Annotated in this window: 37 protein-coding genes, 1 pseudogene and 1 riboswitch (1 of these 39 only partly in view); of the genes and pseudogenes, 11 read left to right on the top strand and 27 right to left on the bottom strand. The window is 73.6% G+C overall.

The window, feature by feature from the left end; genetic code table 11:
* Positions 1 to 121: 121 nt before the first annotated feature.
* Positions 122 to 226 (top strand): annotated as a pseudogene (locus ACZ5GT_RS21595) (4-hydroxy-2-oxovalerate aldolase); the annotation flags it as partial.
* Between the two features lie 52 nt (positions 227 to 278).
* On the opposite strand, the gene ACZ5GT_RS21590 reads toward ACZ5GT_RS21595, so the two are convergent.
* Positions 279 to 1,556: a metallophosphoesterase gene (locus ACZ5GT_RS21590; protein ID WP_469027363.1), complete on the bottom strand. Its 1,278-nt coding sequence runs from the start codon at positions 1,554 to 1,556 to the stop codon at positions 279 to 281.
* A gap of 111 nt (positions 1,557 to 1,667) precedes the next feature.
* Positions 1,668 to 1,907 carry an SCO4848 family membrane protein gene (locus ACZ5GT_RS21585; protein ID WP_351888132.1) on the bottom strand — a complete coding sequence of 80 codons (240 nt, stop codon included), beginning with the start codon at positions 1,905 to 1,907 and terminating at the stop codon, positions 1,668 to 1,670.
* An 82-nt stretch (positions 1,908 to 1,989) separates the two neighbouring features.
* On the opposite strand from ACZ5GT_RS21585, the gene ACZ5GT_RS21580 reads away from it, so the two are divergent.
* Positions 1,990 to 3,270 carry a D-alanyl-D-alanine carboxypeptidase family protein gene (locus ACZ5GT_RS21580; RefSeq protein ID WP_469027268.1) on the top strand — a complete coding sequence of 427 codons (1,281 nt, stop codon included), beginning with the start codon at positions 1,990 to 1,992 and terminating at the stop codon, positions 3,268 to 3,270.
* On the opposite strand, the gene ACZ5GT_RS21575 is transcribed toward ACZ5GT_RS21580, so the two are convergent.
* From ACZ5GT_RS21575 to ACZ5GT_RS21560, 4 genes are all read right to left on the bottom strand, one after another.
* Positions 3,218 to 4,144, bottom strand: a complete 927-nt coding sequence (locus ACZ5GT_RS21575; RefSeq protein WP_469027263.1) for a YihY/virulence factor BrkB family protein — start codon at positions 4,142 to 4,144, stop codon at positions 3,218 to 3,220. The two genes, ACZ5GT_RS21580 and ACZ5GT_RS21575, sit on opposite strands and share 53 nt — an antisense overlap.
* Positions 4,132 to 4,518: a GtrA family protein gene (locus ACZ5GT_RS21570; protein WP_469027259.1), complete on the bottom strand. Its 387-nt coding sequence runs from the start codon at positions 4,516 to 4,518 to the stop codon at positions 4,132 to 4,134. The genes ACZ5GT_RS21575 and ACZ5GT_RS21570 overlap by 13 nt, the downstream gene beginning before the upstream one ends.
* A 137-nt stretch (positions 4,519 to 4,655) precedes the next feature.
* A complete protein-coding gene (locus tag ACZ5GT_RS21565; protein WP_469027256.1) occupies positions 4,656 to 5,636 on the bottom strand; it encodes a decaprenyl-phosphate phosphoribosyltransferase in 981 nt (326 codons plus the stop codon).
* On the bottom strand, positions 5,629 to 6,108 hold the full coding sequence (locus ACZ5GT_RS21560; protein WP_469027356.1) for a phosphatase PAP2 family protein: 480 nt from the start codon (positions 6,106 to 6,108) through the stop codon (positions 5,629 to 5,631). The genes ACZ5GT_RS21565 and ACZ5GT_RS21560 overlap by 8 nt, the downstream gene beginning before the upstream one ends.
* Positions 6,109 to 6,334: 226 nt before the next feature.
* On the opposite strand from ACZ5GT_RS21560, the gene ACZ5GT_RS21555 reads away from it, so the two are divergent.
* Both ACZ5GT_RS21555 and ACZ5GT_RS21550 read left to right on the top strand, forming a co-directional pair.
* On the top strand, positions 6,335 to 7,684 hold the full coding sequence (locus ACZ5GT_RS21555) for an FAD-binding oxidoreductase (protein ID WP_469027251.1): 1,350 nt from the start codon (positions 6,335 to 6,337) through the stop codon (positions 7,682 to 7,684).
* 11 nt (positions 7,685 to 7,695) lie between these two features.
* Positions 7,696 to 8,451 (top strand): decaprenylphospho-beta-D-erythro-pentofuranosid-2-ulose 2-reductase, encoded by a 756-nt coding sequence (locus ACZ5GT_RS21550; protein ID WP_469027248.1) that lies wholly within the window; start codon positions 7,696 to 7,698, stop codon positions 8,449 to 8,451.
* A gap of 74 nt (positions 8,452 to 8,525) precedes the next feature.
* On the opposite strand, the gene ACZ5GT_RS21545 is transcribed toward ACZ5GT_RS21550, so the two are convergent.
* From ACZ5GT_RS21545 to ACZ5GT_RS21535, 3 genes are all read right to left on the bottom strand, one after another.
* Entirely contained in the window at positions 8,526 to 9,104 is a 579-nt protein-coding gene (locus ACZ5GT_RS21545; RefSeq protein ID WP_469027245.1) for a 2'-5' RNA ligase family protein, read from the bottom strand.
* Between the two features lie 138 nt (positions 9,105 to 9,242).
* Positions 9,243 to 10,256 (bottom strand): tryptophan--tRNA ligase, encoded by a 1,014-nt coding sequence (gene trpS, locus ACZ5GT_RS21540; RefSeq protein WP_469027240.1) that lies wholly within the window; start codon positions 10,254 to 10,256, stop codon positions 9,243 to 9,245.
* Positions 10,257 to 10,416: 160 nt separating this feature from the next.
* On the bottom strand, positions 10,417 to 11,871 hold the full coding sequence (locus ACZ5GT_RS21535; RefSeq protein WP_469027236.1) for a glycine hydroxymethyltransferase: 1,455 nt from the start codon (positions 11,869 to 11,871) through the stop codon (positions 10,417 to 10,419).
* 31 nt (positions 11,872 to 11,902) lie between these two features.
* Positions 11,903 to 12,014, bottom strand: a riboswitch (ZMP/ZTP riboswitch).
* A 102-nt stretch (positions 12,015 to 12,116) separates the two neighbouring features.
* On the opposite strand from ACZ5GT_RS21535, the gene rocD reads away from it, so the two are divergent.
* Positions 12,117 to 13,322 carry an ornithine--oxo-acid transaminase gene (gene rocD / locus ACZ5GT_RS21530; RefSeq protein ID WP_469027233.1) on the top strand — a complete coding sequence of 402 codons (1,206 nt, stop codon included), beginning with the start codon at positions 12,117 to 12,119 and terminating at the stop codon, positions 13,320 to 13,322.
* On the opposite strand, the gene ACZ5GT_RS21525 is transcribed toward rocD, so the two are convergent.
* From ACZ5GT_RS21525 to pdxR, 3 genes are all read right to left on the bottom strand, one after another.
* Positions 13,323 to 14,507 carry a glutathionylspermidine synthase family protein gene (locus tag ACZ5GT_RS21525; protein WP_469027226.1) on the bottom strand — a complete coding sequence of 395 codons (1,185 nt, stop codon included), beginning with the start codon at positions 14,505 to 14,507 and terminating at the stop codon, positions 13,323 to 13,325.
* A 6-nt stretch (positions 14,508 to 14,513) separates the two neighbouring features.
* Positions 14,514 to 14,873: a hypothetical protein gene (locus ACZ5GT_RS21520; RefSeq protein WP_469027220.1), complete on the bottom strand. Its 360-nt coding sequence runs from the start codon at positions 14,871 to 14,873 to the stop codon at positions 14,514 to 14,516.
* 86 nt (positions 14,874 to 14,959) lie between these two features.
* Entirely contained in the window at positions 14,960 to 16,375 is a 1,416-nt protein-coding gene (gene pdxR / locus ACZ5GT_RS21515) for a MocR-like pyridoxine biosynthesis transcription factor PdxR (protein WP_469027214.1), read from the bottom strand.
* A gap of 46 nt (positions 16,376 to 16,421) precedes the next feature.
* Between pdxR and ACZ5GT_RS21510 the strand changes: the two genes are divergently transcribed.
* The 3 genes from ACZ5GT_RS21510 to ACZ5GT_RS21500 are packed head-to-tail and all read left to right on the top strand — an operon-like array spanning position 16,422 to position 18,120.
* Complete coding sequence (locus ACZ5GT_RS21510) at positions 16,422 to 16,922, top strand: carboxymuconolactone decarboxylase family protein (RefSeq protein ID WP_469027211.1); 501 nt, start codon at positions 16,422 to 16,424, stop codon at positions 16,920 to 16,922.
* A complete protein-coding gene (locus tag ACZ5GT_RS21505; protein WP_469027207.1) occupies positions 16,919 to 17,392 on the top strand; it encodes a carboxymuconolactone decarboxylase family protein in 474 nt (157 codons plus the stop codon). Before ACZ5GT_RS21510 ends, ACZ5GT_RS21505 begins: the two co-directional genes overlap by 4 nt.
* Positions 17,389 to 18,120, top strand: coding sequence for an isocitrate lyase/PEP mutase family protein (locus ACZ5GT_RS21500; protein WP_469027203.1), 732 nt, complete (start codon positions 17,389 to 17,391; stop codon positions 18,118 to 18,120). The genes ACZ5GT_RS21505 and ACZ5GT_RS21500 overlap by 4 nt, the downstream gene beginning before the upstream one ends.
* A gap of 30 nt (positions 18,121 to 18,150) precedes the next feature.
* Here the strand turns inward: ACZ5GT_RS21500 and ACZ5GT_RS21495 are convergent, their stop codons facing one another.
* From ACZ5GT_RS21495 to ACZ5GT_RS21440, 12 genes are all read right to left on the bottom strand, one after another.
* Complete coding sequence (locus ACZ5GT_RS21495; protein ID WP_469027196.1) at positions 18,151 to 19,113, bottom strand: ABC transporter substrate-binding protein; 963 nt, start codon at positions 19,111 to 19,113, stop codon at positions 18,151 to 18,153.
* Position 19,114: 1 nt separating this feature from the next.
* Complete coding sequence (locus ACZ5GT_RS21490) at positions 19,115 to 21,064, bottom strand: ABC transporter permease (protein WP_469027189.1); 1,950 nt, start codon at positions 21,062 to 21,064, stop codon at positions 19,115 to 19,117.
* Complete coding sequence (locus ACZ5GT_RS21485; RefSeq protein ID WP_469027184.1) at positions 21,064 to 22,107, bottom strand: quaternary amine ABC transporter ATP-binding protein; 1,044 nt, start codon at positions 22,105 to 22,107, stop codon at positions 21,064 to 21,066. The genes ACZ5GT_RS21490 and ACZ5GT_RS21485 overlap by 1 nt, the downstream gene beginning before the upstream one ends.
* Positions 22,104 to 23,636 carry a GMC family oxidoreductase gene (locus ACZ5GT_RS21480; protein WP_469027179.1) on the bottom strand — a complete coding sequence of 511 codons (1,533 nt, stop codon included), beginning with the start codon at positions 23,634 to 23,636 and terminating at the stop codon, positions 22,104 to 22,106. Before ACZ5GT_RS21480 ends, ACZ5GT_RS21485 begins: the two co-directional genes overlap by 4 nt.
* Before the next feature lie 130 nt (positions 23,637 to 23,766).
* On the bottom strand, positions 23,767 to 25,314 hold the full coding sequence (locus tag ACZ5GT_RS21475; RefSeq protein WP_469027173.1) for an aldehyde dehydrogenase family protein: 1,548 nt from the start codon (positions 25,312 to 25,314) through the stop codon (positions 23,767 to 23,769).
* 272 nt (positions 25,315 to 25,586) lie between these two features.
* Complete coding sequence (locus ACZ5GT_RS21470; RefSeq protein ID WP_469027170.1) at positions 25,587 to 26,687, bottom strand: hypothetical protein; 1,101 nt, start codon at positions 26,685 to 26,687, stop codon at positions 25,587 to 25,589.
* A 10-nt stretch (positions 26,688 to 26,697) separates the two neighbouring features.
* Positions 26,698 to 27,057: a hypothetical protein gene (locus ACZ5GT_RS21465; protein ID WP_469027167.1), complete on the bottom strand. Its 360-nt coding sequence runs from the start codon at positions 27,055 to 27,057 to the stop codon at positions 26,698 to 26,700.
* Between the two features lie 16 nt (positions 27,058 to 27,073).
* Complete coding sequence (locus ACZ5GT_RS21460) at positions 27,074 to 28,843, bottom strand: hypothetical protein (protein WP_469027162.1); 1,770 nt, start codon at positions 28,841 to 28,843, stop codon at positions 27,074 to 27,076.
* 306 nt (positions 28,844 to 29,149) lie between these two features.
* Positions 29,150 to 30,139: a malate dehydrogenase gene (locus ACZ5GT_RS21455; RefSeq protein WP_469027158.1), complete on the bottom strand. Its 990-nt coding sequence runs from the start codon at positions 30,137 to 30,139 to the stop codon at positions 29,150 to 29,152.
* A 401-nt stretch (positions 30,140 to 30,540) separates the two neighbouring features.
* Entirely contained in the window at positions 30,541 to 31,764 is a 1,224-nt protein-coding gene (locus ACZ5GT_RS21450) for a helix-turn-helix domain-containing protein (protein WP_469027153.1), read from the bottom strand.
* 509 nt (positions 31,765 to 32,273) lie between these two features.
* Positions 32,274 to 32,759, bottom strand: coding sequence for a DUF3017 domain-containing protein (locus ACZ5GT_RS21445; protein ID WP_469027146.1), 486 nt, complete (start codon positions 32,757 to 32,759; stop codon positions 32,274 to 32,276).
* The gene (locus ACZ5GT_RS21440; protein ID WP_469027141.1) at positions 32,749 to 33,603 is read right to left on the bottom strand and encodes a bifunctional methylenetetrahydrofolate dehydrogenase/methenyltetrahydrofolate cyclohydrolase; all 855 of its coding nucleotides are present in this window, start codon (positions 33,601 to 33,603) and stop codon (positions 32,749 to 32,751) included. The genes ACZ5GT_RS21445 and ACZ5GT_RS21440 overlap by 11 nt, the downstream gene beginning before the upstream one ends.
* Before the next feature lie 280 nt (positions 33,604 to 33,883).
* Between ACZ5GT_RS21440 and ACZ5GT_RS21435 the strand changes: the two genes are divergently transcribed.
* Positions 33,884 to 34,516, top strand: a complete 633-nt coding sequence (locus ACZ5GT_RS21435; RefSeq protein ID WP_469027137.1) for a hypothetical protein — start codon at positions 33,884 to 33,886, stop codon at positions 34,514 to 34,516.
* Between the two features lie 149 nt (positions 34,517 to 34,665).
* On the opposite strand, the gene purH is transcribed toward ACZ5GT_RS21435, so the two are convergent.
* Positions 34,666 to 36,231 carry a bifunctional phosphoribosylaminoimidazolecarboxamide formyltransferase/IMP cyclohydrolase gene (purH, locus tag ACZ5GT_RS21430; protein WP_469027130.1) on the bottom strand — a complete coding sequence of 522 codons (1,566 nt, stop codon included), beginning with the start codon at positions 36,229 to 36,231 and terminating at the stop codon, positions 34,666 to 34,668.
* Positions 36,228 to 36,857, bottom strand: coding sequence for a phosphoribosylglycinamide formyltransferase (gene purN, locus ACZ5GT_RS21425; protein WP_469027123.1), 630 nt, complete (start codon positions 36,855 to 36,857; stop codon positions 36,228 to 36,230). Before purN ends, purH begins: the two co-directional genes overlap by 4 nt.
* A 283-nt stretch (positions 36,858 to 37,140) precedes the next feature.
* On the opposite strand from purN, the gene ACZ5GT_RS21420 reads away from it, so the two are divergent.
* On the top strand, positions 37,141 to 37,998 hold the full coding sequence (locus tag ACZ5GT_RS21420; protein ID WP_469027117.1) for a hypothetical protein: 858 nt from the start codon (positions 37,141 to 37,143) through the stop codon (positions 37,996 to 37,998).
* An 18-nt stretch (positions 37,999 to 38,016) separates the two neighbouring features.
* On the opposite strand, the gene ACZ5GT_RS21415 is transcribed toward ACZ5GT_RS21420, so the two are convergent.
* On the bottom strand, positions 38,017 to 39,594 hold the full coding sequence (locus tag ACZ5GT_RS21415) for a cell division protein PerM (RefSeq protein WP_469027349.1): 1,578 nt from the start codon (positions 39,592 to 39,594) through the stop codon (positions 38,017 to 38,019).
* On the opposite strand from ACZ5GT_RS21415, the gene ACZ5GT_RS21410 reads away from it, so the two are divergent.
* A protein-coding gene (locus ACZ5GT_RS21410) for an RNA polymerase sigma factor (RefSeq protein WP_469027110.1) crosses the window boundary here: on the top strand, positions 39,496 to 40,562 show its 5' portion. The gene runs 67 nt beyond the window's last position; 1,067 of the gene's 1,134 nt are visible here — the first part of the coding sequence; its start codon is at positions 39,496 to 39,498; its stop codon lies off the right edge, out of view. The genes ACZ5GT_RS21415 and ACZ5GT_RS21410 overlap by 99 nt on opposite strands.

The following is a 40,562-nucleotide window of genomic DNA, read 5'->3' as shown; positions in this document are numbered from 1 at the left end:
TGGGCCGAGGCGCCGGGCTGCGGCCGCGCCAGGGCGCAGGGCCGGGCGCCGGGCCGGGGTCACGGGTCGTCCCGCCATGGTGCCGGCCTCGGTGCAGTCAGTGGCGGCGCGCACCGAGCACACCGGCTCGGTCCTGGTCGAGGCCGGCCGGCGGGACATGGTCGGCGGCCGGCAGGACATGATCACGGACATCGCCCTGGACCTGGTCGCGGCCGCGCGGGGCTGATCCCGGCCGGGGCCTGTCCCGGCCGGGGGGTGCCGGTCCCCGGCCAGCTGCGTCAGGCCTGCGTCGAGGCCAGCTGGATCACCGTGATGTCGGAGGGGGCCGCCACCCGGGTGGGCGGCCCCCAGGCGCCCGCGCCGCGGGTGACGTACAGCTGGGTGTCGCCGTAGCGCTCCAGACCGGCCACGGTCGGGTTCGCGGCGGCCGCGAGGAAGTTGCCGGGCCAGAGCTGGCCGCCGTGCGTGTGGCCGGACAGCTGCAGGTCGACGCCGTGCCGGACGGCCTCGTGGATCTGCACCGGCTGGTGGGCCAGCAGTACGCAGGCGCGGGACGGGTCCCGGTCGCCGAGCGCCCTGCCGAAGTCGGGGCCCTGGCCCACGCTCTCGCCCTGGAGGTCGTTGACGCCGGCCAGGTCGAACCACGGCAGTTCGGTACGGGCGTTCTCCAGGGGGTGCAGGCCCAGCCGCCGCACCTCCTCGACCCACTGCTCGGCGCCGGAGAAGTACTCGTGGTTGCCGGTGACGAAGTAGGCGGGCGCCGTCAACTGCCGCAGCGGGGCCGCCGCCGGGCCCAGGTCCCGCACGCTGCCGTCCACCAGGTCGCCGACGACGGCCACGAGGTCGGGCCGGGTCGCGTTGACCGTGTCGACGACCTGCTGCGCGAAGCCACGGCCCAGCACCGGTCCCAGGTGGATGTCGCTGACCACCGCGATGCGGTAACCGTGCGCCGCGCGCGGGAGCTTGGCCAGCGGAACGGTGACCCGTTTCACCCGCGGCCCGCGCAGGACGCCGTACGTGCCGTAGCCCACGCTCCCGGCGGCGGCCGTGGCCGCGGCGCCCGCGACGACGCGGGAGACGAAGAGGCGGCGGGAGGGGCCGGCCGTCTCCGCCACGGGCGCGGGTGCCCCCGCTTCCCCGGCGTCCTCGGCGTCCTTGAGGTCGGCCGCCCCGGATGCCTCGGCCGTCCCGGCCGCCCACGCGGGCACCGGCTCCGCCCGCGGTACGGCCGCCGCGGTGCGCGCCCGCCGTGCGGGGAGACGGCGCAGCAGGGGCCGTACGGCCTCGCCCACGACCACCGCCAGCAGCAGGTAGAGCGACAGCGGCAGCCACAGGAAGCCCGGCCAGGCCAGGGTGCGCTGGAGCCAGAAGGGCGCCCCGGCGCGCTCGGCGACGAGGGCGCCGACCGCCAGCAGCCAGCCGCCGGCGATCAGCGCCGCGCCCGCCCGGCGCGCGAGGCCCGGGCCCCGCGTCGTGTCGCGGAACAGCCGTCGCCACAGGTACCAGTTGCCCGTCACCAGGACGGCGAGTACGAGCAGCGCGAAGACGATGCCGATGACCACCGTGCCGTGACCCCCGTTGCCGGTCGTGTCCGTCCCCGCGGGCCGGTGCGCGCGGATCGGTTCGTGCGGGTTGCTGTGTGCGGGTTGCGGGTCGGTGCGTACGGGTTATGAGGTGCGGCGCAATGCGCGCAGTCCGCGCAACCCGATGCCCCCGATGACCGTCCCCAATACGAAGGAGACGACGGCCAGCGTCAGGTGCACCCAGAAGAACGCTGTCGGGTGGCCGTCGTCGAAGGCCTGCCCGCTGCTGTCCTTGATCAGGTTTTTGACGAAAGTGACCCAGATGACCCAGCTCCACACCCCGAAGGCGAGCAGGAACCAGGAGACGGGGCGGCTGAGCTTCATGCGTCCAGTATCGCCGTACCGGTTCCGGCCCGGTGTGCGGGGTGGTGGGACGTCACGGCGGACGGCCGGTACCTTCTCGGTCGTGCCCGCACCCATGAAGACCGTCCGGCGTTCCCTGCTGGCCGCCTCCGCCGTCCTGTCGTCCCTCGCGCTGAGCGCGCCCGCCGCCCTGGCGGCGCCCAGCCCCTCCCCGAGCCCGTCGGCCACTCCCCCGGCGAGCATGTCGGGCATCGGCGGCGCCCGGCTCGGGCAGCCGGGCACCCAGGCCGACCTGGGCAGCGATGCCCCGGTGCTGCCCAAGGGGCTGACCGCGCGCTCGTGGATCGTCGCGGACGCCGAGTCCGGCGAGGTGCTCGCCGCGCACAACGCGCACTGGCGGCTGCCCCCGGCGAGCACCATGAAGATGCTGTTCGCGGACACGGTGCTGCCCAGGTTCCCGAAGACGATGAAGCACAAGGTGGTGCCCACCGACCTGGCGGGCGTCGGGGCCGGTTCCAGCATGGTCGGGATAAAGGAGGGCGAGACCTACACCGTCCAGGACCTGTGGCTCGGCGTCTTCCTGCGCTCCGGCAACGACGCCGTGCACGTGCTGGCGGCGATGAACGACGGCGTCGACAACACCGTCGAGGAGATGAACGAGCACGCCGAGGAGTTGCAGGCCCTCGACACGCACGTGGTGACCCCGGACGGCTACGACGCGCCGCGGCAGGTCTCCTCCGCCTACGACCTGACGCTGTTCGCCCGCTCCGGGCTGCAGAAGAAGGACTTCCGCGAGTACTGCTCGACCGTGCGCGCGCAGTTCCCGGGCGAGACGACGAAGAACAAGAAGGGCAAGGAGGTCCGCGGGTCCTTCGAGATCCAGAACACCAACCGGCTGCTGACCGGCGACTCGGACGTCTCCGTCTACCAGGGCATCGCCGGCGTCAAGAACGGCAACACCACGAACGCCGGCGCCACCTTCACCGGCGTCGCCGAGCGCAACGGGAAGGTGCTGCTCGTCACCGTCATGCACCCGGAGAAGGAAGAGCACAACGAGGTCTACAAGGAGACCTCCCAGCTGTTCGACTGGGGCTTCAAGGCGGTCGGGAAGGTACGGCCGGTCGGTGAGCTGGTGCCGCCGAGGAGCGCCGCGCAGGCCGGCGCGCAGCCGGGCGCCGACGCCACGGCCGGCCGGACCGGCGGGGCCGGCGCGGTGCCGGCGACGCCGGCCGTGAACGCCTCGGCCGGGGGCCGCTCCCCCGGCGGCATGGGGACGGCCCTGGCGATCACCGGCGGGCTGCTGGTGCTGCTCGCGGGGGCCGCGTTCCTGGTCAACCGCCGCTGGCCGCTGCCGGACCTGGTGCGTCGCCGTCCGCGTCAGTGACCTCGGCGTCCTCGGCGACCTCTTCGTCCTTGCTCCGCGTCGCCGTCCACGCGGCGCTGAACAGGACCAGTTTCGAGGTGAAGTTGATCCACAGCAGCAGGGCGACCGGTGTGCCGAAGGCGCCGTACATGCTCTTGGCCGCCACGCCCTGCAGGTAGCCGCTCATCAGCGCCTTCAGCAGTTCGAAGCCGACCGCGCCGATCAGCGCCGCCACCAGCAGGCGGCGGCGCGGCGGTTCGACGCCGGGCAGCAGGGTCAGGACGTACAGCAGGAGCAGGAAGTCGGCGAGCACCGCGACGGCGAACGCGGCGGCGTACAGCAGGACGCTGCCCCAGCCGCCCTCCCGGATGCCGAGCTGCCGGATGATCCAGCCGACCATCGCGGAGGCGACGGCGGAGGCGGCGAGCGTGACCAGGACGGCGCCGCCGAGGCCGAGCAGGACACCCAGGTCCTTGGCCTTGCGCAGGAGGGCGTTCTCCTCCTCGTCCGGCAGTTCCCACACCGCCCGCAGGCAGTCGCGTGTCGCGCCCGCCCAGCCGATGCCGGTGAACAGCAGGAGGGCGCCCGCGATGAGGCCGATGGTGCCGGCGTTGCGGACCAGACCCTCGATGTCGAGCTGGTCGGAGATGCCGGGCACCTGCTCGGCGAGCTTGTTCTGGATCTCCTTCTGCCGGCTCTCGCTGAGCGTGGCGGCGGCGACGGCGGCGGTCACGGTGAGCAGCGGGAACAGCGCGACGAAACTGGTGAAGGTCATCGCGGCGGCCAGCCGGGTCCACTTCACCCGGTCCAGGCGCTGGTACGACCGCCACGCGTGCGTGGTCGTCAGGCGTGCCGTCAGCGGCCCGACGACGGGGAGCTTCTTCAGCCAGTCCATGTCCCGACTCTGCCCTCGGCGGAGAAGACCAATGTCCGGGTGCCCCAGAAGCGCAGCACGGTGGCGAGCGCCATGCCGATGCCCGCGCCCGAGACGGTGTCCGCCCGCTGCGAGGTCAGACCGAGGCCGTAGTGGCTGACGGCGAGGCAGAGCAGCTGGACGAGGGCGCCGGCGGCGTTCACCGCGAAGAAGACGGCGCAGGGGCGCGGGCCGCGGGGTCCGCTGCCCCGGTAGGTGCCGAGCGCGTTGCCCGCGTACGCCACCGTGCAGCCCGCGACGAACGACAGCGCCTTGGCGGTGATCGGGCCGAGTCCCGCGGGGCCGCGCAGGCAGGTGAACACGGCGAGGTCGACGGCGTAGGCGAGGAGGCCCACGGCGGCGAACCCGGCGAGTTCGTGTCTCCACGCGCGCGTGCCCGCCCCGGGGCGCCGGCGCGGTGACGGGCCCGGGGACGGGCGCGGGGACGGGCGCGGGGACGGGTGCGGGGACGGGTGCGGGGACGGGTGGGCGCTCACCAATTGGCCACCGCCAGACCGTACATCGCCAGCCACACCACGCCGATGAGGGTGAGCGCGCGGTCGCGCAGCACGACCTCCTCCGGTTCGCCGGCGGTGCCGCGGTCGGCGAACACCGCGTAGCGCAGGATCGCGAGGATGAAGGCGACCATGGACAGCTGGCGCCAGGGCAGCACGCTGGTGTTCGGGACGCCGCCCTCCTCCAGGGCCCACAGGCAGTAGCCGAGGACGGCGACGCCGGCCGCGAGCTGCCAGACGAAGCGCAGGTAGCCGGTGGTGTACTCGGTGAGCAGCGCGCGGGTGGCGCCGGCCTTCCCGGCCATCTGGACGGCCTCGGAGTACCGCTTGGCCGACACCATGAACAGCGCGCCGAAGCCGGTGGTGATGAGGAACCAGCGGGAGAGCGGGATGCCGAGCGCGAGTCCGCCGACCATCGCCCGCATCAGGAACCCGGTCGTGACGACCACCAGGTCGACGACGAGGACGTGCTTGAGGCTGACGCAGTACGCCAGCTGCATGCCGAGGTAGGCCGTCAGCAGCACCGCGACGGCCGGTGAGACCAGCAGGGCCGCGACGGCCGGCGCGAGCACGCCGAGGGCGGCGCCGGCGGCGTACGCGACGGGCACCGGGACCTGTCCGGCGGCGACCGGGCGGCGGCGTTTGGTGGGGTGGGCGCGGTCGGCCGCCACGTCGCGGGCGTCGTTGACCAGGTAGACGGCCGCGGCGCAGGCGGTGAACAGGGCGAAGACCGCCGCGAGTTCGGTGAGGGCGGTCCAGGAGAACAGCCGGCCGGCGGCCGCGGGCGCGGCGACGACCAGGACGTTCTTGACCCACTGCTTGGGGCGTGCGGTCCTCAGCAGGCCGCCGAGGATGCTGCCCTTGGGCTGCGGCTCGGGCCGGCGGTGGGGTGTGCGCTGACCGTGCAGCGCCGTGTCGCGGGTGCGTGCGCCGCCGGTGAGGGGAGCTGTCTCAGTCATGCGTGCCTCCCCGCATCCAGCGCGCCCCGACGCAGGCCGTGAGCGCCCCGAGGAGGGCGCCCGCCGCCACGTCCGTGGGGTAGTGCACGCCGACGACCAGACGGGAGAGGCACACCGCGGCGGCGAGCGGCGGGATCGCGTACGCCCCGAGCGCGCCGTAGGCGACGGCGGCGGCCACCGCGGAGCTCGCGTGCGAGCTGGGGAAGGAGTGCCGGCCGACGGTGCGCACGAGCGGTTCGACGTGCGCCGGGCGGGGGCGGCGCACCACCCTTTTCACCCCCATGCTGGCGGCGTGCGCGCCCGCGGTGAGCGCCGTGCCGCGCAACCAGGCGCCGCGCCGCGCGCCGTCCACGGCGGCCCCTGTGAGGCCCGCCGCGAGCCAGACCGCGCCGTGCTCGCCGGCCCACGACAGGGCGCGCGCGGCGGCTGCCACGCGCGGGTCGCCGCCGCGGGCGCGGAGCGCCGAGAGCATCCGGTGGTCCAGGCCGGGGGGTGCGCCGGGTGCGCCGAGACCGTCGGGGTGGTCGAGGTCGTGGGGCTCGTCCGTGTGGTCCAGGTGGTCCATGGGGCATCACTGTTCACGCCGACCCGGCCGGAACTCCGTCAATATTGAGCGACATCCCATTAATCACCCATTTCGGGGAGAGAATCCATGTTTCTGAACTAATCGGTCACATAGGGGCGATACGGTCACCGGCATGTCTGTCGACACCGTTCCCGTCACCGGTTGGGGCCGCACCGCGCCCACCGCGGCCCGTCTGATCCGCCCACGGACGTACGAGGAGGCCGCGGCCGCCGTCCGGGAGTGCGGGGCCCGCGGGGGCATCGCCAGAGGCCTGGGGCGGGCGTACGGGGACGCGGCGCAGAACGCCGGCGGCGCCGTCCTCGACATGACGGCACTGGACCGGATCCACGCCATCGACGCCGACGGCGGGACCGTGCTGTGCGACGCGGGCGTCTCCCTGCACCGCCTGATGGAGGTGCTGCTGCCGCTCGGCTGGTTCGTGCCGGTGACGCCCGGCACCCGGTACGTGACCGTCGGCGGCGCGATCGGCGCGGACATCCACGGCAAGAACCACCACGTCTCCGGCTCCTTCGCCCGGCACGTGCTGTCCTTCGAACTCCTCACCGCCGACGGCACGGTCCGCACGGTGGGCCCCGGCACCCCGCTGTTCGACGCGACCGCCGGCGGCATGGGCCTGACCGGCGTGATCCTGACCGCGACCGTCCGGCTGCTGCCCGTGGAGACGTCCCTGATGACGGTCGACACCGAGCGCGCGGCGGACCTCGACGACCTGATGGCCCGGCTGACCGCCACCGACCACCGCTACCGCTACTCCGTCGCGTGGATCGACCTGCTCGCGCGCGGCGCGGCGACCGGCCGCGCGGTCCTCACCCGCGGCGACCACGCGCCGCTGGACGCGCTGCCCGCCCGCGCGCGCAGCGCCCCGCTCGTCTTCCGCACCCCGCGCTTCCCGGCCGCGCCCGCCTTCCTGCCGGAGGGGCTGCTCAGCCGCACCACCGTGGGCCTGTTCAACGAGCTGTGGTACCGCAGGGCGCCCCGCGCGCGCACCGGCGAGCTGCAGCGGATCTCCACCTTCTTCCACCCCCTCGACGGGGTCCCGCACTGGAACCGGATCTACGGCCGCGGCGGCTTCGTGCAGTACCAGTTCGTCGTCGGCCACGGCCGGGAGGACGCCCTGCGCTCCGTCGTGCGGCGCATCTCCGAACGCCGCTGCCCGTCCTTCCTGGCCGTCCTCAAGCGGTTCGGCGAGGCCGACCCGGGCTGGCTGTCCTTCCCGGTGCCCGGCTGGACGCTCGCCCTGGACGTCCCGGCGAACCTGCCCGGTCTCGGCGCGTTCCTCGACGAGCTGGACGAGGAGGTGGCCGCGGCCGGCGGGCGCGTCTACCTCGCCAAGGACTCCCGGCTGCGGCCCGAACTGCTCGCCGCGATGTATCCGCGCCTCGACGACTTCCGGTCCCTGCGCGCGGAGCTGGACCCGCGCGGGGTGTTCACCTCCGACCTCTCCCGCCGCCTCACCCTCTAGGAGCTGCTGTCGTGAAGGACGCTTTCGGCATCCCCCAGTCCCTGCTGGTCCTCGGCGGTACGTCCGACATCGGGCTCGCCACCGCGCGCCGCCTGATCGCGCGCCGCACCCGCACCGTGTGGCTGGCCGGACGCCCGTCGCCCGCGCTGGACCGGGCGGCGGACGGTCTGCGCGCGCTGGGCGCGGACGTGCGCACCGTCGCCTTCGACGCGCTCGACCCCGACTCCCACGAGACCGTGCTCGGCAAGGTCTTCGCCGAGGGCGACATCGACATGGTGCTGCTGGCCTTCGGGATCCTCGGCGACCAGGCGCACGACGAGCGCGACCCGGCCTCCGCGGTGCGCGTGGCGCAGACCAACTACACCGGCGCGGTGTCGGCGGGCCTGGTCGGCGCACGCGCCCTGCAGGCGCAGGGCCACGGCTCCCTGGTGGTGCTGTCCTCCGTCGCCGGGGAGCGGGCCCGCCGCGCCAACTTCATCTACGGCTCCAGCAAGGCGGGCCTGGACGCCTTCGCGCAGGGCCTGGGCGACGCGCTGCACGGCACCGGCGTGCACGTGATGGTCGTACGCCCCGGGTTCGTACGGTCGAAGATGACCGCGGGTCTCGCCGAGGCGCCGCTCGCGACCACGCCCCAGGCGGTCGCCGCGGCCGTCGAACTGGGCCTCAGGCGGCGCTCGGAGACGGTGTGGGTGCCGGGGACCCTCCGGGTGGTGATGTCGGCGCTGCGGCACGTGCCGCGGGCGGTGTTCCGGCGGCTGCCCGTCTAGGGCCGGTCCGGGACCGCGGTCGCCGGTGGTCGCCGCGGCCAGCGGGTCGGCCGGGGCCCGTGCGGTCGCCGCGGCTAGCGGGTGGGCAGGGGGCCGTGCTCCACGTGGCCCGCCTGCGGGGGCACCACCGCGCCCTTGAAGGCGTACTCGCGCAGCTTGCGCCACACGCCGTCCGCGCCCTGCTCGTACAGCGCGAACCCGGTGCACGGCCAGGCGGCCTCGTAGTCGGCGAGTTCCTCGAAGGCGCGGTCCATCGACGCGTCGTCGATGCCGTGCGCCACGGTGACATGGGGGTGGTAGGGGAACTGGAGTTCCCGCGCCACGGGGCCGGAGGCGTCCCGGACCTGCTTCTGCAGCCAGGCGCACGCCTCGGCGCCCTCGGCGACCCGCACGTACACCACCGGCGACAGCGGCCGGAAGGTGCCGGTGCCGGACAGCCGCATCGGGAACGGCCGGCCGGCCGCGGCGACCTCGGTCAGGTGCGCCTCTATGGCGGGCAGCGCGCCGCTGTCGACCTCGGTCGGCGGCAGCAGCGTGACGTGCGTGGGGATGCCGTGAGCCGCGGCGTCGCCGAAGCCCGCGCGCAGCTGTTGGAGCAGGCTGCCGTGAGGCTCCGGGACCGCGATCGACACACCGATCGTTACGGTCCCCACGTCGTCTCCTGTCGTCGTGACGGGTTGGTGTCTGAAGCCGTCCGGTTATCGACTGTACGGCCACCGCCGGGGTGCGGGCAGGCGCAACCGGAGTGATGTGCGGCGCTCTGTCGCGTGCCGCGCGCGCGGTGGTGCGCGTCAGTGCTTGGCGGGCAGGAAGCCCACCCGGTCGTACGCCTGGGCGAGCGTCTCCGCGGCGACCGTGCGCGCCTTGTCCGCACCCTTGGCCAGGATCGAGTCCAGCGTCTCCGGGTCGTCCAGGTACTGCTGGGTGCGCTCCCGGAACGGCGTCACGAACTCGACCATGACCTCGGCGAGGTCCGTCTTGAGCGCACCGTAGCCCTTGCCCTCGTACTTCTGCTCCAGTTCGGTGATTCCCGCCCCGGTGAGCGTCGAGTAGATGGTGAGCAGGTTGCTGACGCCGGGCTTGTCCTCGGTGTCGTAGCGCACGACGGTGCCGGTGTCGGTGACGGCGCTCTTGACCTTCTTGGCGGTGGCCTTCGGCTCGTCCAGGAGGTTGATCAGACCCTTCGGCGTGGACGCCGACTTGCTCATCTTGATCGACGGGTCCTGGAGGTCGTAGATCTTCGCCGTCTCCTTGAGGATGTACGGCTTGGGGATGGTGAAGGTGTCGCCGAAGCGGCCGTTGAAGCGCTCGGCGAGGTCGCGGGTCAGCTCGATGTGCTGGCGCTGGTCCTCGCCGACCGGCACCTCGTGGGCCTGGTACAGCAGGATGTCCGCGACCTGGAGGATCGGGTACGTGAACAGGCCGACGGACGCGCGCTCGGCGCCGTGCCGGGCGGACTTGTCCTTGAACTGGGTCATGCGGGACGCCTCGCCGAAGCCGGTGAGGCAGTTCATGACCCAGGCGAGCTGGGCGTGCTCGGGGACATGGCTCTGGACGAAGAGGGTGCAGCGCTCCGGGTCCAGGCCGGCGGCCAGCAACTGCGCGGCGGCCAGGCGCGTGTTGGCGCGCAGCTCGGCCGGGTCCTGCGGAATCGTGATCGCGTGCAGGTCGACGACCATGTAGAACGCGTCGTGGGTCTCCTGCAGGTCCACCCACTGGCGGACGGCGCCGAGGTAGTTGCCGAGGTGGAAGGAGCCTGCGGTGGGCTGGATTCCGGAGAGCACGCGGGGTCGGTCAGAAGCCATGTTCACCATTCTCTCAGGTACCGGGGGGTAATCCGGAACCGGCCGGAAACAGGTGTGATCCGATTCCTTCCCGACGGTGTGACAGCTCCTCCCCGGCCGCGTGACGACGGCGGCCCGGCACAGGGCCGGGCCGTCGTCGAGCGGGTCACACTGTCGGGCGTCAGCCCAGGTCGATCTCCGGGTAGAGCGGGAAGCCGGCCACGAGGTCGGTGGCGCGCTGGGAGATCTCCTCCGCGACCTTCCCGTCGAGGACGTGGGCGGCCTTGGACGGGGCGCCGGACTTGGTGGTGCCGGGCTCGGTCGTGGTCAGGACCCGGTCGATGAGGCCGGCTACCTCGTCCATCTCGGCGGTGCCCAGGCCGCGCGTGGTCAGGGCCGGGGTGCCGACGCGGATGCCGGAGGTGTACCAGGCGCCGTTGGGGTCGGCCGGGATGGCGTTGCGGTTGGTGACGATGCCGGAGTCGAGCAGCGCGGCCTCGGCCTGGCGGCCGGTGAGGCCGTAGGAGGTGGCGACGTCGATCAGGTTGAGGTGGTTGTCGGTGCCGCCGGTGACGAGGGTGGCGCCGCGGCGCGTCAGGCCCTCGGCGAGGGCGCGGGAGTTGTCGACGATGCGCCGGGCGTAGTCCTGGAAGGCGGGCTGCCGGGCCTCGGCGAGCGCGACCGCCTTGGCGGCCATGACGTGCGGGAGCGGGCCGCCCAGCACCATCGGGCAGCCGCGGTCGACCTGGTCCTTGAGCGAGTCGTCGCACAGGACCATGCCGCCGCGCGGGCCGCGCAGCGACTTGTGCGTGGTGGTGGTGACGATCTGGGCGTGCGGGACCGGGTCGAAGTCGCCGGTGAGGACCTTGCCGGCGACCAGGCCGGCGAAGTGGGCCATGTCGACCATGAGCGTGGCGCCGACCTCGTCGGCGATCTCGCGCATGATCCGGAAGTTCACCAGGCGCGGGTAGGCGGAGTAGCCGGCCACGATGATCAGCGGCTTGAACTCGCGGGCCTGGGCGCGCAGGGCGTCGTAGTCGATGAGGCCGGTCGCCGGGTCGGTGCCGTAGGAGCGCTGGTCGAACATCTTGCCGGAGATGTTCGGGCGGAAGCCGTGGGTGAGGTGGCCGCCGGCGTCCAGGGACATGCCGAGCATGCGCTGGTTGCCGAAGGCCTGGCGCAGCTCGGCCCAGTCGGCCTCGGAGAGGTCGTTGATCTGGCGGACGCCGGTCTTCTGCAGGAACGGGACCTCGACCCGGTCGGCGAGGACGGCCCAGAAGGCGACCAGGTTGGCGTCGATGCCGGAGTGCGGCTGGACGTAGGCGTGGCGGGCGCCGAACAGCTCGCGGGCGTGCTCGGCGGCCAGCGACTCGACCGTGTCGACGTTGCGGCAGCCGGCGTAGAAGCGGCGGCCGACGGTGCCCTCGGCGTACTTGTCGCTGAACCAGTTGCCCATCGCCAGCAGGGTGGCCGGGGAGGCGTAGTTCTCGGAGGCGATCAGCTTGAGCATCTCGCGCTGGTCGGCGACTTCCTGGCCGATGGCGTCGGCCACACGGGGCTCCACGGCGCGGATGACGTCGAGGGCGGCGCGGAAGGCGGTGGACTCGGTGGAGAGGGGCGCAGAGTTGTCGGGCATGAGGACCTCCGGACGTGGCGTTCGGCGTTCACGGTACGGCCCAGGCGCACGGCACACATGTTCTGCTCGGGCCGCTTCCCGATGGTCGGTCCCATCCTCGGACCCTGCGACGGGGGTCCAGCGCGCCAGTCACGGCCCGCCGGTCAGCCTACCGGGCGGGCCGGACGGCCCAGGCGCGGCGTCCAGCATGCGAGCGACGATGGGACCGGATCATCTCCTCGGATTCTCCTCCCCCGGGAGCTGCCGTGACCGCCACGCGAGACCTGATCGCCGCCGCCGACGCGCACAGCGCGCACAACTATCACCCGCTGCCCGTGGTGGTCGCCACCGCCGAGGGCTCCTGGGTGACGGACGTGGAGGGGCGGCGGTATCTCGACCTGCTGGCCGGCTACTCCGCGCTCAACTTCGGTCACCGCCACCCGCGGCTGGTGCGGGCGGCGAAGGCGCAGCTGGACCGGGTGACGCTGACGTCGCGGGCGTTCCACCACGACCGGTTCGCGGCCTTCTGCGAGCAGCTCGCGGAGCTGTGCGGGATGGAGATGGTGCTGCCGATGAACACCGGCGCGGAGGCGGTGGAGACCGCGGTGAAGACGGCCCGCAAGTGGGGCTACCGGGTCAAGGGGGTGCCCGCGCAGACGGCGAAGATCGTGGTGGCGGGGAACAACTTCCACGGCCGTACGACGACGCTGATCAGCTTCTCCACCGACCCGGAGGCGCGGGCGGACTACGGGCCGTACACGCCGGGCTTCGAGATCGTGCCGTTCGGGGACCTGACGGCGATGCGGGGCGCGCTGACGGAGAACACGGTGGCCGTGCTGCTGGAGCCGGTGCAGGGCGAGGCGGGGGTGATCGTGCCGCCGGCCGGATACCTGCCGGGGGTGCGGGAGCTGACCCGGGAGCGGAACGTGCTGTTCGTCGCCGACGAGATCCAGTCGGGGCTGGGGCGGACGGGGCGGACCTTCGCGTGCGAGCACGAGGGCGTCGTGCCGGACGTGTACGTGCTCGGCAAGGCGCTCGGCGGCGGGGTGGTGCCGGTGTCGGCGGTGGTGTCGTCGGCCGAGGTGCTCGGGGTGTTCCGGCCCGGGGAGCACGGGTCGACGTTCGGCGGGAACCCGCTGGCGTGCGCGGTGGCGCTGGAGGTGATCGCGATGCTGCGCACCGGCGAGTTCCAGGCGCGGGCGGCGGAGCTGGGCGGACGTCTGCTGCGGGAGCTGGACGCACTGAAGGGCACGGGCCGGGTGACGGCGGTGCGGGGGCGGGGACTGTGGGCGGGCGTCGACGTGGCCCCGGCCTGCGGGACCGGCCGTGAGGTGTCCGAGCGGCTCCTGGAGCGGGGAGTGCTGGTGAAGGACACCCACGGCGCGACGATCCGGATCGCGCCGCCGCTGGTGATCGCCGAGGAGGACCTGGACTGGGCGCTGGGCCGGCTGCGGGAAGTACTGGGGCTGTAGTCAGAGGATGACGTGCGGCAGGAAGCGGGCGTACTCGTCCGTGACCGGGCCGGCGGACTCGCGGATGCCGAGGCCCGCCGACTCGTCCTCGACGACCCACGCGCCCAGCACCACGCGGTTGCCGTCGAAGGACGGCAGCGGTGCCAGCTCCTGGTAGCAGCAGGGCTCCTCGCGGATCACCGGGTCGGCGCCGGGTTCGTGCAGGGTGATGCCGGCTCCCTCGCGGCCCAGCAGCGGCTTGGCGGCCCAGCCCGTGGTGTGGGCCAGCTCGCGCGGGCCGTCGAGGTGGGCGGCCAGCAGGTTGGGGTGGCCCGGGTACAGCTCCCACAGGATCGCCAGCAGCGCCTTGTTGCTCAGCAGCATCTTCCAGGCGGGCTCGATCCACAGGGTGGTGCCGGTGCCCCCGCCGTTGTCGAGGGTGTCCAGGACATGGCCGCCGAAGCGGTCGGTGGTGAGCCACTCCCAGGGGTAGAGCTTGAAGCAACTGCGGATGAAGCGGAGCCGGTTGTCGACGAAGCGGCCGGACAGCGAGTCGAAGCCGATCTCCTCCATGGAGATCCAGTCGGTGTCGAGGCCGGCCTGCTCGGCGGTCTCCTTCAGGTAGGCGACCGTCATCAGGTCCTCGCCGAGTTCGTCGGCCGAGGAGTGCGCGAAGTGCAGCGGGCTGCCGGGCGGCAGCAGGGGCGCCTGCCTCTTCCAGGCGGCGACCAGGCGTTCGTGCAGGGAGTTCCACTGGTCGGCGCCGGGGAAGCGGTCCCGCATCCAGAACCACTGGGGCGAGGCCGCCTCCACCAGCGAGGTGGGGGTGTCGGCGTTGTACTCCAGCAGCTTGGCCGGGCCGGCGCCGTCGTAGCGCAGGTCGAACCGGGCGTAGACGGAGGGGAGTTCGGCCCTCCGGTGCCAGGACTCGGCGACCGCCCGGGCGACGCGCGGGTCGGTGATGCCGAGGTCGGCGAAGCGTCCGGCGGCGACGATGTGACCGGCCGCGGCGAGGCACATGCGGTGCAGTTCCTCGACCGTCTCCTCCAGGACCTCGACCTCGGGGAGGGTGAAGGAGTAGTAGGCGCTCTCGTCCCAGTAGGGGCGCAGCGAGCCGTCGGGGTGGCGGGTCAGCGGGTAGACGAGCCCCTGCTCCTCCACCGTGCGCTGCCAGTCGGGGCGCGGGGTGATCGTGTGTCTCTGCACGGGTGTTCAGCCGCCCGAGCTGCCCTTGCCGCCGCCGAAGCCGCCGCGGTCGACGCCGCCGTGGCTGCCTCCGTGGCTGCCGCCGCTCGAACTGCCGCCGCCCTTGCCCGGCTTGGTGAAGGAGCCGCCCTCGACCCAGCCGCCCTTCTTCTTCCCGCCGTAGTACCAGACGCCGTTGGCGTAGGACTTGGTGGAGGAGCAGTTCTTGTCGGCGACGACCTTGTAGCCCTTGGCGAGGGTGTAGCTGTCGCGGTCGACGCAGCGTTTGTCGGGGTCGGAGGAACAGGCGGTGAGGGCCGCCGCGAGCAGTCCCATGCCGCCGAGCACGACCGTGCCCGAACGGAGTTGTCTTCGTGCGTCCGCCATGGTGCGTCCCCCTGGTGTTGCCCTGATGTCCGGCGGACAGCCTAGAGACCGGCCGGCCGGGGCGCGAGGGCGGGGCCGTGCCCTTTCTACGGCAGCACCCGGCACAGTGCCTCCAGCGTCCCGCTCCACCCGTGCTCCGGCGGTGTCCCGTAGCCCACGACCAGCGCGTCCAGGGGCGCCGCGACCGCGTCGGCGTGGCGGAAGCGGGACAGGCCCTGCAGTGAGAGGCCCTGCCAGGCGGCCGCCTGCACCACCGGCCGCTCGGTGCCGGGCGGGAGGCGCAGGACGGCGTGCAGGCCGACCGCTATGCCGGTGACCCGCACGTCCGGGGCGCGCGCGGCGAGGGCCGCGACCAGGGCGTCCCGGCGGCGCCGGTAGCGCAGCCGGGACGCGCGGACGTGGCGGTCGTAGGCGCCGGAGGTGATGAAGTCGGCCAGGGTCAACTGGTCAAGCACGCCACAGGTGTCGGTACCGCCCTTCGCCGACGCCGCCTCCCCGGCGAGGCCCGGTGGCAGCGCCATCCAGGCCAGCCGCAGGCCGGGGGCGAGGGACTTGCTGGCGGTGCCGAGGTAGACGACGCGGTCGGGGTCGAGGCCCTGGAGGGCGCCGACGGGCTGGCGGTCGTAGCGGAACTCGCCGTCGTAGTCGTCCTCCAGGACCAGGCCGCCGGTGCGCCGCGCCCAGTCCAGGACGGCGGCCCGGCGGTCCCGGTGCAGCGGCACACCCATCGGGAACTGGTGGGCGGGGGTGAGCAGGACGGCGTCGGCGTCCGTCAACGCCGTGGGGTCGGTGCCCAGTTCGTCGAAGGGCAGCGGCGCGGTGCGCAGTCCGGCCGCTTCGAGCAGGCTCCAGCTCGGCGGCAGTCCGTACGACTCAACGGCGACCGTCCGCGCCCCGCGCGCCGGCAGCACCGTGCCGAGGATGCGCAGGGCGTGCACGAACCCGGAGCACACCAGGATCCGGTCGGGGTCGGTGCGCACGCCGCGCGACCGGGCGAGGTAGCCGGCCAGCGCGGTGCGCAGTTCGGCGCGGCCGCGCGGGTCGCCGTAGCCGAGGGCGTGGTACGGGACCGCGTTCAGCGCCCGGCGGGCGGACCTGAGCCACTCCGCGCGCGGGAACGCGGACAGGTCGGGGCTGCCGGGGCGCAGGTCGAAGGCGGGGCGGTCGCGGTCGCCGGCCTGCGGACGCGGCGCCGGGCCGGGCCGTCCGTCGTCCCGCTGCCGCGCGGGCGTGGACGGCACCCCCGGGGCGACCCGGGTGCCGGAGCCCTGCCGGGCGGTCAGCCAGCCCTCGGCCACCAGGTCGGCGTACGCGCCGGCCACCGTGTTGCGGGCGATGCCCAGGTCGGCGGCGAGCGCGCGGGAGGACGGCAGCCGGGTGCCGGGGGCCAGCCGGCCGGTGCGCACGGCCTCGCGCAGCGCGTCGGTCAGGCCCTTGCGGGGGTGCGGGCCGGCCGGTTCCAGGTGCAGGTCGACACCCGGAGTGGCCCAAGGTTTCGCCATGGAAGTGGACCATACTCCTGGGCTGCCTCGCTCCTAGGGTCGAGACATGACCACAGAGGAAACCGCCGCTCGGTACGCCCCCGAGCACACCCCGCGCCTGCGCTGGGCGCAGCACGCGCCCGAGGTCTACAAGGCGATGGTCCGGCTGGACGCGGCCGCCCGGCAGGGCCTGGACCCCGCCCTGTACGAGCTGGTGAAGATCCGCGCCTCGCAGATCAACCACTGCGCGTTCTGCCTCGACATGCACACCAAGGACGCGCTCGCCGCGGGTGAGAGCGTGGAGCGGATCGTCCAGCTCAGCGCGTGGGAGGAGTCGCGGCACTTCTACACGGAGAAGGAGCTCGCGGCGATCGAGCTGACCGAGGCGATCACGGTGCTGACGGACGGTTTCGTGCCGGACGAGGTGTACGACCGCGCGGCCGAGCACTTCGAGGAGGCCGAGCTGGCGCAGCTGATCGCCGCGATCACGGTGATCAACGCCTGGAACCGGTTCGGGGTGACCACCCGCATGGTTCCGGGCCACTACCGTCCGGGGCAGCACAAGTGAGCCGTACCAGACTCCTGGACCGCGAGGTCGCCGGGGCGATGTCCGCGCTCAGCGCCGCCGCGAAGCACGGGCTCGGCGACCCCGCGCTCGCCGAGCTGGTGGTGATCCGGGCCTCGCAGATCAACCGCTGCGCGTTCTGCCTCGACATGCATCTGGCGATCGCCCGCAAGCACGGCGTGAGCGAGAAGCAGCTCGATCTGCTGAGCGCCTGGGAGGAGGCCGGGGACGACGTCTTCGACGCGCGGGAGCGGGCCGCGCTCGCGCTGACGGAGGCGGTGACCGTGCTGACCGGTGGTGTCTCCGGAACGGAACCGCAGGGGAGTTTCGTTCCGGACGAGGTGTACGCGGACGCCGCCGGGCACTTCGACGACGTACGCCTCGCCCACCTCATCGCGCTGATCACCGCCATCAACAGCTGGAACCGGGTGATGGTCAGCCGCCGCGTCGAGCCCGGGGAGTACACACCGTGAACACCCACGACAAGGCCGGCGTCTTCCGCGCCCTGCACCGCCGCCGGGATCCCGCGGACCCGCTGGTGCTGCCCGGCCCCTGGGACGCGGCCAGCGCCCGGGCGTGCGCCGACGCGGGGTTCCCGGCGCTGGCGATCCCCAGCGCCGGGGTCGCGGCGTCGCTCGGCTACCGGGACGGGCAGACCCCCGCCGACGAGATGTTCGCGGCGGTGGCCCGGATCGTGCGGGCCGTGGACGTGCCGGTGTCGGCGGACGTCGAGGGCGGGTACGGGCTGGCGCCGAAGGAGCTGGTGGAACGGCTGCTGGAGGCCGGGGCCGTCGGCTGCAACCTGGAGGACTCCGCGGGCGGCGTGCTGAAGGACCCGCGGGAGCACGCCGAGTGGCTGGCCGAGGTGCGGTACGCGGCCGGCGGCGACCTGTTCGTCAACGCCCGCGTGGACACCTTCCTGCGCGGCGAGAACGATCCCGAACGGGCCATCGAGCGGGCCGCGTCGTACGTCGCCGCGGGCGCCGACTGTGTGTATCCCATCGGCGCGCCGGTGAAGGTGCTGCCGCTGCTGCGGTCCGGGATCCAGGGCCCGCTGAACGTGTTCGCGCGGCTGGACGGCGAGGGCCCCTCGCCCACCGAACTCGGTGAACTCGGGGCCACCCGCGTCACGTTCGGGCCGGAGCTGCAGCGCCGGGCGACGGCCGCGGTCGGGGAGATCGCCGCCCGGATCGCCCGCTGAGAGGTCCGCGGCCGTACGGCCCGCCCGGGGTCAGGACAGCCACGCCTTCCAGGTGGAGGCGTGGCCGTCCACCCACTTCTTCGCCGCCTGCTCGGGTGTGAGCTTCCGGTCGGCGATCAGCAGGGAGACCTCGTTCTGGTCCTCGGTGGTCCACTTGAACTTCTTCAGGAAGGCCGCCGCCCTGCCGCCGGACTTCGCGAAGTCCGCGTTGAGGTACTTCTGCAGCGGGGTGTGCGGATAGGCGCAGGCGACCTTCGCCGGGTCCGCGTCGCAGCCGTCCTGGTACGGCGGGAGTTTCACCTCGGTCATGGGGACCTTCTCGAACAGCCACTGCGGCGAGTACCAGTACGTGAGGAACGGCTTGTGTTCCTTGGCGAACTGCCGTATCTGGGTGATCTGCGCGGCCTCCGAGCCGGCGAACACCACCTGGTAGTCCAGCTTCAGGTTCTTCACCAGCGCCTTGTCGTTGGTGACGTAGGACGGGGAGCCGTCCATCAGCTGGCCCTTGCCGCCGCTCTCCGCGGTGCGGAAGAGGGAGGCGTACTTGTCGAGGTTCTTCCAGTCCGTGATGTCGGGGTGCTTCTCGGCCAGGTAGGTGGGCACGAACCAGCCGATGTGCCCGGTCACCCCGAGGTCGCCGCCGCGGGCGATGGTCTTCTTCTCGTCGATGTACCGCTTCTCCTGGTCGGGGTGGCCCCAGTCCTCCAGGATCGCGTCGACCCGGCCCTGGCTGAGCGCGTCCCAGGCGGGGATCTCGTCGACCTGGACGGTGTCGACGCGGTAGCCGAGCTCGTGCTCCAGCAGGTACTCGGCGACGGCCACGTCGGCCTGCGCGCCGACCCAGGACTGCACGGAGAGGGTCACCGTCCTGGCGCCCCGGGCGCCCGCGAACGGGGACGCCTGCCTGGTCATGTCGGCGGCGCCGCAGGCGGTGAGGAGGGAGAGCGCGGCGGCCGCGGCGGCGAGGGCGGAAGCCCTGCGGTTCGGTGCCATGTCACGCACCGCCCTTCTCGTGACGCTCCACCGGCTGCGTCACCCGGTCAAGGACCAGCCCCAGGCACACGATCGCCGCGCCCGCCACCAGCCCGGTGGCCAGGTCGCCCTGGGCCAGCCCGAACACCACCTCGTAGCCGAGCGCGCCGCCGCCGACCAGGCCGCCGATGATGACCACGGCCAGCACCAGGACCACACCCTGGTTGACGGCGAGCAGCAACGACCGCCGGGCGAGCGGGAGCTGGACCTGGCGCAGCTGCTGCCCCGGCGTCGCGCCGAGCGAGCGGGCCGACTCCAGCGCGGCCGGGTCGACCTGGCGCAGGCCCTGCGCGGTGATCCGGACGACGGCCGGCAGGGCGTAGACGACGGCCGCCGCGACGGCGGGGGCGCGGCCCACACCGAACAGCGCCACGACCGGGATCAGGTACACGAACTGCGGCAGCGTCTGCAGGACGTCCAGGACCGGCCGGAGCAGCCGGTCGAAGCGGGCGCTGCGGGCCGCGGCGACACCGGTCGCCACCCCGAGGACGAGGGTGACGGCGACGGCCGCGAGGACCTGGGAGAGGGTGTCCAGGGACGGCTTCCACACGCCCAGCACACCCGTCGCGGCCATCGCGAGGACGGCGGTGAGCGCGGTGCGCCAGGTGCCGGCCAGCCAGGCCAGGGCGGCGACCAGCAGCAGCACCGACCACCAGGGCAGCCACTGCAGGCCGCCGCGGACCGGGTCGAGGACCCAGGCGGTGAAGCGGCCCGCCCAGTCGGCGGTGCCGCCCACGACCGGCACACCCGAGTACAGGTGGGCGGTCATCCAGTCGACGGCCCGGTCCACGGGGCCGGCGATGTCGAGGGTCCAGGATCCGGGCCAGTCGAGCCGGCCCGCCAGACGTCCGGCGGCGGCGACCGCCACGACCGCGGCGGCCGCGTACGCCCACCGTGCCCGCCGGTGCGTCGTCGCGCCCGAGCCCGCCGCCGCACCGGCGGCGCCGGTCACCCTGTCCAGGACGACGGCGAGCAGCACGATCGGGATGCCGGCCGCCAGCGCCGCGCCCACGTCGACCGAGGCGAGCGCCTGGTAGACACGGTCACCGAGGCCGCCGGCGCCGATGACCGAGGCGATGACGGCCATGGACAGCGCCATCATGATCGTCTGGTTGACGCCGAGCAGGAGTTCCTTGCGGGCCAGCGGAAGGCGCGCGGTGAGCAGCCGCTGGCGGGCGGTGGCGCCGAGCGACTCGACGGCCTCCAGCACCTCCTTGTCGGCGCCGCGCAGCCCGAGGGCGGTGAGCCGGGCCATCGGCGGGGCGGCGTAGACGACGGTGGCGAGGACCGCGGCGGGCACGCCGATGCCGAAGACCAGCACGACGGGGAGCAGGTAGGCGAAGGCGGGCAGCACCTGCATGGTGTCCAGGACCGGGCGCAACGCGCGGTCGAGCCGGTCGGACAGTCCGGCGCCGAGGCCGAGCAGGGCGCCGACGACGACCGACGCCAGGACGGCCACGGTCATCAGCGCGAGGGTCTGCATGGCCGGCACCCACATGCCGAGCAGTCCGCAGGCGAGGAACGCGGCGGCCGTGCCGAGGGCGAGCCGGACGTCGGCCACGCGCCGGGCGAGGAGCGCGCCGGCGGCGGTGACGCCGGCCCAGCCCGCGCCGAGCAGCACCAGGTAGACGGCGCGTACCGAGACGACGACCGCGTTGCTGATGTGCCCGAAGAAGTACAGGAACAGCGGGTGGCTGTCGCGGTTGTCGACGATCCAGTCGCCGGCCGAGGTCAGCGGACCGGAGAGGTCGACGGTCAGGGCGTGCGGCCAGCCGTCACCGGCCCAGCGCGTGGCGGCGAGCGGCACGAGGACCGCAACGGCGAGCGCGAGCAGCAGGAGTTTCCGGACCGCGCGGTGCCTGAGCAGGCCTGCGGGGAGGACGCGGGGGGCGGATGCGGTGACCGTCGCCATCAGGCCGCCTCCCCGCGCGGCTCGGTCCCGGCCACGACGCCGAGGAGCCGTTCGTGGTCGACGACGCCCAGGCAGCGGCCGTCCTCGACGACGCAGGCGGGCGCGCCGCGGCGGGCGACGACCTTGATGGCGTCGGAGACCACCTCGTCGGGCGCGAGCGCGCCGGGGTGGCCGGGTCCGCCGCAGTCGCCGGGGCGCATGGCCGTGCGGACGGTCATGACCTGCTCGCGCGGAACGTCGCGGACGAAGGCGCGGACGTAGTCGTCGGCCGGCGAGCCGACGATCTCCTCCGGGGTGCCGAGCTGCACCACGCGGCCGTCGCGCATCAGGGCGATGCGGTCGCCCAGCTTCAGGGCCTCGCTCAGGTCGTGGGTGATGAAGACCATCGTGCGGCCCTCCTCGCGGTGCAGCCGGACCACCTCCTCCTGCATGTCGCGCCGGATCAGCGGGTCGAGCGCGCTGAACGGCTCGTCGAACAGCAGCACTTCGGGGTCGACCGCCAACGCCCTGGCCAGGCCGACGCGTTGCCGCTGGCCGCCGGACAGCTGGGCCGGCCGGCGCTGCTCCATGCCCTCCAGGCCGACCTTGGCGACGACCTTCTGTGCGCGGGAGCGGCGTTCGGCCCTGCCGACGCCCTGGATCTCCAGGCCGTAGGCCACGTTGTCGAGGACCGTGCGGTGCGGGAGCAGGCCGAAGTGCTGGAAGACCATCGCCGCGCGGTGGCGGCGCAGCTCGCGCAGGCGCGCGCGGTCCATGGCGCGTACGTCCTCGCCGTCGATGGCGATGCCGCCCGCGGTCGGCTCGATCAGCCGGGTCAGGCAGCGCACCAGCGTGGACTTGCCGGAGCCGGACAGGCCCATGACGACGAAGACCTCGCCCTTGCACACGTCGAAGGAGACGTCCCGGACGGCGGCCGTGCAGCCGGTGCGGGCGCGCAGCTCGGCGGGGTCCAGGCCGGCCAGATCGGCGTCGGCGGGGACGCGGTCCGCCTTGGGGCCGAACACCTTCCACAGGCCGTCCACGGAGAAGACGGGTGCGTTCATCGCGCGTCACCTCCGATCAGGTCGGCGGCCTTCTCACCGACCATGAGCACGGTGACCATCGGGTTCACGGCGGTCATGGCCGGGAAGACGGACGCGTCGGCGATCCGGATGCCGTCCAGGCCGCGGATCCGCAACTCAGGGTCGACGACCGCCAGTTCGTCGTCGGCGGCGCCCATCTTGCAGGTGCCGGCGGGGTGGTAGACGGTGTGCGCCGCCCTGCGGGCGTACTCGCTCAGCTCCTCGTCGCCGGTGACGTCGGGGCCGGGGCACACCTCGCGCCTGAGCCAGCCCGCGAGGGGTTCGGTCTTCGCGATCTCGCGGGCGATGCGGATGCCGTCGACGAGGGTCCGGGCGTCGTAGTCGTCCTCGTCGGTGAAGTAGCGGAAGTCCAGGGCGGGTTTGACGGACGGGTCGGCGCTGGTCAGACAGAGCCGGCCGCGGCTCCTGGGCTTGGGGATGTTCGGGGTCATCGACACGCCGAACTCGGGCCGCCGGTAGCCCAGTCGCTCCGGATTGTCGGTGAAGGGGATCTGGTAGAAGTGGAACATCAGGTCCGGGCCCCGGTGCGCGGGGTCGCGGCGCACGAACAGGCCCGCGTCGGAGTCCATCGCGGAGTTGTCCGGGATCGGGCCGTTCGTCTCCCAGACGATCACCGACTCGGGGTGGTCGAGCAGGTTCTCGCCGACACCGGGCAGGTCGTGCACGACGGGGATGCCGAGCGCCTCCAGGTCCCGGCGGGGGCCGATGCCCGAGTGCAGCAGCAGGCGCGGGGAGTCGACGGCGCCCGCGCACAGGACCACTTCGCGCCGGGCCCGGATCAGCGTCTCCGTGCCGTCCTTCGCGCGCACGTGCACGCCCTCGGCCCGTCCCGCGGCCACCTCCAGCCGGTGGGCCCAGGTCTCCAGCAGGATCGTCAGGTTGGGCCGCCGGTCCATCACCGGGTGCAGATAGGCCACCGACGCCGACGAGCGCTTGTTGTCCTCGGGGTGGTAGGCGAGGTCGAAGAAGCCGGCGCCCTCGTCGAACGGCCGCTTGTTGAAGCCCTCGACGCGCGGGACGCCGAGCGCCGCCCGCGCCGCGTCGACGAAGTCGCGGGCGATGGCGTTCCGGTCCTTCTCGTCGACCGGGACGATGTTGTTCTTCAGACGGGCGTAGTACGCCTCCATCGGCGCGGATCCCCAGCCCTTGGCGCCGGCCGCCTCCCACTCGTCCCAGTCGGAGGGCAGCGGCTTGAAGGCGATCAGGGTGTTGTGGGAGGAGCAGCCGCCCAGGACGCGGGCGCGGCTGTGCCGGATGTGGGAGTTGCCGCGGGGCTGCTCGGTGGTCGGGTAGTCGTAGTCCAGTTCGCCGCCGAGCAGGCCCATCCAGCGGCGCAGGGTCAGCACGTCGTCGCGGCCGACGTCGCTGGGTCCGCCCTCGATGACGGCGACGGTGACGCCGGGGTCCTCGGTGAGGCGGGAGGCGATGACGGAGCCCGCCGTGCCGCCGCCGATGACGACGTAGTCGTAGAGGTGGGTTTCTTCGGGCATTGAGGGGTACTCCAGGGTGGCTCGCGGGTGGGGGGACCGGCCGTGGTGGGGGGCGGTGTGGTGGGACCGGCCGTTGTGGCGACCGGCGTCGTGCGGTCGCGGCTGGGGGTGGACGTGGGGGTGGGAAGGATCAGCCGGTGAACCAGCGGACGGGCCGGGGGGCGAGGTTGTGGTAGACGTGCTTGGTCTCCCGGTACTCGGCGAGTCCGGCGGGGCCGAGTTCGCGGCCCACCCCGCTCCTGCCGAAGCCGCCCCACTCCGCCTGGGGGAGGTAGGGGTGGAAGTCGTTGATCCAGACGGTGCCGTGGCGCAGCCGGGCGGCGACCCTGCGCGCCTTGGCGAGGTCCGCGCTCCACACGGCGCCCGCGAGGCCGTACTCGGTGTCGTTGGCGAGGGCGACGGCCTCGTCCTCGGTGCGGAAGGTCTCCACGGTGAGGACCGGCCCGAAGACCTCCTCGCGCACGATCCGCATCTCGCGGTGGCACCCGTCGAGCACGGTCGGCTCGTAGAAGTACCCGCCGGCGGGGCGCACGTCGCCGGGGGCCGGACGGCGTCCGCCGGTGCGCAGCACCGCGCCCTCGGCGAGCGCGGCGGCGACGTGGTCCTCGACCTTGGCGCGCTGCTGCTCGGAGACCAGCGGCCCGCACTCGACGCCGTCCTCGGTGCCGCGGCCGAGCCGGATGCGGCCCGCCCGGCGGGCGAGTTCCGCGACGAAGCGCTCCCGGACGGACTCCTCGACGACGAGGCGGGAGCCGGCCGAGCAGACCTGGCCGCTGTGGATGAAGGCCGCGTTGAGGGCCTGGTCGACGGCGGTGTCGAAGCCCTCCTCGGTGGCGCAGGCGTCGGCGAAGACCACGTTGGGGTTCTTGCCGCCGAGTTCGAGGGCGACCTTCTTGACGGTCGGGGCGGCGGCCCGCGCCACCTTGACGCCGCTGGCCAGGCCGCCGGTGAAGGAGACCAGGTCGACGTCGGGGTGCTCGGCGAGGCGGGCGCCGACCGTGTGGCCAGGACCGGTGACGATGTTGGCGGCGCCGGCGGGCAGCCCCGCCTCGGCCAGCAGCTCGATCAGGGCGACGGTGGTCAGCGGGGTGATCTCGCTGGGCTTGACGACGAAGGTGTTCCCGGCCGCGAGGGCCGGTGCGATCTTCCAACTGGCCTGCAGCAGGGGGTAGTTCCAGGGCGTGATCAGCGCGCACACGCCGACCGGCTCGTGTCCGACGACGCTGTGGACGTCGGGCGACCCGGCATCGACGACCCGGCCTGGGGCCTCGGCGGCGATCAGGCCGGCGAAGTAGCGGAACGCGTCGGCGACGCAGTCGACGTCGACGCGGCCCTCCTCGACGGTCTTGCCGGTGTCCCGGCTCTCCAGCAGGCCGAGCCGTTCGCGGTCGCGTACGAGGAGATCGGCGACCCGGTGCAGCAGGGCGGCGCGCCCGGCGGCCGGGGTGCGCGGCCAGTCGCCGTGGTCGAAGGCGTCGCGGGCGGCGGCGACCGCGAGGTCGGCGTCCTTCTCGTCACCCTCCGCGACCACGGCGAACGCCCGGCCGTCGGCGGGGTCCAGGATCTCGCGGGCGGCGCCGGAGACGGCTTCCCGCCACTCCCCGGCCGCATGGATGGTGTGCTGCGGCTGCTGTCGTTGCCGTGTCTGCCGTGTCTGCCGTGCCTGATGTCCGGCCATGATCGGTGCGTTGCCTTCCGTTCCGGTTCAGCGCCCCGGTGAGGATGTGCGCCGTCCGGGGACCGGGAGCACATGCCCTCGGGTCCTTGATGCATGCGCGATCCATGGCCGAAAGTGCGCCGTGTCACGGAGCGTGCGGGCGAAAGGGGGGCGAACCGCGCGCCGAAGGCGTGACGCGCGCCACGCGGGCGATGCCGTGTCCGGTGGATGCCGCCTTCGCGCTCGCACAGGTGAGGGAGGGCGCGAACGGCGAAGGGCGGGCCGTCGTCCGGTCAGTCCGGCGCCGGGTCCGCGTCGCAGGTGGTGTACGGCGGGCAGAACCAGTCCAACGCCGTGGTGAGCACCTTCAGTTCGTCGTCGCGGCCGTCGGACTCGGGGCCGTAGGAGGCGATGGCGTAGATGTTGCCGTCCGGGGCGACGAAACGCTCGTCCAGGACGTGCCAGGTGCCGACGTCGGGCTCGCCCTTGATCCGGTCGGCCAGGTACTCCAGGCGCGAGCCGGTGAACTCGCCGTCGTCGAGGGTCTTCAGGTCCAGCTCCTGGAAACCCGCGGGCTTCGGGGTCCGGTCGGACAGGTACAGCTGGAAGGAGGCGGCCGGGGAGGTCTCCTGCACCTGGTACACCTGCAGCCGGTGCTCGCGGTCCGGGCTGCGGTAGTTGACCACGGCGATCCCGTAGAGGGAGGGCACGGTGCTGCGCTTCCACCCCTCGGGGACGGCGACCCGGAACCCCTCCTGGTCGTCGTACGACTCGTAGCCGGCGGGAGGCGCGGTGGCCGACGGGGAGGCGGACGCCGTGGCGGAGGGCGGTCCGGACTCCGCCGGTTCGGAGGGCGCGGGACCGGCGGACGTGCTCGCCGCGGCCCGCCCACGGCCCGGGTCGTCGTCGTTCCTGCCGACCACCAGGGTCAGTACGAGGCTCACGGCGACCCCGACGGCGGCGGCCCCGACGACCACGGACCACACCAGCCGCCGGGAGGACCGACCGGCCGGCGAGCCGGACGACAGCTCCACGGACGGCGGCCAGCCACCGGCACCGGCACCGGCACCGGCACCGGCACCGGGGTCACCGTACGGCCCGCCGCTGCCGGCGGTACCCGGCCCGTAGGTCGGCCAGTTGTGGGCGTCGGACGCCGTCGGTGGCGCCGCGGGCGCGGCCGGGCCGCCGTCCACCACGGTTCCGCCGGCGCCCGGCCCGTGCCACCCGTTGGCCGTGCCCCGGCCGTCCGAGGTCGCCGCGCCCTCCGCCGCCGCGTCCGGGGCGAACTCCGGCCGGGCCGGCGGAGGTGCCGTCGGCTGCGCCGTCGGAGGGCTTCCCGGGTCGCCGTCCTCCCAGCGTTGGGTGTCCTCGTTCCAGTACCGTCCCCCGCTCATGGTGTTCCTCTCACATCCCCAGCAGACCGGCCACGGCCCCGGCCGAGGCGAGGACGCTCAGCAGCGCCTGGGAGTCGGCGAGGAGGGCGCGCAGGCGCTCCCGGCGGGTGGGGTCCGCCTGCCCGGTGCGGGTGAGCTGGGCCTCGGTGTCGGCGAGCGCCTCGTCCAGCGCGGCCGTCTGCTCGGTGGAGCGCACCCGCTCCAGGTCGGCGCGCAGTTCGCGCACCGCTTTCAGCAGCGCCTCGGCGTCCTCGTCGGCCACCGGGCCCGGCCCGTGCCGGTGGTGGCTCTCGGCGTGCGCGTGGCTGCCGACGGCGAAGGTGCTGTGCGAGACGTCGCCGAAGCTGACGGTGGGTTCCTCACTGGCCATTGCTGTCGGCTCCTTTCTACGGGGCGGTGCCGCCCGAGACACTGGATGCGGCGGAGGCGCTGGATGCGGTGGATGCGGTGGCGTGGCTGCCGACGGCGAAGGTGGAGTTGTCCACCCGGCCGATGTTCACGTCGCCGTTGCTGATGTTGACGACCTTCTGGACGAACTCGCCGGTCTCGTAACCGCATTCGGCCAGCGCGGCCCGTACCCCGTTCGCCACCCGGTCCTGCACACTGCGCAGGTAGCGGGCGACGTCCATGTCCTGGAAGAGGGAGCCGGCCGGGGCCGAGCCCAGCTCGCGCACCGACAGCGCGGGACCGTCGGGCAGGGCGCCCGCGTAGCCGCCGGTCAGCAGCCGCCACGCGTAGACCAGGCCGCGGCCGAGCTGGGCCAATGAACGGCCGGCGGACGCGGGCACCGGCACGATCGCCCCGGCGGCCTTGCCGAGCGCGTTGTTGTTGCGGAACCGGTGCGCCGAACGGTCGGCGTCCTTGAAGTCCTGGCGGACCGGGGCCAGCACGTGCGGGGCGATCTCCAGCATGAGCATGCGGCCCTGGGTGTGGATGCGCACGAACACGGTGACGACCAGCTCCTCCTCCCAGCCGCCGACCCGGATGCGCAGGAAGTGCCGCCGCTTCTCGGCGCCCTCCTCGACCGCGCGCGCCCGGTGCTCCTCGAAGGCGGTCGCCGTGTACGGCGCCTGATCGCGGCTGAGCAGGCCCTCGACGGGCAGGAACACGCACTCGTCGATCTCCAGCCAGCGCAGCCGGTCGCGGACGCCGGGGCCGGCGTGCGCCGACGGCACGCGGAGCTGTTCGAGCAGCGGCCGGATCTTCTCCAGGACCGTGCGGTTGCTGAGTGGCTGCTGCTGCTTGATCAGTTCGTCGCGTTTGAGTTCCACGGCGAGCACCCAGGTCTCGTGCGCCGTTCCCGCCCCGCAGAACGGGCGCGCCTCGTGGTACATGACCAGCGGTGCGTGCTGTTCGAGCCGGATGCGCTGCTTCAGCCGCTGGAAGCGCGGGTTGTCGGACTGCTCGGCGGGGTCACCGGCGGCGTCCGGGAAACGCTGCGGGGAGAGTTCGGCGGCCAGCGCGCGGCCGAACTGGTTGCGCTGGGCGTGGAGGCACCACGCGATGAGCGCGAACACGCCGAGGGTGAGCCAGGCATGCCAGGGCTTCGTCAGGCCGGGCAGTGTGTCGACGGTGGGCACGAGGAGGTCGGTGACGTTCTCGGGGCCGGAGGAGCCGGAGGAGCCGTAGCCGTCGTACGAGGAACCGTAGGAGGAGCCGCCGTCCGAACCGGCGCCGCCGAACGCCGCGTACACCGTCAGGCCCAGCAGCCCCGCGAAGGCGATACGCCCCCACCAGCGCAGGAGGAACGCGGCGGCCAGGCGGTACAGGGGCGGCTCCGCTGCTCGGCCCCTGATCCAGGGGGCGACGGCGAGGGCCAGGCCGGGCCACAGGAAGAAGATCATCAGCCCGCCGCTGAGCGCCGCGCCGACCACCCACAGTCCGGTGACCGCCCCCGCCCACAGCAGTTCGTTGCGGCGGGCGCGCAGGGCGTGGGCCAGGACGCGGGCGGCGTCGAAGCCGAGCGACGGCGCGACGATCCGCTGTTCGTTGAGGTGGAGCTGCTCGATGACCCGGTCGCGGTAGCCGGGGTCCAGGTAGGCGCCCGCGCACAGCAGCCGGGTCGCCTCGCTGGCGTGCGGCGGGGTGGGCGGTGTGGGCGGCGCCCCCGCGGGCGTCGTCGGCTGCGGTTGCTGCGGCACGTAGGCGGTGCTCACGCCACTCCCCCGATGCGTGGAAAGACCGTTCTCAGACGTCCGGCTGACAGCCCATCAGCATAGAGGGGCGGGCAGGTGCCGCGACACCGGAATCCCCGGGGACCGCTCCGGCGGGTGGCACTGGCCGCAGCGGCGGCGGAAACGGGCGCGGGCCCCGGTCCGGACAGTGCCGGAACGGGGCCCGTGCGGGCTTCGCGGGCTCGTGCCGCGCGTGCTTCGCGGGCTCGTGCCGCACTGGCTGTGCCGGCTCGTGCCGCGTGGGTTTTTGGGGCTCGTGGCGGAGAACGCCGGACGGCCGGGGATGCGTCAGACGAGGCCCAGCGAGCGGACCGCCTCGCGCTCCTCCTCGAGCTCCTTGACGGAGGCGTCGATGCGGGTGCGGGAGAACTCGTTGATGTCCAGGCCCTGGACGATCTCGTACTTGCCGTCCTTGCAGGTGACCGGGAAGGAGGAGATGAGGCCCTCCGGAACGCCGTAGGAGCCGTCCGACGGGATGCCCATGGAGGTCCAGTCGCCCTCGGCGGTGCCGTTGACCCAGGTGTGGATGTGGTCGATGGCGGCGTTGGCGGCGGAGGCGGCGGACGAGGCGCCACGGGCCTCGATGATCGCGGCGCCGCGCTTGGCGACGGTCGGGATGAAGTCCTCGGCCAGCCACTTCTCGTCGTTCACGGCCTCGGCGGCGTTCTTGCCGGCGACCGTGGCGTGGAAGATGTCCGGGTACTGGGTGGCGGAGTGGTTGCCCCAGATGGTCAGGCGCTTGATGTCGGCGACCGTGGTGCCCGTCTTCTTCGCGAGCTGGGTGAGCGCGCGGTTGTGGTCGAGGCGGGTCATGGCGGTGAAGCGCTCGGCGGGTACGTCCGGCGCGGCGGCCTGGGCGATCAGCGCGTTGGTGTTGGCCGGGTTGCCGACGACCAGGACCCGGATGTCGTCCGCGGCGTTGTCGTTGATGGCCTTGCCCTGCGGCTTGAAGATGCCGCCGTTCGCCTGCAGCAGGTCACCGCGCTCCATGCCCTTGGTCCGCGGGCGGGCGCCCACCAGGAGGGCGACGTTGGCGCCGGCGAAGGCCACGTTCGGGTCGTCGGTGATGTCGATGCCCTGCAGGAGCGGGAACGCGCAGTCGTCCAGCTCCATGGCCGTGCCCTCGGCGGCCTTCAGCGCCGGGGTGATCTCCAGCAGGCGCAGCTTGACCGGCACGTCCGCGCCGAGCAGCTGGCCGGAGGCGATGCGGAAGAGCAGGGCGTAACCGATCTGGCCGGCCGCGCCGGTGACGGTGACGTTCACGGGAGTGCGGGTCATGGCGTTCTCCGTATGACAGCTGGCGGTGGGCGTCCTTGCCCGGGGGTGCGGACGTGCGAATGATCGATCTCTTGGTATCAAGAGATCCACCGGTCAGGCTATCGCGCATCCGGGATCCCGGACGGCCGGGGTTGTGTGGCCCGTCCCACAGAGTGACGCCGGCGCCACACAGGACGACGGCGCGCCGGGGACGCTGACGCCACACAGGACGACGGCGCGCCGGGGACGGCGGCGCGGCATGGGACGGCGGCCGCCCGTCCGGGAGAGGAAGGACGGAGACGGCCGCCTGGTGGGGGGTCCCGACTGTGCCGGACTCCCGTGGGGGTACGGTTCGCGTGCCCGGGACGCGGGAGCCTAATCCTGGCGCCGGACATTTCTTTCGCGAACGTCCCCCGCGCGGCTCACTCCGTGCAGCCCTGCTGCCCCGACGCCAGCGTCGCGCACGCCGTCGCGTCGCCCGGGTCCTTCACGCCCACCATCGGCGTGTACGCGATCGTGTCGCCGGCCGTGGTGATGCTGTCGGTCTGCCGGGCCTTGCCCGCCGACACCTGGACCTGGTCGCCCTGGACGCCCTGGGTGATGCGGCCCCAGGCGGCGTCGCAGGTCTCGCTGTAGCGGACCTCGACGGTGGTCGTGCCGACGGTGGCGGTCTTGGCCGTGGTCACCGCGGTGGCGTCCTTGGTGCAGCCCATGATCTCCGCGTCCTTGCCGGTGCAGGAGTCGCCGCTGCACTTCACGCCGGGCGGCAGGTCGGTGGCGACGCTGGGGGAGGGCGACGGCGACTGCTTCTTGCCCTCGTCGCCCTTGCCCCCGCCGTCGGCCAGGAAGAACACGCCCGCGATCACCACCAGGACGCCGACGGCGCCGGCGAGGACCATCGTCAGCCGCCGCTTGCCGCCGCCCCCGCCGGCGGACCCGCCGGCCGACCCACCGGCCGGCCGCGGACCCTGCGGGGGCTCGCCGTACGGGCTCGGGGTGGTCGGCGTCCGGCCGGCGCCGCCGGGGGCCGGCGTCCCGGCACCCGGCCGGCGGTGGCCGCCGGACGCGGCCGGACCCCGGTAGCCGGCCATGTTCCACGAGTTGGTGCCCTGTCCGCCGGAGGCCGGCCCGGCGGCCGCGCCGCCGCCCCCGGCCCGCGCACCCGTCCTGTCGTCCACCGGGTCCGGCGCCGCCGGCCGCGGCGGCACCGTCGGGGCGACGCCCGCCGGTCCCGCGACGCCGGGTGTCGCCGCCGCTCCGCCGCTCCTGCGGGACTGCTTGCCCTTGGCGTCCGCCGGGGGCGTGGCCAGCTCGCTGAGCGCGGCGCGCGCCTGCGAGATCCGGATCGCTTCCATGGTCATGTCGTGGCGCATCTCCGAACGGCTCCAGGCGCGCTCGGCGAGCTCCCACATCGTCGTCAGGTGGATCGGATTGGTGCCCGTGACCTCGGCCAGTGCGACGATGGCGCCCTTGGGCGCGAGCAGCCGGCCGTTCAGGTAACGCTCCCAGGACGTCTTGCTGTAGCCGGTGCGGTCGGCCACGGACGCGATGCTCAGCCCGCTGCGGTCCACGAGCCGCCGCAGCTGGCTCGCGAACTCCCTGATCTGCGGATCCAGGTCCTCCGGCAAGGCCTTCCAGCGAGGCATTGCTTCCCCCCTCTTCCCCCGGGTGTGGTGCTGTTCGTCGCCCCCGTGCGTGGTGCCCGCTGCCGAGTGCCCCTCCGGCTACCCACAGGGATGCGCCGACTCAGGATCTCAGTTCCAGGGGTGGGGGCACACGGGTGCGTCGGGGCCGGGGCGTGCACCGTCGCACGTCGGCCGGGCCACGGTCCAGTCTCCCACCGACGGCCCCTGCGGCCGACCGCGCGGGTCGCCTGTGTCTCACCGGTCTCGCCGAGCCCCGCGGTCTCACCGGTCCCGCACGCGTCGGCGCCCTCGTGGGTCGGATGCCCGGTCGCTGCGAGGGACGGCGCCGGACGGTGCGCGGTTCCCGCGTCCGTGGCGAACCGCGGACACCGTAGCGAAACGGTCACCTCCGTGCCACAGCGTGCGGACAGCCGTTGAACAGGCGGTTCACCGCAAGGGAGGGTTGATCCCGGCGGCGGCCCGTCCTTGCTCGGGGGAGGGGACGGGCCGTTGCCGCACGGGCCGCGCGGCTAACCGCTGACCGTGAAGTGCAGGGTGTCCCCCAGGAAGGGGAGCTGCAGCCAGGGGTTCGGCTGGACCATCAGCGCCAGCAGCACGATCACCAGCCCGAGGGCCCCGTAGGTGACGATGTCCGTGAAGCGGGAGCGCACGGCGAGCATGCCGACGTCGGGCAGCAGCCAGCGCAGGACGCCGCCGGCCACCAGCGCGAGGCCGATCAGGAGCGTGCCGTACCGGAAGGCGTCGAGGGCGGTCAGCAGCAGGCCGACCGCGACCACGCCCAGCACGGCGAGGACCGGCCACTGCCGGGCGGGCGCCGGGGCGTCGCGCGGCGCGGCCCGGCCGCCGCCCTCGGGGCGGGCGGTGTCCCTGGTGAACAGCGGGAAGCGGCGGGTGACGCGGCGCGGCCTGCCCTCGGCGTCCGGCGCGCTGACCGCGTCCCGCACCTCAAGGTCGTCGTCCCGCACCTGAAGGTCGTCGGAGTCCTCAGCCGGCACGGCGCTCCGCCGCCTCGACCACGTTGACGAGCAGCTGCGCACGGGTCATCGGACCGACGCCGCCGGGGTTGGGGGAGATCCAGCCGGCCACCTCGGCGACACCCGGGTGGACGTCGCCCACGATCTTGCCCTCGGCGCTGCGGGAGACGCCCACGTCGAGGACGGCGGCGCCCGGCTTGACGTCCTCGGGCCGGATCAGGTGGGCGGAGCCGGCCGCCGCGATGATGATGTCGGCGCGCTTCAGGTGCGCCGACAGGTCACGCGTCCCGGTGTGGCACTGGGTCACCGTCGCGTTCTCGGAGCGGCGGGTGAGCAGCAGCGGCATCGGCCGGCCGATGGTGACACCGCGGCCGACGACGACGACCTCGGCGCCCTTGATCTCCACGCCGTAGCGGCGCAGCAGGGTGAGCACGCCGTTGGGGGTGCAGGGCAGCGGGGCCGGCTCGTTCAGGACCAGGCGGCCGAGGTTCATCGGGTGCAGGCCGTCGGCGTCCTTGTCGGGGTCCATCAGTTCGAGGATGCGGTTCTCGTCGATGCCCTTGGGCAGCGGCAGCTGGACGATGTAGCCGGTGCAGGACGGGTCCTCGTTCAGCTCGCGCACGACCGCCTCGATCTCCTGCTGCGTCGCCGTGGCCGGCAGCTCGCGCTGGATGGAGGCGATGCCGACCTGGGCGCAGTCGCGGTGCTTGCCGGCGACGTATTTCTGGCTGCCGGGGTCGTCCCCGACCAAAATGGTGCCGAGGCCGGGCGTGACGCCCTTCTCCTTCAGCGCCGCCACGCGGGCGGTCAGATCGGACTTGATCGCGGCTGCGGTGGCCTTGCCATCGAGAATCTGGGCGGTCATGGCCCCATCCTCGCGGATGACGGCCCCCCGGTTCCAATCCGGGTCCCCCCGCACCGCACCACGCCGCTCCCCCGGCGTCCGACCATGATCAGCGATGTTGCACTTGCACAACTCCTCGGGAATGCGGCTGGACAAGTAAGTCACCGGTAAAGAACCATGGCGGAACAGTGCCGCGGGCAGCTCATCGGGGGGACGCACCGCAAGCTCGGATCTTCCGGATCTTCCTCCGTACGGCGCCGCGCGTCGTCCCCGCACCTGGAGCAACGGAGGAAGCCCCGCCATGAGTTTCGGCGATCCGAACAACCCCTACGGCCCGCCGCCGGGCCAGCAGCCGGGCTACCCCCAGCAGGGTCAGCAGCCGGGGTACGCCCAGGGCCAGCAGCCGGGTTACCCGCAGGGTCAGCCGGGCTACGGCTACCCGCAGCAGCAGCCTCCCGGCTACGGCTACCCCGCAGCTCCCGCGCCCCAGCCGTACGGCGGCGCCCCGATGATGACGACGATGCCGGGCACCGTGAGCGCGGCCCGCATCCTGCTGTGGGTCATCGTCGCCCTGCAGCTGCTGGGCGTGGCCCTGTTCGCCTTCAGCGCCGCCACCATCCAGGCCGCCAAGAACGGCTCCCTCGACAACGAGGCCGCCTTCGAGCAGCTCAAGAACTACTCGACCGGCGCACTGTGGGCCTTCACGGCGTTCGCGCTGGCCTGGGGCGTGTTCGCGCTCGTGCTGGCGGTGAAGTTCAACACCGGCGGCAACGGCGTGCGCGTCGCGGCGATGGTCTTCGGCATCATCACCGCGGTCCTCGGCCTCTACCCGTTCATCATCGTCGGCCTCATCCACACGGTGCTCGGCATCCTGATCGCCGTGTTCGTCGGCAACGCCAACGGCAACGCCTGGTTCAACCGAGCGCGCTACTGAGCCGGCGGGGCTCGCGCCGAGCCGTCCACGCCGCTGAAGCACGAGGGCCGTGTCCCCCCCCTGGGGAGGGACACGGCCCTGCCGCGTCACACGGGTGCCGAGATCAGCGGAACGCGATCACTGGAACGCGAGGAACGCGAGGAACGCGATCAGTGGAAGAAGTGCCGGGTGCCGGTGAAGTACATCGTGATGCCGGCCTTCTCGGCGGCCTCGACGACCAGTTCGTCGCGGACCGAGCCGCCGGGCTGGACGATGGCCTTGATCCCGGCCTCGCTCAGCACGTCGATGTTGTCCGGGAACGGGAAGAAGGCGTCCGACGCCGCGTAGGAGCCGCGGGCTCGCTCCTCGCCGGCCCGCTGCACGGCCAGCCGGCAGGAGTCCACGCGGTTGACCTGGCCCATGCCGACGCCGACCGAGGCGCCGTCCTTGGCGAGCAGGATGGCGTTGGACTTGACCGCCCGGCACGCCTTCCAGGCGAAGGCCAGCTCGGCGAGCTCGGCCTCGGACAGCGCCTCGCCGGTCGCGAGCGTCCAGCCCGCGGGGTCGTCGCCGTCGGCCTGGAGGCGGTCGGTGACCTGCACGAGGACGCCGCCGTCGACGGGCTTGACCTCGACCGGGTTCGCCGGGGCGCCGGGCGCCCTCAGCACGCGGATGTTCTTCTTCTTGGTGAGGGCCTCCAGCGCGCCGTCCTCGTAGTCGGGCGCGACGATGACCTCGGTGAAGATCTCCGCGACCTGCTCCGCCATCTCCTTGCTGACCGGCCGGTTGACGGCGATGACGCCGCCGAACGCCGACAGCGGGTCGCAGGCGTGCGCCTTGCGGTGCGCCTCGGCGACGTCCGCGCCGACCGCGATGCCGCACGGGTTGGCGTGCTTGATGATCGCGACGCACGGCTCGGCGTGGTCGTACGCGGCACGGCGGGCGGCGTCCGTGTCCGTGTAGTTGTTGTACGACATCTCCTTGCCGTGCAGCTGCTCGGCCTCGGCGAGGCCGCCGCCGGTGCCGTCGACGTAGAGGGCGGCGGGCTGGTGCGGGTTCTCGCCGTAGCGCAGGGTGTTCTTGCGCTCCCAGGTGGCGCCGAGGAAGTCGGGGAACGACGAGTCGTCGACGGGCGCGTAGGAGGAGGCGAACCAGCTCGCGACGGCGACGTCGTAGGCGGCGGTGTGCTGGAAGGCCTCGGCGGCGAGCCGCTTGCGGGCGGCGAGGTCGAAGCCGCCGTCCTTGACCGCGGACAGGACGTCGGCGTAGCGGGCGGGGCTGGTGACGACCGCGACCGAGGGGTGGTTCTTGGCGGCGGCGCGGACCATCGACGGGCCGCCGATGTCGATCTGCTCGACGCACTCGTCGGGCGTGGCGCCGGAGGCGACGGTCTCCCGGAACGGGTAGAGGTTGACGACGACGAGGTCGAAAGGCTCGACGCCCAGCTCGGCGAGCTGCTGCCGGTGGCTGTCCAGGCGCAGGTCGGCGAGGATGCCCGCGTGGACCTTCGGGTGCAGGGTCTTGACCCGGCCGTCCAGGCACTCGGGGAAGCCGGTGAGTTCCTCGACCTTGGTGACGGGGACGCCGGCGGCGGCGATCTTCGCGGCGGTGGAACCGGTGGAGACGAGCTCCACGCCCGCCTCGTTCAGGCCGCGGGCGAGCTCCTCGAGCCCGGTCTTGTCGTAGACGCTGACGAGCGCCCGGCGAATCGGCCGCTTGTTGCTCTCGGCGGTCACTGGATAACTACCTTTCGTCCCTCGATGCGATAGCCGTTGCGGGCGAGGCGCCCCACGACCTCGACGAGCAGCCTTCGCTCGACTTCTTTGATGCGCTCGTGCAGAGCGCTCTCGTCGTCCTCGTCCCGGATCTCCACCACGCCCTGCGCGATGATCGGTCCGGTGTCGACGCCGTCGTCGACGAAGTGGACGGTGCAGCCGGTGACCTTGGCGCCGTACGCGAGGGCGTCCCGCACGCCGTGGGCTCCGGGGAAACTGGGCAGGAGGGCGGGGTGCGTGTTCACGAACCGGCCGCCGAATCGGGCCAGGAACTCCTTGCCCACGATCTTCATGAAGCCCGCCGACACCACGAGGTCGGGCCGGTACGCGGAGACGGCCTCCGCGAGCGCCGCGTCCCACGCCTCACGGGTGTCGTGGTCCTTGACCCGGCACACGAAGGTGGGCAGTCCGGCGCGCTCGGCGCGGGCGAGGCCCTCGATGCCCTCCCGGTCCGCGCCGACGGCCACGACCTCGGCTCCGTACGCCTCGGCGCCGGTGGTGGCGATGGTGTCGAGGAGCGCCTGCAGGTTCGTACCGGATCCGGAGACCAGCACGACGAGGCGCTTGGCCACGGGCTTGGCGGCCACGGTGGGGCCCTTTCTCGGGGAGGCGTTTGTATGGTCGTACGAATGCTTCGCGCCCCCGGATACGGGGAAGTCTACGAAGCGGCAGACCGTCAGCAACGATACCGGCACACCGGACGGCCCCCGTGGGACGGGGGCGTGGCCGGAAGGTAGCGTCTGCGGGGAGCGGGCTCGGGAACGCGGCAGGCGTGCGGAGCGTTTCCGGGGTGACAGCTCGAGGCCGGGCCGGCCCGCCGGACCGACCCACCACAACCACCGTACTCGCCAAGGGGAAGACGCTCACTTGATGCCGGACCGCAGTCTGCGACTCCTCGCCCTCCCCCCGCTTCCGGCGCAGGAAGGGGAGCACAGCCGCGTGCTGCTGCGGGAGCGGCGCGCCTCGCCTCCCGACGCGCCCTCGGGCGGGACGACGGGCGGCGGACGTGAGGGGGGCACGCAGGAGGACAACCCGTTCGCGCCGCCGCCGGAGGGTGCTCCGGACCGGCCCTGGCAGCCGCGCGGCCCGGTGGGACGGGGCTCCGGGGACCGCGGGGACTCCGGCCGGTCCGGCGCCCCTGGACACTCGGGGAATTCGGGGAGTTCAGGGAATTCGGGTGGCTCCGACGGCTCGTCCGGCGAGGGCGGCAGTTCCCCTTGGGGCAGCCAGTGGAGCGACCGTCAGCCCGGCCGCTCCTCCGGCGGCTTCGGCGAACGCCCCGGCGCTCAGCGCGGCGACAGCGAGGGCTCCAAGAGCCCCGGCCCCGGCGCGAACATGCGCTGGGACCCCACCGACCCCGTCCAGCGCCGTGCCCGGTACGCGCTGCTGGGCGGCATGTGGGCGTTCTTCTTCTCCCTGTTCGGCTGGCCGTACGTGGCCCTGCTGCTCGGCGCGCTCTCCCTGTACTGGGGCATCAGCGCGCTGCGCGCCAAGCCGCGCGCCGGCGCCGGCCCGGAGGCCGCCGGCCGCCCGCAGACCACGGCGGCGGTGAGCGGTCTGGTCACGGCGTCCCTCGCCATCCTCATGGTCGCCGCGAGCTTCACCGCGCACCTGGTCTACCGCGACTACTACACCTGCCGGAGCGACGCCCTCACCAGCGAGGCGCAGCAGTCCTGCAGCCAGCACCTGCCGAAGGAACTGCGGGGCCTGCTGGGCAACAACAGCTGACCCGCCACCCGGCTCCGGTCACGGCAGGTCCTGCGGCTGCTGTTGCTGCGGCGGCTGCGGCTGCGGTTCCGGTGGCTCGGTTGGCTTGTGCGGCTCCTTCGGCTTGCTCGGTTCGTACGGCTCCTGCGGGTCGGGCGCCTGTTCCGGGGGGTCCGGGAGCAGGGTGTCCCAGGGCTGGAAGCCGGCGTCGTCCAGGCCGGGGAAGGTGTACGCCACGATGCCGTCGGCGCCGGGGAGGTGCGCCGAGGGCGGGGTGCCGGGCCGAGCGGACGCACGGCGCCTGAACGAGGGCAGCCGCATCCGCAGACGGCGGCGGGCGGGTTGCACGGATGCGGGCGCCGGCCCAGGTGCCGGCTCGGATGCGGGCCCCGGTTCGCATGTGGGCCCCGGTTCGGATGCGGCGTGGTGGCGGGGTCGTCGGGCCGGCGCCGTCGGGAGCGCCGTGACCGCCGTCCACAGCAGGGCCGCGCCGCCCGTCTGCCACCACACCGGACCGAACCGGGCCAGTGCCGCAACTCCGAGCGGCCCGCCCGCCAGGGCCGCGAGCACCGCCATCGCGCCCCCGCACAGCAGCGCCCCCAGCCCGGCCGTGCCGACGGTCCACCCGCGCGAGCGGACGGCGTCCCCGACGGCGGCCCGCCCCACCAGCCGTCCCACCGTCACCCCGGCCGCCACCGGCACCAGCGCCGCCGCCCAGCTCACCGGCCCGCCGGCTCCCGGCTCCGGCACCGCCGCCAGGAGCGGGAACGACGGCAACGAGGGCACCGGCGCCGGCGAAAGGGGGGCGACCACATGGCCGACGCTCAGGGCGAAACCGGGGCCGAGCGCGTACGCCGCCGCCCAGACCGCCGCGTTCGGCAGCAGTGCCACGCACAGCAACAGCACCGCGAACCGGCCGGACCAGCCGTCCGTCAGCCGTAGCAGGGACGCCCCCGCCGCCCCGCCGTGCCAGGCCAGGGAGGCCGCCAGCAACAGCGCCCCGCCGCCGACCAGCACCGCCACCCCGCCCGCCGCGGCCCGTGCGGCCACGGCCAGGCGGTCCCGGGCCCCGGGCCCCGGCAGGACCCGTCGCACCGGCACCGGGAGGAGACCCGGCACGCCGTCCACCGCACCGTACGCACGGCCGTCCACCGCACCGTACGCACGGCCGTGCGCCGTCCACACGCCCGCCCCGGCCGCCGCCGCGGCCACCAGCGGCAGGCGCACCGCGGTCCACGCCCACGAGGGACGCAGTTCGCCGCCCGACGCGTACAGCGCGGCGGCCGCGGCGACGGCGAGGTAGCCGACGACGACGCCCGCCCACGCCGTGCGGCCCGGCACGAGCGGTTCGCCGGCCTCGCCCGCGTCCGCCGCGTCCCGGGCCGCCCGGTGGACCAGCCACACCGGAAGCGCGAGGAGCAGCAGCGGGGTGACGCCGACCGGCGCCGGGACGCCGGAGAGGGTGTCGGTGCGGACCAGTTCCGCGCCGTGCGCGAGCAGCCACAGCGCGGCGGCGAGGTGCAGCACGCCGTCGGCCCCGCCGGCGGGGTACGGCGAGCTGATCCACAGCACGGTCACCAGCATGGCGAACGCCCCGAGCCCGAGCCCGGCGGCGATCGCACCGCCCAGGAGGCCGACGGCCGACCCGGGCACTCGGTGGCGCCTCCGGGCGAGCCGCGGCGGCAACGGCGATCGGCGAGGGGTCATCAGGGTCACGCCCGTCATGATCCCAACGACACGCTCTTTCCCGTCGTAACCGCCCAACCTCCGATGTGTCGCTCAATATATTGTTATGTACTTTTTCGTACGAAGGGGCGCGCAGTGACGTCGAGTCACCAGACCGGTCAGGAAACCGACCTGACGCCCGCTCAGGCATTCGACGCGCTGTACGCGTTCTGCGCCCCCGCCCTCGTACGGCAGGCCTACCTCCTCACCGGGCGGCGCGAGGCGGCGCGCGAGGCGGTCGAGCGGGCCTTCCACCTCGCCTGGCAACGCTGGCCCGAGGTGGCCCGCGACCCGGATCCGGCGGGCTGGGTGCGGGCGGCGGCGCACGAGTGCGCGCTCTCCCCCTGGCACCGTCTCCGCCCGCGTCACCGGCACCCCGAACCGCCGCCGGCCGACCCCTCCCACCGCGCGCTGCTCCAGGCCCTGCGGGAACTCCCGCCGCCCCACCGCCGCACGCTCCTGCTCTACGACGGCGTCGGCCTGGACCTGCCGGAGACGGCGGCGGAGACGGAGGCGAGCACCCCGGCGACGGCACACCGGCTGCTGCACGCGCGGGAGGCGGTCGCCGCCCGCCTGCCGGAACTGGCGGACCCCGCGCGACTGCGCCGGCGGCTGGCCGAGGTGGCCTCCGCGGAACGGCTGCGGACCGCCACCCCGACGGCCGTGCGCACCTGCGGCGAGCGCCGGGCGCGCTTCTGGACGCGGGCGGCGATCGCCTTCACCGCGGCGCTGATCGCGACGACGGCGCTGACGCTGCGCTCCGCGCCGACGCGCTACGAGCCGCCGGTCCCGCCCGGGAGCACCGTGCAGGGGCTGCCGCCGCGGGTCGCGCCCGGCCCGCTGTCCCACCGCGAGGCGCG

The sequence above is a fragment of the Streptomyces sp. NPDC031340 genome (assembly GCF_055569945.1).
The sequence above is the reverse complement of the archived record's forward strand: the minus strand, read 5'-3'. Positions and strand labels throughout refer to the sequence as shown.

Excerpts from the sequence above, each read along its gene's own strand:
- ACZ5GT_RS21585 (WP_351888132.1), bottom strand. The coding sequence starts at position 1,907 with ATGAAGCTCAGCCGCCCCGTCTCCTGGTTCCTGCTCGCCTTCGGGGTG.
- ACZ5GT_RS21575 (WP_469027263.1), bottom strand. The coding sequence starts at position 4,144 with ATGGACTGGCTGAAGAAGCTCCCCGTCGTCGGGCCGCTGACGGCACGC.
- ACZ5GT_RS21565 (WP_469027256.1), bottom strand. The coding sequence starts at position 5,636 with ATGACTGAGACAGCTCCCCTCACCGGCGGCGCACGCACCCGCGACACG.
- ACZ5GT_RS21560 (WP_469027356.1), bottom strand. The coding sequence starts at position 6,108 with ATGCTCTCGGCGCTCCGCGCCCGCGGCGGCGACCCGCGCGTGGCAGCC.
- ACZ5GT_RS21555 (WP_469027251.1), top strand. The coding sequence starts at position 6,335 with ATGTCTGTCGACACCGTTCCCGTCACCGGTTGGGGCCGCACCGCGCCC.
- trpS (WP_469027240.1), bottom strand. The coding sequence starts at position 10,256 with ATGGCTTCTGACCGACCCCGCGTGCTCTCCGGAATCCAGCCCACCGCA.
- ACZ5GT_RS21535 (WP_469027236.1), bottom strand. The coding sequence starts at position 11,871 with ATGCCCGACAACTCTGCGCCCCTCTCCACCGAGTCCACCGCCTTCCGC.
- ACZ5GT_RS21520 (WP_469027220.1), bottom strand. The coding sequence starts at position 14,873 with ATGGCGGACGCACGAAGACAACTCCGTTCGGGCACGGTCGTGCTCGGC.
- pdxR (WP_469027214.1), bottom strand. The coding sequence starts at position 16,375 with ATGGCGAAACCTTGGGCCACTCCGGGTGTCGACCTGCACCTGGAACCG.
- ACZ5GT_RS21510 (WP_469027211.1), top strand. The coding sequence starts at position 16,422 with ATGACCACAGAGGAAACCGCCGCTCGGTACGCCCCCGAGCACACCCCG.
- ACZ5GT_RS21495 (WP_469027196.1), bottom strand. The coding sequence starts at position 19,113 with ATGGCACCGAACCGCAGGGCTTCCGCCCTCGCCGCCGCGGCCGCCGCG.
- ACZ5GT_RS21490 (WP_469027189.1), bottom strand. The coding sequence starts at position 21,064 with ATGGCGACGGTCACCGCATCCGCCCCCCGCGTCCTCCCCGCAGGCCTG.
- ACZ5GT_RS21485 (WP_469027184.1), bottom strand. The coding sequence starts at position 22,107 with ATGAACGCACCCGTCTTCTCCGTGGACGGCCTGTGGAAGGTGTTCGGC.
- ACZ5GT_RS21480 (WP_469027179.1), bottom strand. The coding sequence starts at position 23,636 with ATGCCCGAAGAAACCCACCTCTACGACTACGTCGTCATCGGCGGCGGC.
- ACZ5GT_RS21475 (WP_469027173.1), bottom strand. The coding sequence starts at position 25,314 with ATGGCCGGACATCAGGCACGGCAGACACGGCAGACACGGCAACGACAG.
- ACZ5GT_RS21470 (WP_469027170.1), bottom strand. The coding sequence starts at position 26,687 with ATGAGCGGGGGACGGTACTGGAACGAGGACACCCAACGCTGGGAGGAC.
- ACZ5GT_RS21465 (WP_469027167.1), bottom strand. The coding sequence starts at position 27,057 with ATGGCCAGTGAGGAACCCACCGTCAGCTTCGGCGACGTCTCGCACAGC.
- ACZ5GT_RS21455 (WP_469027158.1), bottom strand. The coding sequence starts at position 30,139 with ATGACCCGCACTCCCGTGAACGTCACCGTCACCGGCGCGGCCGGCCAG.
- ACZ5GT_RS21450 (WP_469027153.1), bottom strand. The coding sequence starts at position 31,764 with ATGCCTCGCTGGAAGGCCTTGCCGGAGGACCTGGATCCGCAGATCAGG.
- ACZ5GT_RS21440 (WP_469027141.1), bottom strand. The coding sequence starts at position 33,603 with ATGACCGCCCAGATTCTCGATGGCAAGGCCACCGCAGCCGCGATCAAG.
- ACZ5GT_RS21435 (WP_469027137.1), top strand. The coding sequence starts at position 33,884 with ATGAGTTTCGGCGATCCGAACAACCCCTACGGCCCGCCGCCGGGCCAG.
- ACZ5GT_RS21420 (WP_469027117.1), top strand. The coding sequence starts at position 37,141 with ATGCCGGACCGCAGTCTGCGACTCCTCGCCCTCCCCCCGCTTCCGGCG.